Origin of the sequence: Arthrobacter sp. CAU 1506 (assembly GCF_005047635.1) — a bacterium.
GTDB lineage: Bacteria > Actinomycetota > Actinomycetes > Actinomycetales > Micrococcaceae > Crystallibacter.
In genome coordinates this window covers 1-51,681 of record NZ_SUKC01000023.1, presented here as the reverse complement: position 1 = coordinate 51,681, position 51,681 = coordinate 1, and the positions used below count along the sequence as shown (strand labels likewise).

Genomic DNA, 51,681 nt, shown 5'->3' with positions numbered 1-51,681 from the left:
TAGCGTTGGACACGTCGAGGTCTTTCGGATGGGCAGTGTGAGAACTTCCATCATCGGAAGACCTCGACCTCTATCCGGGAACCGACGCGCCAACGCTATCTACACTCTCGATTCCGATGAGCCCCTTGACCGCCGACCAGCAGTTCCGGCTGCTGGACCGCCCCAGCTCGGCCACCGTGACGGTCAACGGCGGCCCGGCGCCGTTCGACTGCAAGGCAGTGACCGTCGGCGAGGCGCCAGACGACGGCGGCCCGGACCAGGCGCAGGTGGCGCCTGCGGCTATCGGTCCGTTCGGTCCGGAAGCCCCGGCGGCTGCGGCAACCGGCACGGTCAAGTGTGCGGTGCCGGCAGACGTCAAGGTGTTCGCCGGCCTGGGCGCTACCATCGACATCACCGCAGGAACCGCGGAAAACGTCGTGGTCATCCCCACCACGGCGGTCCAAGGATCCGTGGACACCGGGCTGGTCTGGCTGGTGGAGGACGACGGCGGTGCACCAGTGGAGCGCTCCGTCACGCTGGGCCTCAACGACGGCATGCAAGTAGAGATCCTCGAGGGGCTCGCCGAGGGCGACATGGTCCTGCAGTTCATCCCGGGAGCTCCCGGGGAGCAGATGATGCCCGGGATGGAAGCCGGCTTCGGGATGATCGGCGGATGAGTGCCGCGGCGACGGGCACACCGCTGCTGGAGTTGCACGATGTAACCCGGAGCGTTCACATTCCGGACCGCGACCCGTTGCACATCCTGCAGGGTATCGACCTGAGCATCAGGGCCGGGGACCATGTCTCGATCCAAGGGCGTTCCGGATCTGGTAAATCGACGCTGCTGAATATCCTCGGCCTGCTCGACGTGCCCACCACTGGCGAGCTGTACTTCGACGGGCGGCCGGTTTCTTCCATGGGGGAGAAGCAGCGCGCCATCGCCCGCGGCGCCCGGGTGGGGTTCATCTTCCAACAGTTCAACCTGTTGCCCGGCCGCACTGCGTTGGAGAACGTCATGACACCCCTGCTGTATGCGCGCGGCAGCCAGTTCTGGCAGCGTGAACGGCTGGCTGCGCGGATGCTGGAGCGCGTCGGCTTGGGCGACCGGCTGCGCGAGAAGCCACACAAACTCTCCGGCGGCGAGCAGCAGCGGATCGCGATTGCCCGGGCGTTGGTGCGGTCGCCCCGGCTGATCCTGGCCGATGAACCCACCGGCGCGCTGGACATCGACACGGGACAGAAAGTGATGGCGCTGTTGGACGAAGTCGCGCTGGAATCGGGCGCGGCGCTGGTGACCATCACCCACGACGCGAATGTTGCGGCCCTGGCCCAGCGGCACTACCGGCTGGGCGATGGCATCCTTAACGCCCCGGAGCTGGCGGCATGACCGGGATCGTTGCCCTGCTGGTGGAGGCATGGGCCGAGCTGCGCATCCACAAAACCAGGATCCTCTTGGCACTGATCGGGGTGGCGCTGTCGGTCGCGGCGCTGACCACCGTCGTCGGGCTCGGCAACATGGCCCGGGAAGGCATGGTGCAGGCGCAGGAACAATCCGGCGGCCGGGCGGCCACGGTGTCGGTGGAAGTTTTCTCTGCGACGGGACAAGATGATCCGGCCGTGCTCCAAGCTGCCTTTGACGCGCTGGTGGAGCGTTATGCGGTGGAGTACGCGAGCCGGCGGATGTTCGCTCAGGTCCCGTTCCAGTTCCCGCACGGCGTGGTGGCGACCGAGACCACGGTGGTGGACAGGAGCTACGGCGAGATGCGGCGGGTGAACCTGGCCGGCGGCCGCTGGTTCACCGAGGCCGACGCCGCCGCCCTGGCACCGGCGGTCATTATCAACGAAGCGTTCCACCGCCAGCTGGGCGGACCGGACCTCACCGCGAATCCTGTGGTGCAGATCTTCCAGCAGCGGCCGATCGCGGCCAGAGTCGTGGGTATCACGCCGGATGGCTACGAGGGCGCCATGCCTGCGGCCATGATGCTCACTTCCCAGTACGAGCGCTGGGGTTTGGGCGGCGAAGGAGGGGCACCGCCTGCCTTGGAGATGTGGGTGCCGGCTGACGTTGAGCCGGCCCTTTCGGCTGCGATGACCGGCGATCTCCAGGCCCAGTTCCCCGACGCGCATGTGAACGTCTACCGCAGCGACTACGCCGCCTGGGGCGACCCGTTCGAAGGCATCCAGTGGGCAGTGGGCGGCATTGCCGGCCTGGTCCTGCTGCTCGGGGCCGTGGGGCTGCTGAACATCTCCATGGTCACGGTCAAATACCGGGTGCGGGAAATAGGCATCCGGCGCAGCTTTGGGGCGACGTCGGGGCGCATCTTTTTCGGCGTGATGCTCGAGTCAGTGGTTGCCACCTTCGTGGCCGGCGTGGTCGGGGTGATGCTCGCCGTCGCAGTGGTGAAGAGCCCATGGGTTCAGGAGTTGATTGCCCAAGGCATCAGCGAACTGCCGCCGTTCCCGGTGGAAGCCGCGCTGATCGGCATTGGCGCCGCCACCGCGGTCGGAGCGCTGGCCGGCCTGATCCCCGCCCTGGTGGCCGTCCGCGTGAAGGTGATCGACGCTATCAGGTACTAGCGGGCTTCACACAGATGCGCCCGGGGTGGCTGGTTCAGGGATCTGGCGCCCGGGGGTGGGGCTTGCAAGTTCCTTCCGGCGCTGCTGCCGGGTGGCGAGCAGGATGACGATAAAGGCAATGGCAGCGCCGATGGTGGTTTCCACCGCTCGGTCGGTGACCAGCACGTGGGCAGGCTTGGTGGCGATGAATTCGGTCATCATCAGAGCCACCGGGGTCATGAAAACCAAGGCGATGCTGTAGTGCCGGATCACGAAGACCTCGCCCACGAACTGCAGGGCAGCCAACAGTACGGCCAGTTGGAGCGGGGACCAGCTGATGGTTAGCAGACAGGCTGTCAGGAGCACGCCTCCGTAGGTGCCCACGGTGCGGTGAACCGCCCGGACCAGGCCGCCGGAGGCGTCGGCCGCGGCGATTGGTGCCGCCGCGGCAACCATCGCCCAGTAGCCATGGCCCAGGCCAGACAGTGTCGCCACCGATCCGGACAGGCCGATGGCCGCGACATAGCGACCGGCGTGCAAGAGCATCCCCGGCCAGGGCGGATGCGGGGCCTCGCCCAGCCCGCGCTGGGGCTGGCTGCGGCGGACGCGCAGGCGCCCGGCGAAGCCCAGCAGCAGGACGACGGCGACGCTGCCAACCGCCGTGGCTGCCGCTTCCCAGAGCTGCCCGTGGAACGGAACGGAGGCGCTGCCGGTAAAGGCGAACAGGTAGAAGAAAGGGCCCGCCGGGCGCAGCCGCAAACAGTCGGCGATCAGGGACAGCAAGCCTGCGAGGAGAGTGCTCAGCGCGACGAGCCCCCATGTTTTCACGCCGGCCGTGGCGAACGCGACGCCGCCGATGACGCTGCAACACATGATGATGCCGGCAAAGGTCTGGTGCTTGAGCCGCAGCCAGTGCGGTTCGACCCGCCCGTAGACACCCGTCAGTGCGCCGAATACCGCGTAGATGGTGAGGTCCGTCCGGCCCATCAGCACCAGCGCCACCAGCGGAATGACGATGCCGGCGGCAACACGGAGCGCCGGGATCCGGTGGCCCTTGGCGGGCGGAACATGGAAGAACTGGCGGGCGTGCTGCTTCACGGTTGGTGGGCGCCTCCTCGGCGTTGGACGGATGGGCGGTGGGGTCGTTCCGGCGGTGTCGGGCGCGGGGCTGGTCAGCCGCTGCTGGAAGGCAGTTCGAGGCTGGTCAGCAAGGTTCGAAGGTTCCGGGCGAGGTCCGTGGCGGTGGTCCGATCGAGCCCGGACAACAGCCCCGCCTCGAAGTCGAGAACGGATTCCAGAATGGGCCGGAGCAGGCCGCGGGCCCTCGGGGTGGTGTTGATGAGTGCGCCGCGGCCGTCCTTGGGGTTGGTTTCCCGCACGATCAGCCCGGCGTTCTGGAGCGTCTTGATCCGCTTGGTGGCGCCGGCCCCGGAGATGAGCAATTCGGCAGCCAGTTCGGTGGGCGACATCGGCCTGCCTGAGCGGGCCAGCAACGAGAGCATGTCGAACTCGGCGCGCGTGATGCCGTTAGCGGTAAGAATGCTGTCGCTGCGCTGTTGCACGATCTGGGCGATGCGGTTGATCCGCGTGACGATCTCCATGGCGTCCGTTTCCAAGCCAGGGAAGATCTGCTGCCACTGCTGCCGGACTCCGTCTACATGGTCTCTCGGCTCGGCCGGGATGGCTGCTGGCCTCGCTGGCATGAGAAACCCTTCGCTCGCCGTCAAAGTACTTTACTGGAAAAGTATATACCTTATTGCGCGGGCGTCGGAGTTCGCGGGAGTCGTCGGCGGTGAGTGGCGCAGTGAAGCAGCGGGCAACGGCGGGCGTGCGTCAGTCCGCCGCGCGCAGGTGGCAGTTTCTGGGCTGAAACCTGCCGCCGGCGGCTCACGCCCAGGGTGGAGCCGCTCCGGCCCCGCCGTCGCTTGGCCCGGTGCTCGCTTGGCCCGGTGCTCGCTTGGCCTGGCCCTCGCTTGACCCGGCCGTCGTTTGGCCTGGCCGTCGCCTGGTCTGGCCCTCGCGCAGCCAGGCTGTACGTTATACGCCACATTGCGGACATGGAACCTCCGCACGATCCGCAGAAGCAGGAGTATCGGCTTCTTGCTTCCGCAATTGCGCCATTTGCCGGAGAGGCCTGTGAACAATGTGGCGTATCCGGTACGTAGCCACCCACCGTGTCTGGCTGGCTCGAGCAGGAGCGCAGCCTACACCGAGCCAACCGATTCGCGGGATCCAGCGGGCTTCGCGGCTGGCATCACGACCGGCTGCCCGCCTAGAGTGCGGCAGCCTTCGGAGATCTAGTGCGACGCCACGCCGGCGGGCGCGGCGGCCCGGGGTGCCCTCTTGAGCGCCACGACCATGTCCGCTGTCAGGATGGCCAAGGAGAGCCAGACCAGGCCGAAACCGATCCAGCGCTCCAGCGGCATGGGCTCGTGCAGGAAGACGAGGGCGGTGATGAACTGCAGGATGGGTGCCAGATATTGCAGCATGCCGACTGTGCTCAGCGGCAGCCGGCGCGCGGCGGCGCCGAAGAACAGCAGCGGCAAGGCCGTGATCAGGCCGCTGGAAGCCATCAGCCAGAAGTGTCCGGGGCCTTCGGAGAGCAGGGTTGCCTGGCTGCCGGCCATCAGGACGAGCATGATGACCACGGACACGGGGGCCAGCACCAGGGTTTCCACGCTGAGGCTGGTGACGGCGTCCACGCGGCCGCCGACGCGATTCTTGACCAGACCGTAGAAGCCGAAGCTGAGCGCCAGAATCAGTGCGATCCACGGGACGTTGCCGTACCCGAAGGCCAGTACCAGCACGGCAGTGAACGCCACGCCCATCGCGACCCACTGTGCCGGGCGCAGCCGTTCCTTCAGCAGGATGACTCCGAGCAGAACGGACACCAGCGGGTTGATGAAGTACCCCAGGGAGGCTTCGATGGCGTGGCCATTGAGGACGGCGAAGGTGTAGGTGAACCAGTTGACGGCGATGAGGCCGGCGGCCAACGCCAGCGTTCCGAAAGTGCGCCAGTCGCCCAGCGCGGCGCGGAAGGTGCGCCAGCCGCGCAGCGCCGTGATCAGCAGGAAGCAGAACAGCAGCGACCAGACAATGCGGTTTGCCACGATCTCCAGCGGACCGGCCGGTATCAGTGCGGTGAAGTAGAGCGGGAGGAGGCCCCAAAGCCCGTAGGCGGCGAGCCCGTAGGCCATGCCGGCGCCGGTCTCGCTGGGGCTGCGGCCCTGCTTGCGGAACCGGCCAAGTCCGCGGCGGGCACCTGCCTCCGCAACCGCAGCAGCAGGGGCAGAAGACTGGGAGGAGGCACCGCCGTCGTTCATGGACACGCTGGGACAACCTCCGGTCACGTGGTTCTATTCCGCTTGGATGGATGTTCCCAACGCTATCCCGGGGCCCGTGCTGTGGTCAGAACGTGCTCAGAACTTTCCGCCGGCCAGTTTGCCAACCAGCTCGGTGAACTCATCCAGCGGATGCCGGCGGACGCCGGCGGGGTCCCGGTGGTAGGTGACGGCGAGCGACTGAAGCGGCGGAACGCCCACCAGCCGGGCGCGCTCGCCGGCCGCGGCCAACGCCTGCTGCGGGCCGAACTGCTTCAGCGCCTCCGGCCCGAAGAACGCGCAGGCCGGGACACTGACGCCGGTAAAGCGGGCCGGGGACGCGAGCTGCTCCAGCAGCATGGTGTGGCCGGCCAGCGCGGTGCGGGCGTGCGCCCGGTGCATGGCTGACCCGAAGGAGGCCAGTTCGTCCTCGGAGAGCGGATCCACCGCTTCGCAGAACAGCTCCACGGACTCGTGCACCCCGGTGGCGGAGCGGGTCACCGTCAGCACGCCGATGGACGGTACCTCGGTGCCCGGGCGGGGCCGGCCGACCACGATGATGTTGCTGGTCATCGGCGCGGTTTCATAGCAGTAGCGGGTCAGCGCGGCGATATCCCACGGTTCGCTGACCGGCTCGTGGATGCCCCAGCCTGACGGTTCGGCGCCGGTGAGCTCGCGGAACAGCGCCGCGGTGAACTCGCCGATCCGGGTCGCTTCGCTGGCCGGATGCAGGATCTCGCCGCGGGCCTGGACCACGCCGTCGGACCCGCCCGAAGCCTGCAGGTAATCCGGTGCGAGCTGTTCCTCGGCGGCAAAGACGTCCCCGTTCCAGCGGTACTGCTGGCCGGTGAAGCCGTTGTAGAACGTGCCGTCCGCCGCACTGGCCATCCAGATGCAGCCCTCGCGCTGCAGCAACTGGTACAGCGGCAGGGTCAGCTTGCTGGCGCTGGGCGTCATCACCACGAACTGGCGTTCCGATTCGCGCGCGGCCACGTAGGCGCGGGTGAGGGCGGGGGACAGGTAGGCCAGCGGCTTGTCCTGGAAGACGACGGCGGTGCGGTCGGTGTGGAAGTCGAACGCGGAGGCGTGCATGGTCATCCCTGTTCTCCAGTTCCTTCTCCGGATCCGGGCAGCTGGTGGCCGACGACGACGCCGCGGCAGCGCACCGCGATGTTCTGCGCCAGCCGGTAGCCCAGCGATTCGCCGTCCGGAATGCCGTTGCGGATGGTGATCTCTTGCCACCACAGGTCCTGGTGCTCCGGTGCTGCGAAGTCCGGGTCGTCGGAGAAGACGGACGGGATTGGCGCCCCCTCCACCGCGTCCACGCTGGCGCCGGCGAGCAGCCGGGACACCTCGCCGGGCACCCGGATCAGGCGGGGAAGCTCAACGGCGAACATGGTGGTGCCGTTGCCGTCCTCGACTTCCAGCAGGGTGCTGTCGGCGGCCTGCCGGACGTACTCCTGCGGGACCACGGCCAGCAGCGAGACCATGACCACGTCCTGGTCCGGTTCGTCGAGCGCCACGACGGTGAGGGTGTTAGACATCGGCGGTTTCCTCCAACGGGGTCCACAGGGTCTGCACGGTCTGCACCGGCCCGCCCGCGCGGACCAGCAGGCCGCGGCCGGGCGGCAGCCGTCGGGCGCGCACGTTGTTCAGCAGGCCGCCTTCGGAGCGGTCGCCGGAAAGGATCAGGCCGGTGCTGCCCGAGTCGCGCAGCGCGGCGAAGAACTGCTCGTACATGCCGCGGCCGGCGCCGCGCACGCGGCGGGTCAGGATCACGTTGAGCTGCAGCTCCGGGCCCATCGGCAGGTACTCGATCAGCGACCGCAGCGGCCCGGCGCCGCCGGCGGTGAGGATGTCATAGTCGTCGGCCAAAAGCACGATCCGCGGGATGCTGTCCGGCTCGCCGATGCTGTCCTGCATTGCATCGCCGCCGGCGGTCCGCTTGGACAGCTCGGAGGCGATGGCGTTGGCCAGCGGTTCGGCCTGCGCGGCGCTGGGGGCGTAGCCGCCCAGATAGGCATCCGGCACCACATCGGCCAGCGCCCGCCGCGGATCGAAGACCGCGAAGACCAGGTCCCGGGACGGATACCGTGCCACCAGCGAGGAGACCAGCGAGCGGACCAGGTTGGTTTTGCCGGACTGCTCGTCGCCCATCACGATCAGGTGGTGTTCGCCGCGGACCACATCCAGCATTTCCGGACCGAGGTCGGTCTCGCGCAGCCCCAGCGGCAGCAGGCCGGGCAGCGGCGGGACCTCGATCTCCGCGGCTTCCACCAGTTGCGGCAGGATGCGCACCTGCATGGCGCGGGCGTCGGTGGAAGCGGCGACGGCGGCCACCATGTCCCGGGTGCCCTGGGTGGCGGTATCCGCATCGGCCACGCCGTCGATGCGCGGCAGCGCGAAGTGGCCGAACAGTTTCGCCTCGGTCAGCGCGCGTCCCGGCCGGTCCGCGGGCATGGTCTCGGCGAGTTTACGGCCGTAGGAGGAGTCCGCCGGGTCGGCCAGCCGCAGCTCGATCTTGGTGCCGAAGAAGGACTGCTGGGCCAGCCGGATCTCGTTCTGCCGGTTGACGGTGGTGACCACATGGATGCCGTAGCCGCCACCTCGGGCGATCAAGGCGTGCACGGCCGGTTCGATGTCCTCGAACTCATCGGTGAGCAGGCCGTAGCCGTCCAGCACCAGCACGATGTCGGCGCTGGGCAGTTCCGGGATCCTGCCCTGGGCACAGAGTTTGCGCAGCGTGGCCAGCGAGTCCACCTGGTACTTCTCGAAGACGTTTTCGCGCACGGTCAACATGGCGAGGAGTTCTTCCACCGTGCGGCGGACCACTTCGCGGTTGGTGCGCACGGCCACGCCGCCCACATGCGGCAGGCCCTCCAGCGGAATCAGCGAATTGCCCATCAGGTCCACGCAGTAGATGCCGACCTCTTGCGGACTGTGGGTCATGGCCAGCGAGGCGACGATGGTGCGCAGCGCGGTGCTCTTGCCCGACTGCGGGCCGCCAATAATGGCCACGTTGCCGCCCGCCGACTTGAGGTCCAGCTCCCAGACGCCCTGCCACTGCTTGGCCGGGTCGTCCAGCAGGCCAACGGGGATCTTCAGCGAGCCGCCGGTGGTGAGCCGGATGCCTTGACTGGTGCTGGTCACCGAACCGGCGGCGGCGTCCAGCGCCACGGCGGCGGGCAGCGGCGGCAGCCAGATGGGATCCACCGCGCGCGGGAACCGGGCCAGGGTGTCCATCAGCGTGGACATCACGGTGGGACCGGTGGTCCGCTTGGACGCTCCGGTGCGGGCCGGCTTCGCGGCGGACTGGCCGCCGTCGTTCGCCTTGTCCAGGCTGGCCGCGTAGGTGGGCATCGGCAGCACCAGGGGGCCGTCGTCGTCGGTGGTTTCCTGCGCAACCTGGACCTGGACATCTTCCAGCGGGCCGGACACATAGCCGGCCTTGAACCGGGTGTAGACGGTGGTGTCCACCTTCAGGTAGCCGTACCCGGGCACCGGCGGCAGATGGAAGGCATCCGGGGTGTCCAGCACGGTGCGGGACTCGGATTCGGAGAGGGTGCGCAGGCCGATCCGGTAGGACAGGTAGGTTTCCAGTCCGCGCAGCTTGCCGGATTCGATCCGCTGGCTGCTCAGCAGCAGGTGCACGCCGATGGACCGGCCGATCCGGCCGATGGACAGGAAGAGGTCGATGAAATCCGGCCGGGCGGTGAGCAGTTCACCGAATTCGTCGATGATCACCACCAGGTGCGGCAGCGGCTCCATGGCCTCGCCGCGGGCCACCCGTTCCTGCCGGTGCAGCTGGTAGTCGGTGATGTTGGCGATGTTGCCGGCGGCCTTGAGTACTTCCTGACGGCGTACTACCTCGCCGTTGAGGCTGGAGTAGATGCGCTCGATCAGGCTGGCGTCGTCGGCCAGGTTGGTGATCACGCCGGAGACCTGCGGTGCCTCGGCGAACGGCGCGAAGGTGGCGCCGCCCTTGAAGTCCACCAGCACCATGGACAGCAATTCCGGCGGATGCGTGGCCAGCAGCCCGAGCACCAGCGACCGCAGCATTTCCGATTTGCCGGACCCGGTGGCGCCGACGCAGAGCCCGTGCGGGCCCATGCCGAACTGGGCGGATTCCTTCAGGTCCAGCAGGGCGGGCCGGCCGCGGTCGTCCGGGCCCAGCGGGATGCGCAGGAAATCCACCTCGCTGCGCGGTTTCCAGAGCCGCCTGATGTCCGCTTCATCGAGCGCCGGGCTGAGGCCGAGCATCTCCAGGAAGCTGTCCGAACTGGCGGCCGTGTTGTGTTCCAGGGAGTCCGCCGAGAGGCGCATCGGGGCCAGCTCCCGGGCCAGGGCCTCGGCGGTGGCGACGGCCAGGGTGTCCAGGGTGCCGCGTTCCTCGACCGGTTCCACCGGATCGTGGCGGTAATTTTGGATCAGGAATCCCGCGTCCGACGGCGGGGCGCCGGCATCCGCGGCAACGGCCCCTGCCGTGCCGCTCGCCGCCCGTGCGCCGGGCGCGGGGGTGTGGCCTGCCTTGGCCCGGGCACTGGCCTGGCTGCGGGCGGCCTGCGCCCGGTAGCTGCGGGAGCCGGCCGGACCGGTGGGGGCGGCGACGCCGTCCTGGCTAACGCGCACGCTGATTTCGCCGGGCTCCTGGCGGCGGTCGGCCACCAAATACACCACGGTGATGCCCAGCTGGGCGAGCCCGGCGTGCCGGTCCGGCAGCACCAGATCCTCCGGCAATACGCCATAGCAGTCGGCCAGCACCAGCAGCCGGGGGAGGTGCTGGCTGGCGCCCTTGAGGTTCTTGGAGGATTCGGCTGCCACCACGGCGCGGCGGTTCAGCTCGTCGGCGAGCACGGCACCGAGTTCGTCAACGGAGCGGGCCATCCGGCGCACCGGACCGGTGGCATGGGTCTGCTTCTGGTCGGCCAGATGCGGCAGCCACAGGGTCCAGTCCCAGTCGCGCAGCCGGTCCTCGCGGGCCGCGATGCCCACCTGCAGGTCTTCCGGCGAGTGGAAGGCGCAGGCCTCGATGAGCAGGTTCCGGGCGGCGTTGAGCACGAATTCGCGGGAACCGATGATGCTGACGTTGCCGGCCGAGTCCAGCGGCAGGGTCAGCGGCAGGTCCGGCGACCTCTCGTAGCGCTGCTGCAGGATCCGCACTTCGTTGTCCATGAACGTGTCCCGCTGCGCGGTCGCGGGGCCCTGCTCGTTGACGGTGATCTGCCGGCTGATCCGTTCGCCGGATCCGATCCGGACCTGCAGGAAGTCTTCGTTGCCCCGGCGCCGTTCCCACAGCCGCCCGGTATTGCGGACGATGTCGAACAGGGCGGTGGGTTCCGGGTTGCTGGTGCGGGCCGTGGTGATGGTCCGCTGCTCGTCGGTGCGCAGCGTGGCCCGGGATTCCTCCAAGTACTCCAGATAGCGGTCGCGTTCCTCCGCCCGGGTGCGGGCCGCCCGGCCGCGCTGGCCCAGCATCATGATGATGGATGCCACCACGGTCACGATCATGGCGATGGCGCCCACGGCGGCCAGGCTGTTGCCGCGGAAGAGCATCATCACGGTCATGGACAGGCCGGCGCCGAGCAGCGGGATCAGCGCCATGGCGTTCATCCGGCCGGACTTCTCGGCCATCGGCGGCGGAGCTTCGAGGCTGAACGGTGCAGCCTCGCGGGCCGGGGCGGTGGTGCGGGCCGGCCGGTGGATGATCTTCACGCTCATTGGCCGGTGTGCTCCATTGCCAGGGCCAAGGCGGTGGAGGCGAGCTCCGCCGCCTGCAACCGGACCGCACGGGACATCAGTCCGGGATTGAACTCCACGCCGCTGGACAGATGCCGGTCGTAGCCTAGCGGCAGCACGGTGAGTCCGTCCCCGGCCAGCGCCTTGGCTTCGGACATCGGGTCCAGCGGTGCCTGAGCATCGGTCTGGGTCAGCACCGCCAGCAGTCCGGTGCCGGCCAGTGCGGGCGTAGCCGCCCACGCTGCGGCCGTCCGGCGCACGTCCTGGACCCCGGCCACCGAGGCGGGGGCCACCAGCACGGCCAATTGGGCGGCACCGATGGCCCAGTTGGTGTCCGGATTCTCGCCCGGGCCGGTGGTGCAGTCGTAGACCGCCACCGGGCAGTAGCGGGAAATGCTCTGGCCGGCTGCAGAAAGCGCCGCGCTTCCGGCATGTCCGCCGAGCGTCCGCTCGCCTGCCACCCACAGATTGGCGCCCGCGGCGGCCAGCAGCCGTCGCAACTCGTCGGCGCCCGCGGCGGGCTCCTGCTGCAGCACCGCTGCGGCGGCGTCGATGGCCGGTGCGTCCGGCACGCCGAGGCGCAGCGCCAAGGTGCCGCCGGCAGGCGCCAGGTCCACGGCTGCAATGGTGTCCTGCCGGGCCGCGGCATAGAGCGAAGCCAGCAGCGCCGCCGTCGTGGTCTTGCCGGCTCCACCCCGGCTGCCGATCACGGCGATCCGGCGCCCCGTGCTGACGGCGGCCTGGGCGCCGGCGGTGGCGGCGACCAGCCGCTGCGGGTAGTCGTCGGAGGACACCAGGCCCTTCGCGGCGCGCGCGGTGCGGACCAGCCACGGCTCGCCGGGACGGCTGCGCAGCCGGCGGCGGCGTCGTTCGGCCTCGGACTCGAACGGTCCGGCTCCCTCCGGCCCGGCAGTCGGTGCCGGCGAGCTCCACGGATCAGCCGCCTGCGCCACACCCGGGAGACTGGCTCCCGGCAGGGCGCTCTGGAGGCCGGCACCCGGCAGGGCGCCCTGGAGGCCGGCACCCGACGGGGCGCCCAGCGGCGCGCTGCCCGGAAGGGGCTGGCCTGCGGTGAGCTGACCCGCGGTGAGGTGGCCTGCGGCGGCTTGCTCCCGCGCGATTGAGTCCCTGCGTGAAATCGGTTCCATAGGTCAATCCCAGCCTGAGTCAGTCGAAGGTGGTCAGCAGCGATGCGAAGATGCCGAACAGGCCGATGATCAGCGGGACCGAGGCCAGGATGGCCAGCGTCTCGAACCGGTTGGCGAGCAGGCGCAGTTTCGCCGCGGAATGGTCGGCCAGCGTCACGGTCAGTGAGATCACGACCGCGACGGCCAGCACCAGCAGGCCGGCCGCCACCAGCCAGCCCTGGGCGGGGGCGAAGGCCAGCACCGAACGGGCCAGCGCCAGCGTTCCGACGGCCGCGGCCAGATAGAGCGCGATGCGGTCCGGGGCCAGCGGGAAGGCACGCGCGCGCAGCCCGGTGGCCAAGGCCAGGCATCCGACCAGCGGCATGGTCCAGACCTGCCACTGGGTGTCCGTGCCCAGAATCCACAAGCCGGTGGCCACCGAAACCGCCACCAAGGCGGTGCCCAGGCTGAGCCCGCGGTGCGCGGAACCGATCGCCACATGCACGTCCGTGCGTCCGATCCGGCCGCCTTTGGCCCGGCGGTCGTCCAGCGTGGCCAAACCGGAGACGGACAGGGCGATCTGCGGCAGCAAACCCAGGGTGGCGCAGCTCAGCAGCGCGGCAACGCTGGCGGCCTGCACCGGAGTGCCGAAAAAGGCCAGCGACGCGGCCCAGAACAGGGTGAGCAGGGCCAGCAGGCCGGCAGCGGACAGCAAGGCACGCGGTCGTCGCGAGATCAGGCCCGCACACACCAGCGCTACCGCGCTTACCGCTGCGGCCAGCAGTACGTGCATCCCGGGGCCGGCTGGCAGCCGCAGCACGCCGCCCACAGTCAGCAGCCAGCCGGTGCCGACCAGCAGCGGGCCCAGCACCGTGGCTGTGGCCCGGCCCAGATAGATGCCGGTGCCCAGCAGCACTGCTGCGACGCCGAAAAAGACCGCGGCGGCCAAGCCGATGGACACGTCGTCGAGCAGCACGTGCACGCCCAAATACAGTCCCGCGGCGGCGAAGACGGCTCCCGTGGCCCGGCGGACCCGCTCGGTCCAGCGGCCGCCGATGTCCTCGGTCTGTTCCACCACGGCGTCGGTGATGTCGTACACCACCGGCGCGGGCGGCGCCTCGGACACGTTCACCAGCCGCAGCATGGCGCCGTCGGCGATCCCTGCGTCACTGAGCGAGGCGTCCTCACGGACCGGGTCGCCCGCAGGAGTGATCAGCGTCTTGACCGAGACGGCGGAGGTCGGCTGGTCGTCCAGCAGTTCCAGGATCTGCGGCAGCAGCAGGCCGGTAGGGGTCTGCGAGGGCAGCAGCACATCCACATGGCGCTGCGGCCCGGCCACCGTGACGCGGGTAAAGGTTTCGGCCATGGTCAGGCGGCTCCTGAATGCGGGGTGAGGTCGAGACGGAAACCGGCGCCGCCGTCGTCGTACATTGATTCGCTACCGAGCTGGAGGACGACGGCGGATGCGGCGCGCTGCTGCTGTTGCTCGCGCAGGTCTTCGAGCAGGTTGGTCACAAACGAATAGCCGACGCAGACGGCGGCGATCACCGCGGCCAGTGCCACGCTGAAGAAGAAGGTGCGCACGCTGGACTTCCACCGGCGCTGCAGCGGGTTGTTGCCGTAGAGCAGGGCAGTGGTCAGGCGGGCCCGTCGGACAGCCACGGACTCGATGAGCTGATTGTCGTAGTCGTGCGCCATCTCTCTCCTCCCACGCGGTGCGGTTTTCCGGTGTGTCGCTTCTTGAGCTTATCGTTCCAATTGATGGACAAATCCGCCCCGGACCCGCGCAGGATGGGGAGATGTACCCATTAACTGCGATTGACGCCGGTGCTCGCCAGCGCGTTCCATGGTAAAGGCGGGGAACCGTCTCAAGACAACCGGCCGGGCGGCAACCCGGCATTCGGCGGACGAGCCATGCCCGCCGGCACAGCGGCAGCGACAGCCCCGATGGGGCACGGAGGTGGAGCAATGAGCGGCAACCAGTTCATCAAGATGGAGAAGAGCGCGTTCGTCGACGCCGGCAAGGCCAGCGCGGCGGCCGACACCGAGTTGCAGGCCCTGATGAAGGAACTCGAGGCCGTCCCGGAGCCGATGCGCAGCAACACGGCCGGTGACTTCTGGGAGAAGTTCAAGGGCATCATGGGCCGGGCCAACATGGTGGCTTCCGGACTGCAGAAGTCGTTGGTGTCCATCCAGCAGGGCCAGTCCGAGGTCAACACCACCATGCAGCTGGGCGAGCAGCAGCAGGCCGACGACGCCGACGCCACCGAGGGCAAGGCCGCCTGGGACGACGCCGTCTTCCGCAACCGCGGCTAGTGCTCCCGCCGCATCGAGCGGCAACCGGCCGCCAGCAGCGGTCACCAGACGCAGGCACCGATCAGAGACTTTCCGGCCACGGCCGGGCATGAGGGAGGAAACATCATGGCAGACCAGAATTCATTCGCCTTTTCGGACGGCGGAGCATCGCAGGCCCAGGACAACCTGGACCGGGTGAAGAAGAAGCTCAACGCGCTGGTGGAGACCCGCAAGAAGGACGCCGCGGACCTGCAGGCCAAGTTCCAGGCCACCGACATCGCCGAGCAGTACGACCGGGTGGAGCAGGCCTGGGCCGACGCCGGTATTGCTTTCGCCGGCATCATGGCCGACGTGCACAAGCTGCTGGAGGACGCCAAGAGCACTGCGGGCAGCACCATCAAGACCGCCGGCGGGAAGATCGCCAACATCTAGCACCGCCGCACTGTGCAGGCACCGGGCAACACCCAGGGCATGGGCAACAACTAGTACGGAAGGCGGACAGCAGTGGCACTCGACGGCTGGGACATCGACCCCACCAAGGTCCAGGCGATCGTCAGCACCGCCAGCGGGCGGACCGAAGGCTTCGAGAAGGACTTTCCCGCACTCGGCACGGAATTGTCCGAGATGGCCGCAGCCTCCAAATCCGGTCCGGTGATGGAAGCGCTGAACGGCTGGGCTGAGAAGACCGTCCAGCCGGGCCTGGAGAGCGTCGGCGGCCGCCTGCAGACCACCTTCCAGGGGACCATGGACGCGGTCAACGCCTACGTCCTCGGAGATGCCAGGATGGCCGGCGACGCGCAGGACCTGATCGGCACGTTGCCCGAGGACGAGCAGTCCGCCCGCCCGCACAGCCCTCACGGCCCGGTTCCGCAGGCACTCTGAACCGGGGAAGGGCGGACGCCGGCGTCTCCGGCCACTGCCCGCCGGAAACCCGCACCGCCGTACGCAGCCCGTACCACCACACGTCTCTCGCACCACATCTCGCACCACCTAAGGGGAATCAATGACGGCCTGGGATCCGTATGCCGAGGCATACCCGCCGCGGCCCGACGCCGAACTGCTGCGCACGCACGCCCGGACGCTGGATGAGACGGCCGAGGGCATTGTCGACGCCGTCGAGCTGATCGAGAGCGACTGGAGCGGGCTGGAAGCGGTCTACAAGTCGCCGGAAGCACCCCAGGTCTATGTTGCGGTCAAACCGGTCAAGACCACCGCAGAGGAGATCAAGGCCGACACCGCCGCCATCAAGTCGGCCATCGAAACATTCGCCGACTGGGCCGACACCTTCAAGGCGCGCTATGACGCGCTGGTGGTCCGCTGGCATGGCGTCCGGTCGCGGATCGCCAGTGAAGGCGATGACTGGCGCAAGGAAGAGGACCTGGTCAACGACGACAACCAGCTCCTCAAGGACGCCAACGCACTGGCGGCCGAGCACATGGCGGCCGAACGCACCTGCCACAATGCCATCACCGCGCTGTACGGTGGCATCACCCTGGTGGAGACCACGCAGGACGGCCCGGGCACCGGGCAGCAGGCCTACGGTTACTCGGCCGAACAACTGGATTCCGCCACCGGGGAAGGCCATATCCCCTGGGGCAAGCCCACGGAGTGGGACAAGCCCTGGTACCGCGATGCCTGGGACGGCGTGGTGTCCTTTGGCAAAGGCGTCTGGAGCGGCATCACCGGCACGGTGACCGGCCTCTGGAACATGGTCAACTTCACCGACGGGGAAACCTTCGCGGCCACCTGGAAGGGCATCGGCCAGATCGCCCTGAACGTGGCCATTGTCTCCAGCCCGATCACCGCAGTGGTGGCCGAGAAGATCGGCGGCCCGGGAACGGTCAAGAAGGCCGGCGAGGAACTGCTCGCCGTCGGCAAGGCAGCGATCCACTGGGACGACTGGCAGCGCGATCCGGCCTACGCGGCCGGTGCCACCGCGTTCGATCTGTCCGCCATCCTGCTCACCGCCGGTGGCGGAGCTGCCGCAAAGGTCGGCGGCGTGGCCAACAAGGTCACGGCCGTCAGCCGGGCCGGCGGTGTGGCCTCCAAGGTGCTGGACTTCTCCGGCCTGACCAAGACGGCGGGCGTCACCACACGCGCCCTCGACTTTTCCAGCAACCTCAAGTTCACCGCCATCGACGTCACCACCAGCGGCTTCAAGACGGTCAGCAACACCGTCCGCCCCTACATCAGCACCGCCGGACACACCATCACCGACGGGCTGCGCCACGCCTCCACCGGCCTGCGCACCGGCATGGACAACCTCACGACGTCGGTGCGCACCAGCGCTGACAACTTCGCCAATGCGCTGGGCGGACCGCGCGTGGCCACCGCCGGGGGCGGCTTCACCACGCCGCACCGGTTCGACGTGGAGATGCCGTCCAGCCGGAACTCCAACAGCACCATGAACTTCGACGCCGACGGGCCCAAGCCGCCCTCCGGCCAGTCCGGCTACACACTCCCGGACCGCTCCGCACCGCCGCAGTACGGCCAGCGGATCGAAACCCCGGAGACCAACGCCGGACGCGGTTCCGCGCCGGAGACCGAGGCGCCGCGGAACACTCCGGAGGCCGAGTCCTCGCGGAACACTCCGGAGGCCGAGACTCCGCGCACGGCTGCGGACGTCGAGGCCCCACGCAACACACCGGAAACGGATGCTCAGCGCAACACGACGGATACCGAGGCTCCGCGCACCGCTGCGGACGCCGAAACTCCTCTGGACACCCCGGACTCCGACATTCCGCGGACTGCCCAAGACGTGGACGCCGCGCAGAACCCGCCGGATTCCGACGGCCCGGCCACGGGCCGAGAGCCCGGACCCGACGTGACAGTGCGCCGCGACGATTCCGGCCGGCCCACCGAGGTGGTCATCGACGGCGAGACCCACACAGTTTCCACCCGCTCCGACCAGATCGCCAAGCTTCCGCGTTCCAGCAACCCCGCCAACTGGGCCGATGCAGAATCTGTCCTGCAGCGGCACCTCCCGGAGAGCGACCTCGCCCGGCTCGACGATCTGCGGGGCCCGGACGGGAAGCTGCCAAACGAGGTCATCGACAACCAGCTGGCAGGACTGATCGAACGCGAATTCGGTGCCCCGGACGGTAACTGGCCGGAGCCGCCAAAGGACGCCAGCGCCGTCGAGCGGGCACTTGCCCCGTTCACCAACCGCTACTACTACGACCTGACCGACTCCCAGGCAACGCTGATCCACGACCTTCGTCATGCCATGGGAACCGGAAACCCTGACACCCTCTACCAAAAGGTCATGTCGGTAGACGATGCCGCCCAGGTCCTCGCAGGTGCCGACCGCTATCCGGGATCGGTCGGAGGCTTCGTCAGCCAGGCGGCCGATACTGCTCGGTTGGCGTCCTCCGGAGATATCGTCAACGGTCTGCGGCTCGACTACTGGCTCGACGATGCGGCCGGCCGTCGGCTCGCCTACCAGGCCGACAAGGTCGACGAGGTGGTGGCCATCCGATTCCAGGCCAAAGACGATGCGGCTTGGGAAAACATTGGGATCCCCGACTGGTCCAACCGTGAGCGGGTTGGGGAGCTCCGCTACGATAGGGCGCACGCGCATCAAACCAATGCTCCGCAGCGGCCGGAGGATGTGGAACGAGCTAAAGCCGAGGCCGCGAATGCCCGCGGGGACGAGATCAAGCCGGACGCAGCTGCCTGGCCAAACACCGGCCACGGCTTCACCAGCAGCCGGGTGGACGGCACCCCTGTCTTACCAGAACTCAAAGTCAATGGTGGAACGAATCTTCGTGACGGCGCAGAGATGTGGCGCATCAACAGCGCGGGCGAGGAAACGCTGGTGGGTGTCTACGACGCGATCAACAACCGATGGGCCAGGGTCTAACAAATGTGGATGAGTGACGGAACCAAGCTTTCAGGATCGTACGGCACTTGGCGGGGTGAAGAACTCGAACTGGACAGCACCCGGCCGATCAGGGGGAAGCTCGTCCTGATTCAGGATGGGGGCGACAGCCCGGGCCCGGAGTGGACTGAACAGCATTTTCCGAATCGTTTCGCGCGCACCCCGGTTCACTTCAGACGCATCGTGGACGCGAACGAAGTGTCGGACTTACATTCCATTCGTGCCACGGCCAAGCTGGACCGGGTGTCGGTCGAACTGCTGGCGGAGGATGACGAAGGGCGCCTCGCTGTGCAGACTTTGGGCGGGGCCGCGCCGAACTTCATGAACGGGTTCGTGGAGGAATTCGGGTTTGAGCGCTACGAGAATGCCTTTGTTTTCGGATGGGTTCCCCGGCACGCCCTCGTCGATATCACCATCGAGCGCACAGAGCGTGATGGCTGACTGTCCGACAAGCAGGTTGTCCAAGTGATTGGCGGGCCGAGAAAGGGTCAAGGCCATGTGGATGCCTGATGGTACGAAACTGACTGGCTATTAAGGTACGTGGCAGGGACAGGAATGGGAGCTGTGGAGTTCTGCCAGTGATCGCGGGAACCTGACTCTGGTTCAAGACGGTGGAGAACAGCCAGGGCAGGACTGGGAGCGGCTGAAATTTCCCAACAGGTTCGCCCGGACACCAGTCCGTTTCTACAAGGATGTCGACGCAGCCTCGGTCTCCGACGTCCATTCCATTCGGGCGACGGCGAGGTTGGATAGCGTCGCCGTGGAGCTTCTGGCGGAGGACGGCGAGGGACGACTTGCCGTTCAAGCGTTGGGTCAGGTGCCGCCGAACTTGATGGATAGGCTCGTGGAGGAATTCGAGTTTGAGCGCTACGAGAATGTCTTTGTTTTCGGCTGGGTTCCGCGGCACGCCCTCGCCGACATCGCCATCGAACGCGCCGAGACGGTGACAGGCGTGCAAGTGAGGCAAATGGAGTAGGCAGCATCACCCGGGCCATCCTGCAGAGGGGATGAGCCCGGCCTTGGGCCGTGGAGACAAGAGGCTCCGGTCGAAATATTCGACGGAGATGGTTGGAATAGGGTGTAACCATGTGGCTAAGCGATGGAACTCCGTTGGACGGAATCTACGGGGTGTGGAGCGGCCGAGTGGTGGAACTCCAGCGACGAACCCCCTACTTGGGGAAGCTGACGATCATTCAGGACGGCGGCGAGCCGCCTTCGCCGGAATGGTCCACACTGGAGTTTCCGAATCGGTTTGGCCGGACGCCTTTCCGGCACTACCTACACGTTCCCGAATCAGAGGTATCCGATCTCCATGAGATTGCCGCCACGGGATACGTTCCGCTCACCGACAGCACGGGCCACGACATCCAGGCACGCGTGAACATCATCGCCCAAGACGCAGAAGGCAGGTTGGCCGTTGAGACCATGCCGCGCGAACCCCGCCACCATTGGGATGCGCTCGTGCGCGAGTATGACTTCGAAGAATATGACCGCAGCTGGGTCTTCGGCTGGGTTCCAGCGCATGCGCTGACGGATTTTAAATCGGAACGAGTGGAGCTGGCAGCATGACCCGGACGATCCTACAGAAGGCCGTGAGCCCGGCCCTGAGCCGCAATTATCTGGCCAACTCCACGGACACTGTCGCCGGCTACGTGTTGCGGGCGGCGGACGTCGCTGAGGCACGAACCCCGCAACAGCTGTTCGACGCCCACGGACTGGGGTTTTCCGGGTCTCCGTGGCAGCGGAGTTCGGAAACCATCGACGTAATCCGGTTCCAGTCCCCGGTCGGGAACTACCTGCACGACGCGCTTTCTCCGGAGTTTGTGGACCGTGCGCCGTTCACCGGAACCGGACTCACGTCTTGGGACGGTGGGCGGGCGCCGTTGTTCTATCTCGACGAAGTGCGGCTGCCGGCCGGAGCGGAACTTTGGCGCATCGGCCGAAGCGGCTCGGAGGATCTCCTCGCGGTTTATGTCGATGTGGCCCGGGGCTGGGCTGTGGTCGCCGATGAGGCGAGGGTGGAGCCGAAGCCCGTACCGCCGTCGTCGGTGTTGGGCTGGCGCGCCACTTGGCGTGGAGCAGAATTCGTTGCCGACATGGTTGACGACGGCAATACCGTGGTGCTCTCATCGCCCGGCGAGCCCCCGGCGGAAGTGTCAGGTTTCGAGAAGACCCCGCGCGGGGTCTGGCGGGCGAAGGTTCCGCTGGCCGACGTCACCGACCTCTACGAACTGAACGTCTCCTGCACTTTCAACGGGCTTCCTTTCCGGGTCCTCGATACCGCCATGGATGGCGGCCGGCGCGTCTTCCGGCTCTCCTACACCGGTCACAACGCCGACTTCGCCGAAGGCCTGCAGCTCGATAAGGCCGATGCCGGAGTGTACCGGGCCATCGCTGCCGAGGAGGACGTGCAGGATCTGCAGTTCGTGCAGAACCGGCTGGCCGGCCTGCCGGGCTCCGGCCGCTGAGCATCCACTGTGCCAGATGAGACGCAGGGCACACTGTTAGGCGGCAAACCTGCGGACATTTAGAATAGGAAACTGTGCGCTTATTGCGCAGGAGGATTCCACAAGAAGAAGGACTGCCCGTGTCTAACTCTGCCGAGGCCATCACCCAGCGTCCCCTCAGGGTGGCTATCATCGGCGCCGGACCAGCCGGCGTCTACGCCGCTGACATCCTCACCAAAGCTGAGCGGGACTTCGAGGTCAGCATCGACCTCTTCGACCGCTATCCCGCCCCGTACGGCCTGATCCGCTACGGCGTGGCGCCGGACCACCCCCGGATCAAGGGCATCGTCAACGCGCTGCACAAGGTGCTGGACCGCGGCGACATCCGCTTCCTGGGCAACGTCGACTACGGCCAGGACCTGACCCTGAGCGACTTCCGGCACTTCTACGACGCCGTCATCTTCGCCACCGGTGCCATCAAGGACGCGGCCCTGAACATCCCGGGCGTTGAACTGGACGGGTCCTACGGCGCCGCCGAGTTCGTTTCCTGGTACGACGGCCACCCGGATGTGCCCCGCGAGTGGCCCTTGGACGCCAAGGAGATCGCGGTCATCGGCAACGGCAACGTGGCGCTGGACGTGGCCCGCATCCTGTCCAAGCACGCCGACGACCTGCTCAGCACCGAGATTCCGGACAACGTCTACCAGGGCTTGAAGGGCTCGCCGGTCACCGACGTGCATATCTTCGGCCGGCGCGGCCCTGCCCAGGTGAAGTTCACCCCGCTGGAACTGCGCGAACTCTCGCATTCCCGCGACGTGGACATTGTGCTGTACCCGGAGGATTTCGACTTCGACGAGGGATCCGACGAGGCCATCCGCACCAACAACCAGACCAAGACCATGGTCAACACGCTCACCAACTGGCTGGTGGAGGAACAGGACACCGGCGCCTCGCGCCGGCTGCACCTGCACTTCCTGCACACGCCGCTGGAGATCGTCGAGGGCACCGGGGACGGCGCCGGACACGTGGCGGCCATCAAGTTCGAGCGCAACGAACTCGACGGCACAGGCAATGTCCGCGGCACCGGCGAAATCGTCGAATACCCGGTGCAGGCGGTCTACCGCGCCATCGGCTACTTCGGCTCGGAGCTGCCCGAGGTGGGCTACGATGGCCGCCGCGGTGTGATCCCCAACGAAGGCGGGCGCGTGATCGACGAGTCCGGAAGCCCCGTCCCCGGCATCTACGCCACCGGCTGGATCAAGCGCGGACCCGTCGGACTGATCGGGCACACCAAGGGCGATGCCCTGGAAACCATCGGCTTCCTGCTGGAGGACCGGCTGGACCTGCCGGCCGCAGAGGAACCGGACGAGGACGCCATCGTCAAGCTGCTCGAAGAGCGCGGCGTTGCCTACACCACCTGGGAAGGCTGGCTGAAGCTGGACGCCCATGAGCGGGAGCTCGGCGCCTCCTTCGTGGCGGAACACAACGACGACGGTGCTCCCGCCGTCGAGCGCGAACGCGTCAAGGTGGTTCCGCGCGAAGACATGATCAAGATTTCGCAGCACTGAGACAAGCTGCCCGAGCTGGTCGGTGGTCGATGGAGGCGCGCCAGCGCCGGGTGCGGTGGTCGGTGGAGGCGCGCCAGCGCCGAGTAGAGACCCGAACGGCTCGGCCAGCGGCGGCGTGCCTAACGCTCGACGTAGAAGCGCAGCACGTCTCCGCCGGGCAGCTCCACCCGGACCTTGCCATGGCTAGGCATGCTGAGGCGTGCGCCGGGGTAAGTTGACCGCAGGCTGGTGAGCAGTGTTTGATACGGATCCAGTGTTTGAAGATCCGGGGGCGGAAGCTCCGGCCCGCGCTGAATTTCCGGTGCCGGGCGGAGGAACAGGGCCCGAAACCGCCCTCCGAACCGCTGCAGTCGAGACTGTGCTGGGACCACCATCGCCTTGTTGCCCGCTTCCTTGCTCGCTTCACTGCCGGCGGCCGGCCGGTCCGATTCCCCTGGGTCGGCCCTTCCACCAAGTATGGGAGACCCCGGCCATAATTCCGCGAGGCGTTCCGGCAAGTCGCGGAAGAGTCTGTGATCTGCGCGTCCCGGCACGCCCTCGACCCCAGCGGCTAAGCTGAGACCCGGCCGGCTACCAGCCGTCCCGGCAAGCACCACGATCACGGTCGTTCACGCAGAGGTTCCGAGCAGGAGGAGGCAGCGCACCGCATGGCCAGGCCGCAGAATCCGCAGCGCAAGCCGCAGCTGCTTGAAGACATCCTGGACTACCTGCAGGACAAGAACCTGGCGGACCTGTCCTTCCGCCCGCTGGCCGAGGCCCTGGGCATCAGCAGCTACATGCTGGTCTACCATTTTGGGCACCGCGAACAGTTGCTCGAGGAAATTGTGCACCAGGTCCAGGCGCAGCTGCCCGCGCCTTCTCAGGAGCAGCTGGCCGACTTGGATGCCCCGGCACTGCGTCAACTGCTGCTGCAGATCTGGGAGCGTTCGCAGACCCCGCAGAACCGCGTGCTGCAGCGGCTCGGATTCGAAGCGGCCATCCAGCAGGCGGCCAGCCGGCAGGCAGCCACCCAGCAGGCAGCCATCCTGCAGGCGGCCATCCGGCAGGCGGCCAGCCGGCCAACGGGCTCCTCGCAGTCCGCGCTGGCCGGAACGGCCCTCCGGCCGCCCGGTTTCTCCCTCTGGCGCGACGCCGCTGCCGGTTGGCTCCGCGCCCGCGGGGCAGGGGAGCAGCAGGCAGCAGCTGAAGGGACGCTCTTCGCGGCCGGACTGTGCGGTCTGTGGTTCGGGCAGGTAGTCGCTGCCGAACCGCCGGAGGGGTCCACCGAGGCGTTCCACCTGTTGCTGGAGCGCCTCCTGCAGGCAGCACCCTGACGCTGCCTGCCCTCGACAAGGCGCCATCGCGACCAAAGCCGGGCTCCGCCGTCGTGATTCGGCACCGGCTCGCATAGTCTGGGGGAGTGACCAATGACATGCCGCTTAATGAAGAACAGACCCAACGGATTGTCGGCATCGCCATGGATTTGGCCCGCGAGGGCAAAACCAGCGAGCTGGCTGAGTTCCTCGACCACGGACTGCCCGTGGATGCTCTTGATCCGGACCGCAACACGCTGCTGATGCTGGCTGCCTACCACGGGCAGGAAGAGACCGTGGACATGCTGCTGGGCCGCGGCGCCAATCCCGATATCCGCAACGTCCGCGACCAGTCGCCGATTGCGGGTGCCCTGTTCAAGGGCGAGGACGCGGTGGTGGCCAAGCTGCTGGCCGCCGGAGCGGATATTGACGCCGGCACGCCGTCCGCCCGCGATGCCGCCAAGATGTTCGGTCGTGAGCACCTACTGGAGCGCTAGCCGCCGGAAAATAAAAAAACTGCCCGGGACCGGCCGCAATGGCTGGTCCCGGGCAGTTTCATGCCGTGAGGCGGGGCAATTACGCCGAGTCGGTGTTCACATCCACTGCGGAGACCTTGCCGGCCTGCAGGGCCTCGATGGCCTTGCGCACACCCTCACCGTAGGCAGGATCGGCCTTGGTGCAGTTGGCGATGTGGCGTTCGATGGTGGCTTCGGAAGCCCCGTCGATGGCGCGGGCGGTGTTCTCGAACAGCACCTGGCGCTGCTCGGCGGTCATCTTCTCGCGGAAGAGGATGCCGGGCTGCTCGAAGTAGTTGTCGTCGTCCTCGCGGAAGTTGAACCGGTCGGCAACGGCGCCCACGGCCTGGGCCGGGTCGCGGTACGCCGGCTGTTCCTGCCAGCGTCCGTAGCCGTTCGGCTCGATGCCCGGGGTTGCGCCCTGGTTGCCGTCGATGCGCATGGCGCCGTCACGGTGGTAGGAGTTGACCAGGCCGGCGCCGCGCGGGTAGTTCACCGGGATCTGGTGGTGGTTCACACCCAGGCGGTAGCGCTGCGCGTCGCCGTAGGAGAACAGGCGGCCCTGCAGCATGCGGTCCGGCGAGTAGCTGATGCCGGGCACCACGTTGGCCGGGGTGAAGGCGGCCTGCTCCACGTCGGCGAAGTAGTTCTCCGGGTTGCGGTTCAGTTCCCACTCGCCGACCTCGATCAGCGGGTAGTCCTTCTTGGACCAGACCTTGGTCAGGTCGAACGGGTGGTACTTGTAGGTCTCCGCGTCAGCCTCGGGCATGATCTGGACCATGAGCTTCCACTTCGGGAAGTCGCCCTTGTCGATGGAATCGAGCAGGTCGCGCTGGTGCGATTCGCGGTCCTCGCCCACCAGTGCGGCGGCCTCGGCATCGGTCAGGTTCTTGATGCCCTGCTGCGTGCGGTGGTGGAACTTCACCCAGAAACGCTCGCCGGCGTCGTTGATGAGGCTGTAGGTGTGCGAACCGAAGCCGTGCATGTGGCGGTAGGACGCCGGGATGCCGCGGTCGGACATGACGATGGTGACCTGGTGCAGGGCCTCCGGCAAGTTGGTCCAGAAGTCCCAGTTGTTCTCGGCGCTGCGCAGGTTGGTACGCGGATCACGCTTCACTGCGTGGTTGAGGTCCGGGAACTTCAGCGGGTCGCGGAAGAAGAACACCGGGGTGTTGTTGCCCACCAGGTCCCAGTTGCCCTCTTCGGTGTAGAACTTCACCGAGAAGCCGCGGATGTCGCGCTCGGCGTCGGCCGCGCCGCGCTCGCCGGCCACGGTGGAGAAGCGGGCGAACAGTTCGGTCTTCTTGCCGACCTCGGAGAAGATCTTCGCCTTGGTGTACTTGGTGATGTCGTTGGTCACCGTGAAGGTACCGAACGCACCGGAGCCCTTGGCATGCATGCGGCGCTCAGGGATGACCTCGCGGTCGAAGTGCGCCATTTTCTCCAGGAACCAGACGTCCTGCAGCAGCATCGGGCCGCGAGGACCAGCGGTCAGGCTGTCCTGGTTGTCCGCTACGGGCGCGCCCGCAACGGTTGTCAACGGCTTGGTGTTATCAGCCATTTAGTTATCGCTCCTTGTCGGATCTTCCATCTTGTTGGTCTTTCGTGGCAGTGCAGGCGGGACAGATGCCCCAGAACGTGACCTCGGCTTCGTCAATTGCGAACCCATGGTCATCGCCCACGGTTAGGCACGGTGCCTCGCCCACAGTGCAGTCGATGTCGGCAATGTCGCCGCACCGCCGGCACACCACGTGGTGGTGGTTATCGCCAACCCGGGCCTCGTAGCGCGCCGGGGAGCCCGAGGGCTCGATCCGGCGCAGCAGCCGGGCGTCGGTCAACGCGGCAAGCACGTCGTACACGGCCTGTTTCGAAACCCCGCCCAGTTCGTCCCGCACCATGCCGGTGATGGCATCGGCGTCGGCATGCGGGTGCGTGCGGACTGCTTCCAGTACCGCGGTCCGCGGACGGGTGACGCGCAGCGAAGCCTCGCGCAACATGTCCTCGGGTTCCCTCATATCGACCATGACAGCCATTCTGTCAGCTTTTCTGGACTCAGTCCAGAATATGTTTTGGAACGAGTCCAGAACAGTTGGTGAACCGCGGGTGTCGAAGAAGCACGACGGTGGTGCCCGCCGCCGCGTTTTTTGGCGCTCGCCTGTGCGCTGCCGACAGGGATTTGCGACGGCGGTGCTCGCCGCTGTGTGGTCGGCATGGCCTGGTCATCCGCGACCGGTGCATCGACTCGCCGTCGCGTTTAAGACGCCACGCTCCGCGGTGCGCGCCGCCAGCCGAAGAAAGGTGCCGCGGGCAACTAGAATTTCCGCCATGCCCAAACTGTTCGCCGACACGGCGCCGCTGACTGAGAGCCCGGAATTCCGCAGGCTGTGGATCGGCACGTCGCTCTCTGCGATCGGCGCTCAGTTGACCGCGGTGGCGGTGAGCCTGGAGGTCTACCAGCTCACCGGATCGACGTGGGCGGTGGGCGCGGTCGGCGTCGTCGGCTTGATTCCGCTGGTCCTGGCAGGGCTATACGGCGGCTCGGTGGTGGACGCCCACGACCGCCGAAAAGTAGCGCTCTATTCCGGTCTGGTGCTGTGGGCCTGTACCGCAGTTTTTGCCCTGCAGGCGTGGTTCCAGCTGGAACAGGTGTGGTTGTTGTATCTGGTGATTGCGGTGCACTCGGCAGCGGCCGGGATCAACCAGCCGGCGCGCAGTGCAATTGTGCCGCGGCTGGTGCGGCGCGAGATGCTGCCGGCCGCCAATGCGCTGACCATGATGACGTTCGGTCTGGGCATGACCATCGGGCCGTTGGCCGCAGGCGTGCTGGTGGCAAATGTGGGCTTCGGCTGGACCTATACCTTGGACGTCCTGACGTTTACGGCGGCCATTTGGGCGGTGCTCAAGCTGCCGCCGATCCCGCCGGAGGGGGACGTGCGCAAGGCCGGCCTGAAATCGGTGGTGGAAGGGCTGCAGTTCCTGCGCACCCGTCCCAACATCCGGATGACGTTCCTGGTGGACATGGCCGCGATGGTGCTGGCCCAGCCGCGTGCGCTGATGCCGGCCATCGGGGCGGTGATCATCGGCGGCGGCGAGGCGACCGCAGGCATCCTGCTGGCCGCGGTGGCCGCGGGTTCCTTTATCGCGGCGGTGTTCTCCGGGCCGTTGGGAGGCGTCCGGCGGCAAGGGCTGGCGGTGCTGTGGTGCGTGGTGGTCTGGGGGAGCGCCGTTGCCGGGTTCGGCGCCGTCGTCGTGATGGCAAGCCGTGCCGACGCCGCAGCTGCCGGAGACGTCAGCGAGTGGCTGCTGCCGGCGGCCCTCTGCCTGGCCGTTGCCGGTGGCGCGGACACGGTCAGCGGTGTCTTCCGCAACACCATCCTGCAATCGGCCACGCCCGACGCCATGCGCGGGCGGCTGCAGGGAATCTTCATTGTGGTGGTGGCAGGCGGCCCCAGGCTGGGCGATGCCGTTGCGGGCGGAGGGGGCGAATGGCTAGGCGAGGGATTCGCAGCCGTCGCCGGCGGTATCGCCTGTGTCTGCATGGTAGGGCTGCTGCACCGGTTGCAGCCGAGATTCGCCCGCTACGACGACAGGCACCCCGAGCCATAGCTGTCGCTGCCGCCCTGGGAACCCGGCGCCGGATTCCGGCGTTGGAATAAGTGTGCGGTAGATACACTGAAACCGGACATGCTGCGCCCGCAGCGGCAGAGGGCCGCATCGGCGCGGGAGAGGACTAACACGCTGTGCACAACCACTTCAACGGACTGAAAACGGCAGGATTGCTGGGCGGACTCTTCGCCCTGCTGCTGGCGATCGGCGCGCTGTTGGCCAGCGGGACCGGCAGTGCCAACTGGATCTGGATCATGGCCCTGATCGGCGTGGCCACCACGGCCTACAGCTACTGGAACAGCGACAAGCTGGCCATCCGCAGCATGCAGGCCTACCCGGTCACCGAAGCGGACCAGCCCGCCATGTACCGAATCGTCCGCGAACTATCCACGCGGGCCAACCAGCCGATGCCCCGGCTCTACGTTTCCCCGACCATGGCGCCGAATGCCTTCGCCACCGGACGCAACCCGAAGAACTCGGCGGTCTGCTGCACCGAGGGCATCTTGCGCTTGCTGGACGAGCGCGAACTGCGCGGCGTGCTGGGCCATGAGTTGATGCACGTCTACAACCGGGACATCCTGACCTCCTCCGTTGCCGCCGCCGTGGCTGGTGTGATCACCTCGGTGGCACAGTTCCTGCTGTTTTTCGGCGGCCGCGACCGCAACGCCAACCCGCTCGCGCTGATCGCCATGTCCTTGCTGGCACCGATCGCGGCCATGCTGATCCAGATGGCGGTCAGCCGCACCCGTGAGTACGACGCGGACGAGGACGGCGCCACCCTGACCGACGACCCGCTGGCGCTGGCCTCCGCGCTGCGCAAGCTGCAGTACGGCACGCAGCAGGCGCCATTGCCGCAGGACCAGAAGCTGGTCAACACCAGCCACCTGATGATTGCCAACCCGTTCAAGGGTGGCGGCGTCAAGAAGATGTTCAGCACCCACCCGCCGATGGACGACCGCGTGGCGCGGCTGGAACGGATGGCCGGACGGCCACTGGGCTACTGAGGCCGTCATGCGACTGCTGCTGATCCGGCACGGCCAGACACCTTCCAACGTCCGCGGGCTGCTCGACACTGGGGCGCCAGGGGCGGAACTGACCCAGTTGGGCGAGGACCAGGCCCGTGCCCTGCCGACGGCGCTCGACGGCGAACCGATCGACGCGCTGCTAGTCTCCACTCTCGTGCGCACGCAGCTCACCGCCTCCCCGCTGGCTGCCGCACGAAAGCTCGATACCGACGTTCACGACGGGCTGCGGGAAATCTCGGCCGGTGAGCTGGAAATGCGAGGCGACCGAGACGCCATCATTGCCTACATGACCACGGTCTTTGCGTGGGCATCGGGCGACCTGGACCGGCGGATGCCCGGCGGTCCAGACGGGCACGAAACGTTCGGCCGCTTCGATGCCGTCATCGACGAGGCCCGGGCCGCCGGCGTCGGCACCTTGGCGGTGGTTAGCCACGGGGCCATGATCCGCAGCTGGGCCGGCGCGCGGGCATCGAATCTGAGCGTCCCGTTCGTTGCCCAGAACCAGTTGAGCAACACCGGAGTGGTGGTTCTCGACGGCGGCCCGGGCGGCTGGGAGGCGCTGACCTGGATGGGTCAAGCCATCGGTGGCCCGGAAGTGGCCGCCCCGCTGGCCGACGGTCCCACCGCCGATGCGATCAACCCGGACCGCATCCCCACCGATTCCCGGGACTGACGTCAGGATCTCGGGCTAGACGTCAGGTTCCAGGGCCGACGTCTAGCCGAGCTGCCCGGCTATCAACGGCCGAGAATCCACGCCTGTTCGCGTCCATGTCACAGTTTCAGCCCTCCGCGGTGTCCTATGTTTATAACCACAACCAGAGGGAGCTCACGGTGACTGCACATCAACGGATCGTCGTCATTGGGGCTGGCTACGCCGGAGTCATGGCGGCGAACCGGCTCGCCGGCAACAAGGACTTAGCAAGCCAGATCGACGTAACCGTCATCAACCCCTTCCCGGACTTCGTCGAACGGATCCGGTTGCACCAGGTGGCGGCGGGCAGCCGGGCCGCAGCCTCGGTTCCCATGGAAACGGTGCTGCACCCACTGGCCACGCTGGTGGTCGGCCAAGCCACACGGATCGACCCGCACGCCCACACCGTCCACTTCGACGACGGCCGAGATCCGCTGAAGTATGACTTCCTGGTCTACGCTCCCGGCAGCACCAGTCAGCCGGCCCCTTCAGGATCCGGGAGCTATGCGCTGCGGGACGCCGAGTCGGCCTTGCGCCTGCGGCCGGCACTGGAGCAGTTGGCGCCGGGCGGCGTCGTCAGCGTGATCGGCGGTGGGCTGACAGGAATCGAAGCAGCTGCTGAAATCGCCGAAACCCATCCGCGCTTGACGGTGCGGCTCGTCTCCCGCTGTCGGCTCGGGGCCGACCTGTCGGACGGCGGACGACGCGCGTTGCTGAAACGACTTCGGGAGGTTGGAGTCCAGCTGGTGGAAGGACAACGGGTGGAGCGGTCGGAGGGGCAGCAGATCACGCTCTCCGACGGCACGTCGATGGCCTCCGACTGCACCGTTTGGACAGCGGGCTTCGCCGCCCCGGATCTCGCCCGGGTGAGCGGCCTGGCCACCGATGCTGACGGCAGGCTGCTCGTCGATTCAGCGCTGGCCTGCCCCGAGTTCCCGGAGATCTTCGGCGCCGGGGACGCTGTCCGCGCGCCGGACGCGGTTGCCGCGCACCTGCGGATGAGCTGCGCGATGGCCATGCCGATGGGCGCACACGCCGCGGACAATATCAGCGCCCGGATCCGGCAGCGCAGCCCACAGGAGCTATCCGCTGGCTTCCTGCTGCGCTGCATCAGCCTGGGCCGGAAGTCAGGACTCGTCCAACCGGTGCGAGCCGACGACACCCCGCGCCGGCTAGCCCTGAGCCATCGGACAGGCGCCATGGTCAAGGAACAGGTGTGCCGCATGACGCTGTCCTGGATCAGGGGAGAACGGCGGCGCAGCGGGTCGTACAGCTGGCCGCGCGGTCCCCGCGCTGTCAGGGCGCAATAACTGCGGCAGATGGGGCTACACGGGGCCGGCGGCTGCGCCAGCGGCACATGAGGCTGTGTGAGCCCGGCGGCAGCGGCAACGGGCGACGAGGTGGCGCGGGGGCGGCAGCAGTGGCAACGCAGGCCACACCGATGCGCACCGAGCACAGCCCAAAGTACGACGACGGCCACGCACCTGGGGTGCGCAGCCGTCGTCGTACTGAAGTCAGTTGGCTTTGAATCAGCGGTAGTTGATGAACTGAAGGTCGACGTCCAGATCAGAACCCTTGAGCAGGGAAATGACTTCCTGCAGGTCGTCGCGGGACTTGGAGGTGACGCGGAGTTCGTCACCTTGGATCTGCGCCTTCACGGCCTTGGGGCCTTCGTCGCGGATGATCTTCGAGATCTTCTTGGCCTGGTCCTGGGCGATGCCTTCCTTGATGCCGGCTTCGATCCGGTACTCCTTGCCTGACGCGAACGGCTCGCCGGCATCCAGCGACTTCAAGGAGATGCCGCGCTTGACCAGCTTGGACTGCAGTACGTCCAGGACAGCTTTCACGCGCTCCTCGGAGTTTGCCTTCATCAGGATCTTCTCGCCGCTGAAATCGACTTCGGCGCCGACTCCCTTGAAGTCATAGCGCTGCGCAATTTCCTTCTGCGCCTGGTTCAAAGCATTGGCAACTTCCTGCTTGTCCACTTTGCTGACGATGTCGAACGAAGAATCGCTGGCCATGGTTCCTCCTGGGTCGGGGCGTGTGTGCTTGGCACCAGCCTACTGAATCGGGCAGCGCCGGGTCAGATTTCCCAGCTTCCACGCAGCTTCCGTTCATTGTTCCTTCATCCGGATCCGCCAGAATCACTGTGTTGTATCAATCACCGATCTTCAGGAGAAGCGCACATGGGAGCCCGCCCGCGGTACATAGTCACGTCGATAAGGGTTGCCGCGGGTTCGTTCGTGACCGCCACGGCCGTCGCCACGGTGGTTGTGATGGGTTCCGCTCCGGCTTCGGCGGCCACTGTGTCCCTGCCATCGGCGCAGACCCCTGCCAGGGCTATCGGCGCCGTCGGTGCTGCCCCTCTGCTTTCCCGGGAGACGGCGAACGGCCTGGGCCGCGACGGCAGCAACTCGGACGGTGTGTCCGGCGCAGGCGATGTGTCCGCTGAAGCCGACTTGCTTGTCGGGGCTGGTCCGGTGTCCCGCTTGGATGGGATCCGCCGGGAAATGGATCAGGCGGTGCAGATGCGTATGGTCACCGCGGACCAAGCCGACCGCTTTGTGAACCAGATCCAGGAGCGGATTCTCCGGGGTTTATAGCTGCGAAGCACCCCGATTCGATTCTTGGGCCGATCTTTGTGTAAAGTTGTCTTGCTTCCTCACGGGGAAGCGGTCTTCTGATGAAGAAGGCGTTCGGCAGATTACCCGAGCGGCCAAAGGGGGCTGACTGTAAATCAGCTGGCATTGCCTACGGGGGTTCGAATCCCTCATCTGCCACCGAACGGGAAACCCCGTCTGACCAAGACTTACTGGTCGGACGGGGTTTTCCGTACTAGCCGGTTTTACCGGCGGCCGCTGGTCCACCTGCGACAGCGGGCCGGGACCGGCGCCGATAGACTTGACCGCGGATGTGACCGGCGGCGACTGGCCGCCATGACGAGGAGTTCTCTTGCGACAATTCACCGCCCGCTTTGCGACGCCAGAGGAAATCGAGGCCTGGGACAGCCATGTCACGGCGAATCCCAATGGCGGCAACATGCTGCAGGCCAAGGCCTACGCATCGGTGAAAGCGGAGCACGGGTGGAAGCCGCTCTACCTCGCGTATGAAACCGAGGGCTACACCAGCTACAACCTGGTGCTGGAAAAGCAGGTTCCGCTGCTGGGCCAGTACTGGTACATGATCAAGGGCCCGGATGTCGCGTCCCCCGATGACCTGCCGGGCATTTTCGAGGCCAACCGCCGCTTCTGCCAGGAGCAGGCCCGCGGTGTCTTCGCGATCCGGATTGAGCCGGATGTCGAGGCCACTGATGAAGCGCGCGCCCTGCTGGCACGCGAAGGGCTGGTCAAGATGCCGGACCTGCAGCCGAACGATCACACCGCGATTGTGGATATTGCCCCGGAACCGGATGTGGTCCTCAAGAGCTTCTCCTCCCGCGGCCGCAATGCCGTGCGCCGGGCGATCCGAGAAGGCGCCGAAGTCGTCACGGCTGAGCCGACGGAGGAAAACTTCCGAGCCATGTTCAACCTGATGGGGCAGGTGCAGCAGGGCCAGAAAAACGTGCAGGTTCGCTCTTTCGAATACTTCAAGGCGTTCTGGGGCAACTTCATTGCCGCCGGACAAGGCCGGCTGCTGTTCACCTATGAGGACGGCAAGCCGTCGGTGGGTGCGTTCGTGGTCAATTACGGGCGCAAGGGCACCTACAAGGACGGCGGGTCGCTGCCGAGACGCAAGCAGTACGGCGATTCACATCTCATCCAGTGGACGGCGATGAACCAGCTCAAGGAGCTGGGCACCACCAGTTACGACCTGTGCGGAACTCCGCCGGCGTCCGAACTCAAGAACCCCGAGCATGAGTACTACGGACTGGGCCTGTTCAAGACCAGCTTCACCAAGACCATCACCGACTTCGTTGGCTGCTATGACCAAGTGATCTCGCCGCTCAAGTACAAACTGTGGTCTGCATCGGGAGAGAAGATCGCCCGCGGTCTCTACGTCCGCCGCCGCCACCAGCCGTTCTACTGAGCAGCCTGGCGTCACGCCACCCCTCAGACGGCTGGGACGCCACTCAGCAGCCGGTCGGACACCACTCCTCAGCCGTCCTCACGCTGCTTCGCTCAGCGGCAGCGGGTGGATGTCCCAGAGGAAGCAATACGTGGTCGGCCCCGAGTTGTGCATGACGTTGTAGTACAACCACTGCCAGGCAGAGGCGTCGTTATGGTCGGCCGGAGCAGGTGGGCAGTCCGCCGGCGTGTACCACTTCCCATCGCTCCAGATGTAGTACAGGTCGCCCACGTACGTGGCTGCCGGCCCGGCGCCGGGTTTGCCGTGCGGCAGGCCGACCCGCTCCTTCAGCGAGGCGCCGTCGCCCACCGCATACAGCTCGGTCTTCGACGGATCATGGGCGAACGGGAGCCTGTCATTCAGGTCGTCCATCAATCCCATGCTCCGGGTGATGGCGGCGTCGAGCTCCAGCCCGTCGGTGACAATCAGGACGGTGCAGCGGTTCATGTCGTTCCCCTCCGGTGAGTGTCTGGTGGAATCGACCTTAGATAGGCGGGCACCGCTGCCGGAAGGCGTCGCTCCAGGCTGTGGATAACAGCCGCCGCCCGCCTTGCGACACCCCGCAAGCTCATGCGCTGAGCGAACACGGGGCGACAGGCCTCAGTCCGGCGCGTAGCGTGGGGGTATGGCAACCATCGATATTACCGAGGCCCAGTTCCCGCAGACCATTGAAGAGAACGACATTGTGTTCGTTGACTTCTGGGCCGACTGGTGCGGCCCCTGCAAGCAGTTTGCCCCCGTCTACGACGCCGCTTCCGAGCAACACAACGACATTGTCTTCGCCAAGGTGGACACCGAGGCTGAGCAGAATCTTGCCGCCGCCGCCGGAATCACTTCGATCCCCACCCTGATGGCTTTCCGCGAAAAGGTGCTGGTCTTTTCCCAGCCCGGCGCATTGAACTCCAGCCAGTTCACCCAGCTGGTGGACGCGGTCAAGGGCCTGGACATGCAGGAAGTCCATGCCCAGGTCGCTGCCCAGCAGCAGGCGCAGGACGGCCAGACAGCCGAGTAGCCACGACGGTCACGAACCTCCCGAGGGAGCAGGGCAACTGTCCTGCTCCCTCGGTGCTTAACCGGGGCTCAGTGCCGGCGGTGGTCCTGCGGCGACAGCCGCGGCCCGAACGTGGGCTTACGGAAACCACTGAGCACCAGCATCCGCACCACGCGCTGCCGGTGGCCCCGCCAGGGTTCCAGGAGCTCCAGCATGCCGGCGTCGTCCGTCTTGCGTCCGGTGAGGGCGTAGCCCACAAAGGCCGCCAGATGGAAGTCGCCCACCGACACTGAGTCGGGGTCCCCGTGCGTGCGCTGCGCGGTTTCGGCCGCAGTCCACGGTCCGATCCCGGGGATGGTGCACAGCTTGCTGGCCAGCTCGGCCCCGGCGGGCAGCGCAGCCAAGCGCTCCAGTGCGGCGGCGGATGAGCAGGCACGCAGGATGGTGGCGGAGCGTTTCGAGTCCACACCGGCGCGGTGCCAGTCCCACGATGGAATGCGCCGCCATCCGTGGGCCGTTGGCGGGACCATGAGCCCGTCCGGAGCCGGTCCCGGTGCCGGGGTGCCGTGCCGCCGGACCAGATATTTGTAGGAGTATCGCGCCTCGATCGTGGTGATTTTCTGTTCCAGGATCACCGGCACCAGTTCATCGATCATCCGCCCGGTGGCCGGCAGCCGCAGCCCCGGGTTCCGCCGCCGCGGCACGCTCACCAGCCGGGGCAGTCCCGCGTGGAATTCCGGTGCGTCAAATCCGGACCAGTCGTCGTTGACCCCCAGCAGGGCCGGCAGGCCGGCCAGTGCTTCCTCCGCGCCCGGCCCCCAGGCCTGTCCCATGACGACGGCGGTGCCCCGGCTGCCTGCCGCGGCCGCACCGCGGGCGTCGTCTTCCTGGGGTGTGGCTTCCCGAGGGCTTTGATTGTCCCGGTTTGGTAGGCGGGTGATGCGCAAGGTGGCCGCGCCGGAGGAGGTATTCAGCGTCAGCCAGGCACCGGCGTCGTCCATCCGGGCGGTGGGATCCTGCTTGCCCCGGGACAGGATGGACAAGGTCCCGGGCAGGTCGTAAGGCTCCGGGAATTCCACCTCGCTGGTGAGCCCGGTGGTGCCGGACGCGGAGGCAGTGAACAGCATGGATTAATCGTCGCACGCGCGGCCGACAGTTCCCGCCCGGCCGGCTCGCGGACCGCATTGACCGGCACGGGCGTGAACCCGTCTTACGCCGGATGTGCCCCGGTCTGGGCGGGCGGGTAGATTTGGGCCCATGAAATATGCCAATTCTGTTCTGGACCTGATCGGCAACACTCCGTTGGTCAAACTGAACAAAGTGACCGAAGGTATTGCTGCCACCGTCCTGGCGAAGGTGGAGTATTTCAACCCGGGCGGATCGATCAAGGACCGCATCGCGGTGAAGATGATCGAGGAAGCAGAAAAGGACGGGCGGCTGAAGCCCGGCGGGACGGTGATCGAACCCACCAGCGGCAACACCGGTGTGGGGCTGGCCCTGGTGGCCCAGCAGAAGGGCTACAAGTCCATCTTCGTGACCCCGGACAAGGTGGGCCTGGAAAAGCGTGATGTGCTCAAGGCCTACGGCGCCGACGTCGTGGTCACGCCCACGTCCGTGGCTCCGGACAGCCCGGAGTCCTACTACGGCGTCTCCGACCGGCTGGTGACGGAGGTGGACGGCGGCTACAAGCCGGACCAGTTCAACAACCCGGCAGCTCCGGCCAGCCACTATGAGACCACCGGCCCGGAGATCTGGCGCGACACGGACGGCCAGGTCACCCATGTGGTGATCGGCGCCGGCACCGGCGGAACCATCACGGGAACCGGTCGCTACCTCAAGGAAGTCTCCGCCGACCGCCCCGCCGGCCCGGTGAAGATCATCGGCGCCGACCCGCAAGGTTCGGTCTACTCCGGCGGCACCGGACGGCCCTACTTCGTTGAAGGCGTGGGCGAGGACATGTGGCCGGACAACTACGACAAGTCCGTGCCGGACGAGGTCCTGGCCGTCAATGACGCGGAAGCGTTCGCGATGACCCGCCGGCTGGCGCAAGAAGAGGGACTGCTGGTAGGCGGCTCCTCCGGCATGGCGGTGGTGGCGGCGTTGAACGTGGCCAAGACCCTGGGCCCGGAGGACATCGTGGTGGTGATCCTGCCGGATTCCGGACGTGGTTATCTGGGCAAGATCTTCAACGACGAATGGATGAAGTCCTACGGCTTCATTGCCGGCGGCGAAGATGCCACCGTGGGCGAGGTGTTGCAGCGCAAGAGCGGCCGGCTGCCGGACCTTGTGCACACGCATCCCTACGAAACCGTGCGCGACGTCATCGAGATCATGAACGAATACGGCGTCTCCGTGCTGCCGGTGCTGTCGCAGGAACCGCCGGTGGTCATGGGCGAAGTGGTCGGAGCCGTGAACGAACGGGACCTGACCGCCAAGCTGTTCAAAAACGAAGCACAACTGACCGATAAGGTCGGCGATCATCTGGGAACGGCGATGCCGCTGGTCGGATCGATGGAGCCGGTGTCCGCCGCGCGGGAGAAGCTGCAGGCCGCCGACAGTGTGCTGGTCACGCTTGCCGGGGCTCCGGTGGGCGTGCTGACCCGGCACGACCTGCTGACCTACCTCACGAGCTGAAGGAGAGAAGAATGAGTGCAGAGAACAACCAGGGCTTCAACACCCGGGCCGTGCACGCCGGACAGGTGCCGGACGACGCTACCGGCGCGGTGGTGCCGGCGATCTACCAGTCTTCGACCTACGCCCAGGACGGCATCGGCGGGCTGCGCAATGGCTACGAATACGGCCGCGGCACCAACCCCACCCGCGACTCGCTGCAGGTTCAGTTGGCGGCGGTGGAGGGCGGCAAGCATGCGTTCTCCTTCGCGTCCGGCCTGGCAGCCGAAGACGCGCTGATCCGCGCCTTGCTCGCCCCGGGCGACCACATTGTGCTGGGCAACGACGCCTACGGCGGAACCTACCGGCTGATCAACCGGGTGCTGGGCGCCTGGGGCATCGGCCATACCGTGGTGGACATGTCCGACGCCTCGAGGGTCGCCGCCGCGGTCAATGAGCACAAGGCCCGGTTCCTCTGGGTGGAGACTCCCTCCAACCCGATGATGAAGGTCACCGATATCGCCGCGCTGGCCGAACTGGCCCATGCCGCCGGTGCGCTGCTGGTGGTGGACAACACGTTCGCTTCGCCGTACCTGCAGAACCCGCTGGCTTTCGGCGCCGACGTCGTGGTGCACTCGACCACCAAGTACATCGGCGGCCACTCGGACGTGATCGGCGGCGCTGTGGTGCTCAACGACGACGCGCTCGCCGAGAAGATCGGCTTCGTGCAGTTCGCAGTGGGCGCGGTGTCCGCCCCCTTGGACGCCTTCCTGACCACCCGCGGCCTGAAGACCCTGGGCGTCCGGATGGACCGGCACTCCGCCAATGCCCAGGCCGTGGCCGAATGGCTGCAGGGCCGGTCCGAAGTGGAGGCCGTCTTCTACCCGGGGCTACCGGAGCACCCCGGCCACGAGCTGGCCAAGAAGCAGATGCGCGGCTTTGGCGGCATGGTCTCGGTTTCCTTCAAGGGCGGCGAGGCGGCGGCGCGCAAGGTCGCCGAGTCCACCACGGTGTTCACGTTGGCCGAATCCCTGGGCGGCATCGAGTCGCTGGTCAACTACCCCTCGGAGATGACCCACGCCTCGGTGAAGGGCACCGAACTGGCCGTGCCGGAGAACCTGATCCGACTGTCCGTGGGCATCGAGGACATCGAGGACCTGATCGCGGACCTGGAGCAGGCCTTCGCCCAGCTCTAGGCAACTCTAGGCAGCTCTCTGGACGGCTCCAAGGCAGCCCAGAGAAGCTCAGAGCGGCCCAGAACTGTTCGAGCAGCAGCACAGCAATAGCGCAGAGGCCTGCGGTACCGGCGAACCGGACCGCGGGCCTCTGGCGTGTCGCGGGCGGTCAGGGAATACTGTGCCCATGGATCCGAACAAGCAGTACCCACCGGCCAGCGTTGTCCCCGGTCTGCAGTCGCGCAAGGCGGCGCAACTGATTGAGTACCTCACCGGCACCGTGGGGTTCACCGAACACGCCCGGTTCGAGGAGCATGGCGTGGTTCTCCACGCCGAGCTGCTCTGGCCGGAAGGCGGCATGGTGATGGTCTCCAGCCACGCCGAAGGCACCCTGTGGGCCCGCGAGCCGGGCTCGGCCCAGCTGAACGTGTACACCCACGATCCGGATGCCCTCTATGCCCGGTTGAAGGCAGCCGACGCCTCCATCATCCGCGACCTGCAGGACACCGACTACGGGGACCGCGGCTTTGCCATCAACGATCCGGACGGAAACCTCTGGGCCTTTGGCATGTACCGCGGACAGCCGCTGCCGGGCGCAAACGGGACCGAAGTCCAGGACATCAACTTCGAGGGCCATGCCTGAGCAGACCTCCGCCCCATCTCGCGACGACTCACTGAATTCCGGACTTCTGCTCGCCCTCTGCCGGCTCCATGCGCTAAAGCCGGATGCCGGCACAGTGGGAATAACCGGCATCGACAAGCGTCCGGTCGCCGGCCGGATTCCCCTGCACCCGATGGGGCTGCGCGCCGATCTCCAAGCCGACCGCAAGCACCACGGCGGCGAGCTCAAAGCCCTCTACGCCTACGCCCAGGAAGATGCCGCCGCCTGGGCGGATGAACTCGGGCGGGACATTCCGCCGGGTCTGTTCGGCGAAAACCTGCGGACCACCGGCGTGCAGGTCAGCGCCGCGCTGGTGGGGGAGCGGTGGCAGGTAGGCCCGGAGGTCGTCGTCGAAGTCACCATGCCGCGGATTCCGTGCGCCACTTTTGCCCGGCACATGGGCGAACCCCGCTGGGTCAAACGCTTTCTGCAGAAAGGGCTGTCCGGCGCCTACCTCAAAGTCGTCACTGCCGGGTCGCTTGCCGCCGGCGACGGGATCCACGTGCTGTTCCGGCCGGGGCACGGTGTCAGCGTGGCGGAGTCGTCGCTGGGGCTCACCCCGGAGCAAGCTCAGGCGCTCCTGGCGTCCGAGGCCGACGGCGAGATCACGCTGCACGGCAACGTCCGCAAGGCAGTCCACAGGGCGTTGAACCGAGAACTCGACCGAGGGCAGGACTCAGGCCAAGGCACCGACCGAGATCCCAACCGGGGCCGCGTCCACGCCTAACGGCGCCGGCCAGGCCCCGGACCGAGGCTAGAGCCGCCGTCCGAGATCCCGGCCCGAGGCCGCGTCCACGCCTAACGGCGCCCAGCGACACCGGACCGCTGGATCTGTCCGGTGAATCCGCTACTTGTCCTTGTCCGTTGCACCCTCTCGCCGTAGGCTTTATGCAACTTGTTGTGCAAAGGAGTGCATAGTGGTGGCCTATCCGAAGCTGTTCGAACCGCTGGACCTGGGCTTTACTACCTTGCCCAACCGCGTGTTGATGGGCTCCATGCACGTGGGGCTGGAGGAGCTGCCCGGCGGTTTCGAGCGGATGGCGGCGTTCTATGCTGAACGGGCCCGCGGCGGCGTCGGGCTGATCGTTACCGGCGGCATCGCCCCGAACGCCGACGGCCGGCTGCAGCCCGGCGGCGCGATGATGACGACGACGGCGGAGGCCGCCCGCCACCGCACCATCACGGATGCCGTCCACGCAGAAGGCGGGCGCATCGCGCTGCAGTTGTTGCATGCGGGCCGCTATGCCGCCCACCCGGAACCGGTGGCGCCCAGCCCGGTGCAGGCTCCGATCAGCCCGTTCAGCCCCCGCGAACTGAGCGAGGAGGACATCGAGCAGACCATCGAGGACTTCGCCGCCGCTGCCGCGCTGGCCCGGGACGCCGGGTACGACGGCGTGGAGATCATGGGCTCGGAGGGATACCTGATCAACGAGTTCGTCGTGGCCCGGACCAACCAGCGCACCGACGGCTGGGGCGGCAGCTACGAGAACCGGATCCGCTTCCCGCTCGAGATAGTCCGCCGCACCCGCCAGCGCGTGGGGAAGGACTTCATCATCATCTACCGGTTGTCCATGCTGGACCTGGTGGAAGGCGGCTCCAGCTTCGAGGAGGTTGCCCAACTGGCCCGCGGCGTCGAAGCGGCGGGGGCCACCATCGTCAACACGGGCATCGGCTGGCACGAGTCCCGGGTGCCGACGATCGCCACCTCGGTACCCCGGGCGGGGTTCGCCTGGGTCACCCGCCGGCTGATGGGCGCCGTCGGAATTCCCTTGGTGACCACCAACCGGATCAACAACCCGGACACCGCCGAGCAGCTATTGGCCGACGGGTGCGCGGACATGGTCTCGATGGCGCGGCCGCTGCTCGCCGACCCGGCGTTCGTGCTGAAGGCATCCCGCGGCCAGGCCGACCACATCAATACCTGCATCGCCTGCAACCAGGCCTGCCTGGACCACACGTTCGCGGGCAAGATCACCTCCTGCCTGGTCAACCCGCGCGCCTGCCACGAAACCGAATTGGTGATCGAGCCCGCGGCTAAGCCGAAGTCGCTGGCCGTCGTCGGCGCCGGACCGGCCGGCCTGGCCTGCGCCGTGACCGCTGCCGCGCGCGGCCACCAGGTCACGCTGTACGAAGCCGCGGAAGAGATCGGCGGCCAGTTCAACCTGGCCAAGCAGATCCCCGGCAAGGAGGAGTTCCACGAGACCATCCGCTACTTCGACCGCCAGCTGGAGCTGCTCGGCGTCGACGTGCGGCTGAAGACCCGGGTGGCGGCAGCCGAACTGGCCGAGGGCGGATTCGACGAGATCATCTTGGCCACCGGCGTGGTGCCGCGCATCCCGGAGCTGGACGGTGTGGACCACCCGAGCGTGCTCGGCTACCTGGACGTGCTGCGCGACCACCGCGAGCTGGGGGCAACGGTGGCCGTACTCGGCGCAGGCGGCATCGGTTTCGACGTCAGCGAGTACATCACCCAGGCCGGGCCCAGCGCCTCGCTGGAGCCGAAGCTGTTCCGTGAGCACTGGGGGATCGACGACGACCCGGCTGTCCGCGGCGGCCTCGCCGCGCCCCGGCCCGCACGCCCGGCACGCACGGTGCACTTGCTGCAGCGCAAGGACACCAAGCCCGGTGCCGGGCTGGGCAAGACCACCGGCTGGATCCACCGGGCAGAACTGAAGAGCCGCGGCGTGCAGATGATCCCTGCCGCCACCTACCGCAAAATTGACGACGACGGCCTGCACCTGACCATCGACGGCACCGAGTCGGTGCTCGCCGTCGACAACGTGGTGCTCTGCACCGGGCAGGAACCGCAACGCGAGCTGCTGGAAGGGCTCAAGAGTGTCGGCCTGCCGGTCCATCTTGTGGGCGGCGCGGACGTGGCCGCCGAGTTGGACGCCAAGCGCGCCATCAACCAAGCGACCCGGCTCGCCGCCGCGTTGTAGCAAAAGGATCCAGACGGTGTCCCTGCCGCACGCCATCCTCACCGCCCTGCTGGAAAAGCCCGGATCCGGGGCAGAACTGGCCCGCCGCTTCGATAAGTCGTTCGGTTTCTTCTGGCCGGCCACGCACCAGCAGATCTACCGCGAACTGGGCAAGCTGGAAAAGGACGGTTTGGTCCGGTCCGGCGGCCGCGATTCCAGCCGGGGCCGGGCCAAGGACTACACGGTGCTGGCCGCCGGCCGCAAGGAACTGAGCCGTTGGACGCTGGAACAGCAGGAGCCCCGGCCCGTCCGCGAGGAACTAATGATCCGGCTGCGCGCGTCCTCGGTGCTCGGCGACGTCCCGATCGAGGAAGAACTCCAGCGGCATCTCGCCCTGCACCGCACCCAACTGGCCACCTATCTCCAGTTGGACGAACGAGGCCCTTGGGGCGAGGCCAACCGGCTGCAACGTGCCGTGCTGCAGGCCGGAATCATGTTCGAGCAGGCCTGGATCGAATGGGCGGAACACACGCTGGCGCTGCAGGCCGGGGCAGCCACCGAGCGGGAGTCAAGCGCCTCTTAGGCGACCTGCTGTGCCCAAGCTCACCGGCCGCCGTCGTGCTTTGGGCCTGTGGGGGAGCGCCGCGTGCCGTACACTGGATGCATCCCCCACTGTCGGTATTCCCTTAGTTCTGCGCGATAATGCCACTTGCGGTCTTGTCGAAGCGTCTGATTGGTGTGTGGGTCCGCCTCTAAATGGCGGGCAGTTTCATGTTTGGGAGCGCCGGCTAAAGAAAACGCCGCTAGGTTTCCCCGCAGAATGCGGGCAGCCAGCGAAGCGGCGGAAAGCCCTGCCACGGGATTGTAATAGCGCCGGGCTTTGAGTCAGAGGACCGCGGACATCGATGTGCCGCGGCCACCGGTCCCCAGCTGAATACGAGGAACTGCCCCGTGTCCGAAAACACTGTTAACACCCTGCCCGAAAACACCGACGCCGCTCCGGCCGTCGAAGACGAGAACACCGTACTTTTCACCGACTTCGGCCTCGACGGCCGCGTCCTGGCCGCCCTGACCGACGTTGGCTACGAAAAGCCCTCGCCGATCCAGGCCGCCACCATCCCCGTGCTGCTCGAAGGCCGGGACGTCGTGGGCCTGGCCCAGACCGGCACCGGCAAGACCGCGGCCTTCGCCATTCCGGCGTTGTCCCGGATGGCTGAACTGCCGGCGACCAAGAAGACCCAGATCCTGGTCCTGGCACCCACCCGCGAGCTGGCCCTGCAGGTGGCGGAGGCGTTCTCCTCCTACGCCGCGCACATGGACGATTTCACCGTGCTTCCGGTCTACGGCGGCTCCGCCTACGGCCCGCAGCTCGCCGGACTGCGCCGCGGCGCTCAGGTTGTGGTCGGTACTCCCGGCCGCGTGATCGACCACATCGAAAAGGGTTCGCTGGACCTGTCCGAACTCCAGTACATGGTGCTGGACGAGGCCGATGAAATGCTGCGCATGGGCTTTGCCGAAGAGGTGGACCAGATCCTCTCGAAGACCCCGGAAGAGAAGCAGGTTGCCCTGTTCTCGGCGACCATGCCGACCGCCATCCGCCGGATCGCCAAGAAGTACCTGAAGGACCCGGCCGAAATCACGGTCAAGGCCAAGACCACCACCGGCAGCAACACCCGCCAGCGCTACCTGCAGGTCATGGGCCCGCACAAGCTCGACGCGATGACCCGGATCCTGGAAGCCGAAGACTTCGACGGCGTGATCGCCTTCGTGCGCACCAAGATGGCCACCGAGGACCTGTCCGACAAGCTCAAGGCCCGCGGCTACCGGTCCGCCGCCATCAACGGCGACATCCCGCAGCAGCAGCGTGAGCGCACCGTCGAGGCGCTTCGCGACGGCAAGATCGACATCCTGGTCGCCACCGACGTTGCCGCCCGTGGGCTGGACGTCGAGCGCATCACCCTGGTGGTCAACTACGACATCCCGCACGACACCGAGTCCTACGTGCACCGCATCGGCCGCACCGGCCGCGCCGGACGCTCGGGCGACGCCATCCTGTTCATGACTCCGCGCGAGAAGTACCTGCTGCGTGCCATTGAAAAGGCCACCCGCCAGCCGGTCGAGCAGATGCACCTGCCCTCCGCCGAGACCATCAACAACCTCCGGATGCGTAAGTTCGCGGAAAAGATCACCGAGACCTTGGCCTCCGAAGACGTCACGGTCTTCCGCGATCTGATCGCGAACTACGAGACCGAGCACGACGTTCCGGCTGCCGAGATTGCTGCAGCGCTGGCCGTCATGGCACAGGGCGGACGTCCGCTGCTGGTGCAGGACCTGCCGGAAGCACCGAAGGGCCAGCGCGAGCGCGCCGGCGGCGGACGTGACGGCATGAATTCCCGCGGCCCGTCCCGCGCACTGACTGAAGGCAACGCCACCTACCGGATCGCCGTCGGGCGCCGCAACCGCGTGATGCCCGGCTCCATCGTCGGCGCCATCGCCAACGAGGGCGGCCTGTCCGCCGCGCAGATCGGCGGCATCGACATCCGCTCGGACCACTCGCTGGTGGAGCTGCCCGCGGACCTGAGCAAGGACCAACTGCGTGCCCTCTCCAAGACCCGCATCGGCGGCGAGCTGATTCACTTGGAGCTCGACACCGGCCGCAAGCCGCGCCGGGACCGCGACGACTTCGGTGGCGGCCACCGCGGCGGGTTCCGCAGCGACCGGGGCGACCGCCCGTTCACCAAGAAGTTCGACGGCGACCGCCCGTTCAAGAAGAAGTTTGACGGCGATCGTCCCTACAAGAAGAACGACGGCGAACGCAGCTTCAGCGGCGACCGCTCCGATCGTGGCTTCGGCGGCGACCGCGACCGCAGCTTCGGCGGCGACCGTTCCGATCGTGGCTTCGGCGGCGACCGCGACCGCAGCTTCGGCGGCCCGCGCAAGCCCCGCCACACCCGCGGCTGATCCCCACCGGATCCTCTAGCCACACCCTCCGGGGCATCTGTCATGGACAGGTGCCCCGGAGGCGTTTAAGGGCCTTCCTGCGAGCCGGAGTGGTGTGGCTTCTGGCTATCCTTGCTATCGCGTGCCGGAGACCACCGCGGAGCCGTGCTCCGGGGAGTAGGCCACCTCAGTTGTAAGCCCGCAGCTTTCAAAGGCACCGGCAGCCCTCTCAGCCTGGCGCTCGCTCGTTTCGACCAGAACTGAACCACCCGGTGTCAACCACCCAGGTGCGCCCGCAGCAACGCGACGCATGACCGCCAAACCGTCAGCGCCGCCGTCGAGCGCCCACGCCGCCTCATGCAGACGGGCTTCAGGCGGCATCAAGTGCAGCGCCTCCGTGGGGACATAGGGGACGTTGGCGGCCAGGATATCGACCTTGCCCCGCAGGCTCACCGGCAAGGCATCGAACAGGTCGCCCACGTGGACGTTGCCGCCCGGCAGGTTTTTGCGCGCACAGGCAACCGCCGCCGGGTCCACATCGGCGGCGTGCAGTTCGGCTGGTGCCAGCAGCTTCCCCAGCGCCGCAGCCACCGCACCGGAGCCGCAGCACAGGTCGACGACAACATCGGTGTCCGCGGGGGCCAAGGCCACGGCCCGCTGGACCAGGAACTCGGTCCGGCGGCGAGGCACAAAGACTCCGGGAGCGACGGCGATGCGCAAGCCACAGAACCCGGCCCATCCCAGGACCTGCTCCAGCGGCATACCGGCAACGCGCTGTTCCACTTTTGCCACCAGGACTTCCGATGGCCCGCACTCGGCCAGCAGCAGGTCCGCTTCTTCCTCAGCAAATACGCAGCCCGCCGTGCGCAATCGGGTGACAATCGCGTCCCGGGAGGTGGATGACTGGGAAACCGGCATGGATTCCTTTCGCATGGTGCCCCCAGACTACCCAGTGACGGCAGTGCGGGGTCCGCCTCCATGTGATCTTCCCTGCATTTTGAGGTGACTCCGCGCATCGAAGATTTGGGTCCGTGGCAGGGCAGCAGGTCAGTTCCGAAGGCTAAAGAGTTTCATTTTTGGTGTCAGATCCTTGGAGTTTGGACAGGATCACCGTGGAGTCGGGGCATTATCTCTTTCTGACGAGAAGCCGTCAGTGTGTCGTTCACCACGAGCCCCCAATCCGATTTCTTCCCGGGGCAAATTGCTGGTAATGTATTTCTCCGTTGCCCCCCTAGCTCAGTGGTAGAGCGCGTTCTTGGTAAGAACGAGGTCACCGGATCGATTCCGGTGGGGGGCTCTGAATGGCAAAGCCCGCGTCTGCGTCGCGAGACGCAGCGCGGGCACTGCCATTCGTGGCGGTGTAGCTCAGCTGGTTAGAGCGCACGACTCATAATCGTGAGGTCCCCGGATCGAGTCCGGGCACCGCTACCAAACCTCGAGGGGTCCTTCCGGAACAGCAGTTCCGGAAGGACCCCTCGACTCGTTTCGGGCACTTCTCCCGACTTGTTTCGGGTCAACTGCCAACGTGAACCGCTTATCAAAGTGGCCGGCATCCGGGCTTACTAAAGTGGACAGCATGCCCGCCCTCTACCTTGTCCATGGCATCGCCTGGACGTCAGCCGGGCCCCGGTTGCGCTTGGCCTCTCCCGATGGCATGCCGGAGGAGGTGCCGATATCGGCCGGGACGCGCCTCGGTTTCCGGGTGCTGGATCCGCAGGTCTTCTGCCTGGGCAGCCACCGGGTCCACTCGGCTGATGACAGGACACATGTGCGATGCCGGTTGCAGGCGCCGGCCGAGCGAGGCTACCAATGTGTGAACTGCTTCCTGAACGACGACCTGCGCTTCCTCCATGACAGCCATCGGAGCGGCCGGGCACCTGAGGGCCTGCTGCTATATCTCGCGCAGCCACACTGGCTCTATGTGGCGACGTTCGCCCATGGGGCCAGCAAAGTGGGTACGGCGGCCAACATACGGAAGTCGTTGCGGTTGGCCGAGCAAGGCGCTGTGGCCGCCCGCTACGTTGCCAAAACGCGCGACGGGCGGGTTGTCCGGGTACTGGAGGACATGGTTTCGGCAGCTACCGAGCTGACCCAAGCCGTACGCAGCGCAGCCAAGTATGCGGGCCTCCTGACGCCGCTGCCCGCCGACGAGTTGGGCTGGATCAATGCCGGGCACGCCGCTGCCGTGCGCAAGCTACTGCCTTCCGCTCAACTGGAGGGCTTCGACGTCGTCGATGAACAGTGGCAGCTGCCGGAACTGGCCGCGCCGGTGCTCGCGGACGGCATCAGGAGGAGCTACCCGTCCAGCTTTGATTCGGGCGACCACGGGCTCACCGTGCAGGGCATTCTCGGCAGCGTCGCGGCGGTGCAACTGACGGAGGGCGGCCTGCTCTTCCTGGCGGACCTCGGGAGACTCAAGGGCCGCAGGATTGAGCTGGGGGACTTCGCCTCGGAGCTGCCCGCCATGCAGGAGCAACTGTTCTAACGAACCCGCGACTGAGGCACGGCTAACCGCTCAGCGGTTCGGCCGGCAGCACTCTGGCCGGTAATCTTGAAGTATGAATCCTTGGGACCTGGGCTCGCCGCTGTACCGCAAGCTGGTGATCTCCGCCATGGTGCTCATCGGCGTCGGGATCCTGCTGTCTGTCATCGGCGCCTCAGCCAGCATCCAATGGCTGATCTGGGCAGCGATTGCGGTCATTGCCACCGGCCTGTTGACCCATCTGGCGGGGCTGCTGGTTCGGGTCCGCGATGCCCGTGCCCGGCAAGCCTCCGCCCATCCGCGCAGCACGCCCCCAGCCAAGCGACGTTAGTTCTTCCAGCCCCTCCACCCGAAGGAGATCCATGTCCGAGCAAGCCGGGGTCAACCCCGACCTCGCCGGCCGCGTGTACCCGGCCGGCGCCGCCTACACGGTAGGCCGCGAGAAAATCAGGGAGTTCGCCTCGGCGGTGAAAGCCACGCACCCCGCGCACTTCGACGTGGAGGCCGCGCGCGCACTCGGCTACACCGATCTGGTGGCACCGCCTACCTTCGCCATCATCGTCGCCCAGCGCGCCGATGCCCAGTTGATCGAGGATTCGGACTCCGGCATCGACTTCTCCCGCGTCGTTCACGCCGATCAGCGGTTCGTGCACCACCGGCCCATCGTCGCCGGCGACGAACTCGTGGCTGAACTCCACGTTGATCAAGTGCGTGCGATGGGCGGCGGGGCCATGATCACCACCCGCGCCGAGATCAGCACCGTGGCTGGCGAGAAAACGGCCACCACCACGTCGTCGATCCTGGTGAGAGGGGAAGGCCAGTGAGCGTCGAACTGAACGAACTGACCGTAGGACAGGACATCGGCTCACGAGCCATTGACGTCTCCCGCGCGGACCTGGTCCGGTACGCCGGAGCCTCGGGCGATTTCAACCCAATCCACTGGAACGGACGCTTCGCCGAGCAGGTCGGGCTCCCCGGTGTGATCGCCCACGGCATGTTCACGATGGGCGCTGCCGTGCAGCTGGTGACGGACTGGATCGGCAACCCTGCCGCCGTCGTCGACTACCAGACGCGGTTTACCAAACCAGTCCTTGTGGAGGATGTTGACGGTCCCGGCGCGAGCATCGAAGTCAGCGGTGCGATCGGCGCCATCGACGCAGACAATGGGACGGCCCGGGTCGACCTGACGGTGACTGCGGCGGGGGTCAAGGTTCTGGTCAAAGCCCAGGCGGTCGTCAAGGTTTGGTGACTCGCCCTGTACCCGGCAGCGGAGAGGCTGGCACCGTGACAGAAACGATTCTCGCTCCGCTGACAACTGCTGGCGTGGGCGGCGTGGCCGCGCGTTACGTTGAGGCCCGCTCAGAGTCCGAGATCATCGATGCTGTCAGGGCTGCCGACGGCGCCGGCGACGACCTTCTGATCGTCGGTGGCGGGTCCAACCTTGTGATTTCCGACGACGGCTTTCCCGGCACTGTCATTCATGTCGCCAACACCGGCTACGCCGTCGATGAACAGGGCGGGGCCGTGGCGCTGACGGTTCAAGCGGGCGAGCCGTGGGACGATCTCGTTGCCCTGACCGTCACCAACGGCTGGGCCGGGCAGGAAGCGCTATCCGGTATCCCGGGACTCACAGGTGCCACCCCGGTACAGAACGTCGGCGCCTACGGATCCGACGTTTCGCAGACCATCACCCGGGTCCGAACCTGGGACCGGCACACCGGATCCCTTCGCGAATTCGAGAACAACGACCTCGCGTTTGGCTATCGCGATTCAATCTTGAAGCGGAGCACCGTCAATGGTTCGCCGCGCTTCGTGGTGCTGGAAGTCGAGTTCCGGCTAACGGCAGGGCAGCAGAGCCTTCCCATCCGTTATGCCGAATTGGCCCGTGTGCTCGGCGTCGAGATTGGCGGAACGGCCAAAGCCGCGGACGTGCGACGCGAAGTGCTCCGGCTCCGCGCGTCCAAAGGGATGGTCCATGATCCCGCCGACAGGGACACATTCAGCACAGGATCATTCTTCACGAATCCGATCGTCGATGCCGCAACCGCGGAAAAACTTCCCGCGAACGCGCCGCGTTGGCCGGCCGGCGACCAGATCAAGCTGAGCGCTGCCTGGCTCATCGACCACGCAGGTTTTGCCAAGGGCTTCGGCCTCGAGGGCACCTCAAACGGCAACCTCATCGGGCACGATCTAGCCGGCGGCCGCGCGTCGCTGTCGACCAAGCACACTCTGGCGATCACCAACCGTGGTGAAGCCAGCGCGGAAGACATTCTGGTGATCGCGCGGGCGGTACGGGATGGGGTTGAACGCACTTTTGGCATTCGGCTTCAGCCCGAGCCACTCCTGATCGGCTGCAGCCTCTAACCAGGCGGCATCAGGGCCCTCGGGACACCGCTGCCTCCTGGTAGCTGTTCCCTAGGGCAGATCTTCACGCCTAATCAGGGCATCGGCAGGTTGGTGTGGAACCTCAGGACCCTTGCCGGCCTTCGAGCGAACGGTCAATTCATCTTGTCGGATCATGAAGCGAACGATGCTTGGCCGGAGCTCGCGGAGGTTTACAAGGCCGCTGCTGCAGAGCCAGCAGACCAAGCGGTAGCTGTGATTGACCTGCACCAGCCGGTCAGTGCCATGGTCAAACAGCCATTCCGGTGACAAGAAATCGTGCATCGGCGGCAAGAGACAGTCCGCCGGCAGGAGCCGGGCGAATGAGTCCTCCGGATCGAAGCACTGTTCAACCTGCAGCACCAACCACCATTCCTCGCTGATGTAGGCAGGGCCGCACTCTTCCACGCATCTTCGTAGATGCGCCTCAAGCCGCAGCGAACGGTCTTCACGGATCGGACGGGACTGACGCTGCTGTGCGAAGAATACGCGGAGAACATCGTCGACGGTGGGCGTCGGTTGGCTGCTTCTGCTCACTGTCAGGTCCCTTTCCCGTGGTTTCGGATCAGCGATCTAGAAGGGTGGTGCTGCTTCGTCGCATTGGTCGTCGTCGTCTCCGTCATCGGAGGCACATGCTGGGCTTGTTCCGGGGGTGGTGGTGGTGTGGGGTTGGTCGTTGGCTGTGGGGTAGGTGATGGCCCAGTTTTCGTCGGGGGTGGTGGTGTGGGTGTGTCCGGAGCGGGTGGTGTAGTGCAGGGTGCCGTCGTGGTCTTGGGTGACGGTGCCGCCGCCGTGGTGTTTGGTTTTGTGGCCGGGTTTGCAGCGGGCGTTGAGGTTCTCGAGGACTGTTTTGCCGTCGTCTTCCCAGGCAATGGTGTGGTCAATTTCGCATTGGTCGGCGGGGACGGTGCAGCCGAAGTCGCGGCAGTGCCGGTCGCGGAGCCGGACGAGGCGTTTGAGCCATTCGGGCGGGGTGCGCAGGTCTTTGGCGGCGGCGATGGCTTGGCCGTAGTCGTCGGTGAGCACGGTGAGCCAGGATTTGGCCAGTGCGGTGAGGTTGCGGGTCATTTCGGGCGGGATGAGCCCGTAGCCGGTGAGTTCGCCGGGGTCTTCGGCCAGCCCGAGCAGGGTGGTCAGCGGAGCGGTGACGGCGACGGAAGCGGTGGTGTTCCCGCCGCCGCAGGTGCAGGGGCCTTGGCCGCCGGCGGAACCGCTTGAGGCACCGTTTCCGGTGGCCGCCTCTTCGGCGGCTGCGTGGCCGGTCGCCGTTTCCCCGGCGTCGGTGTTGTGGGTGTCGGTGAACCGTACTGGGTCTGGTAGAGACTCTTTCCTCACCGGAGAATGAATCATGACCAGCGGAATCAAGTACGAACAGGAATTCAAGGACCGTGCCGTGCGCCTGTATATGGAGCGGCGCGCG

At 66.9% G+C, this 51,681-nt stretch carries 50 protein-coding genes and 3 tRNA genes; 36 read left to right on the top strand and 17 right to left on the bottom strand.

Annotation, left to right across the window (positions count from 1 at the left end; translation table 11 throughout):
- The first annotated feature begins 116 nt into the window (after positions 1–116).
- Genes E4J89_RS18395 through E4J89_RS18385 form a run of 3 tightly spaced genes read left to right on the top strand, consistent with a single transcriptional unit; the run spans position 117 to position 2,556 of the window.
- Entirely contained in the window at positions 117–656 is a 540-nt protein-coding gene (locus E4J89_RS18395) for a hypothetical protein (protein WP_136787661.1), read from the top strand.
- On the top strand, positions 653–1,366 hold the full coding sequence (locus E4J89_RS18390) for an ABC transporter ATP-binding protein (RefSeq protein ID WP_136787660.1): 714 nt from the start codon (positions 653–655) through the stop codon (positions 1,364–1,366). Before E4J89_RS18395 ends, E4J89_RS18390 begins: the two co-directional genes overlap by 4 nt.
- Complete coding sequence (locus E4J89_RS18385; protein WP_136787659.1) at positions 1,363–2,556, top strand: ABC transporter permease; 1,194 nt, start codon at positions 1,363–1,365, stop codon at positions 2,554–2,556. Before E4J89_RS18390 ends, E4J89_RS18385 begins: the two co-directional genes overlap by 4 nt.
- A 6-nt stretch (positions 2,557–2,562) precedes the next feature.
- Here E4J89_RS18385 and E4J89_RS18380 read toward each other — a convergent pair whose 3' ends face one another.
- The 9 genes from E4J89_RS18380 to E4J89_RS18340 form a co-directional block, all read right to left on the bottom strand.
- A complete protein-coding gene (locus tag E4J89_RS18380; RefSeq protein WP_136787658.1) occupies positions 2,563–3,633 on the bottom strand; it encodes an FUSC family protein in 1,071 nt (356 codons plus the stop codon).
- 74 nt (positions 3,634–3,707) lie between these two features.
- The gene (locus E4J89_RS18375; RefSeq protein ID WP_136787657.1) at positions 3,708–4,238 is read right to left on the bottom strand and encodes a MarR family transcriptional regulator; all 531 of its coding nucleotides are present in this window, start codon (positions 4,236–4,238) and stop codon (positions 3,708–3,710) included.
- 594 nt (positions 4,239–4,832) lie between these two features.
- Entirely contained in the window at positions 4,833–5,732 is a 900-nt protein-coding gene (gene rarD, locus E4J89_RS18370) for an EamA family transporter RarD (RefSeq protein ID WP_240691983.1), read from the bottom strand.
- Positions 5,733–5,954: 222 nt separating this feature from the next.
- Positions 5,955–6,953, bottom strand: coding sequence for a DUF6177 family protein (locus E4J89_RS18365; protein WP_136787656.1), 999 nt, complete (start codon positions 6,951–6,953; stop codon positions 5,955–5,957).
- Entirely contained in the window at positions 6,950–7,399 is a 450-nt protein-coding gene (locus E4J89_RS18360) for a hypothetical protein (protein WP_136787655.1), read from the bottom strand. Before E4J89_RS18360 ends, E4J89_RS18365 begins: the two co-directional genes overlap by 4 nt.
- Positions 7,392–11,573 carry a type VII secretion protein EccCa gene (gene eccCa, locus E4J89_RS18355; protein ID WP_136787654.1) on the bottom strand — a complete coding sequence of 1,394 codons (4,182 nt, stop codon included), beginning with the start codon at positions 11,571–11,573 and terminating at the stop codon, positions 7,392–7,394. The genes E4J89_RS18360 and eccCa overlap by 8 nt, the downstream gene beginning before the upstream one ends.
- Entirely contained in the window at positions 11,570–12,739 is a 1,170-nt protein-coding gene (locus E4J89_RS18350; RefSeq protein ID WP_136787653.1) for a hypothetical protein, read from the bottom strand. Before E4J89_RS18350 ends, eccCa begins: the two co-directional genes overlap by 4 nt.
- Positions 12,740–12,758: 19 nt before the next feature.
- On the bottom strand, positions 12,759–14,084 hold the full coding sequence (eccD, locus tag E4J89_RS18345) for a type VII secretion integral membrane protein EccD (RefSeq protein WP_136787652.1): 1,326 nt from the start codon (positions 14,082–14,084) through the stop codon (positions 12,759–12,761).
- Between the two features lie 2 nt (positions 14,085–14,086).
- Positions 14,087–14,416 carry a hypothetical protein gene (locus E4J89_RS18340; protein WP_136787651.1) on the bottom strand — a complete coding sequence of 110 codons (330 nt, stop codon included), beginning with the start codon at positions 14,414–14,416 and terminating at the stop codon, positions 14,087–14,089.
- 270 nt (positions 14,417–14,686) lie between these two features.
- On the opposite strand from E4J89_RS18340, the gene E4J89_RS18335 reads away from it, so the two are divergent.
- The 11 genes from E4J89_RS18335 (at position 14,687) to E4J89_RS18285 (ending at position 24,697) form a co-directional block, all read left to right on the top strand.
- Entirely contained in the window at positions 14,687–15,034 is a 348-nt protein-coding gene (locus tag E4J89_RS18335) for a hypothetical protein (RefSeq protein WP_127512820.1), read from the top strand.
- 105 nt (positions 15,035–15,139) lie between these two features.
- A complete protein-coding gene (locus E4J89_RS18330; RefSeq protein WP_127512819.1) occupies positions 15,140–15,445 on the top strand; it encodes a hypothetical protein in 306 nt (101 codons plus the stop codon).
- Between the two features lie 72 nt (positions 15,446–15,517).
- A complete protein-coding gene (locus tag E4J89_RS18325) occupies positions 15,518–15,895 on the top strand; it encodes a DUF6507 family protein (RefSeq protein ID WP_136787650.1) in 378 nt (125 codons plus the stop codon).
- 121 nt (positions 15,896–16,016) lie between these two features.
- Complete coding sequence (locus E4J89_RS18320) at positions 16,017–18,875, top strand: hypothetical protein (RefSeq protein WP_136787649.1); 2,859 nt, start codon at positions 16,017–16,019, stop codon at positions 18,873–18,875.
- A 9-nt stretch (positions 18,876–18,884) separates the two neighbouring features.
- A complete protein-coding gene (locus tag E4J89_RS18315; protein WP_136787648.1) occupies positions 18,885–19,334 on the top strand; it encodes a hypothetical protein in 450 nt (149 codons plus the stop codon).
- Between the two features lie 319 nt (positions 19,335–19,653).
- Positions 19,654–19,869, top strand: coding sequence for a hypothetical protein (locus E4J89_RS18310; protein WP_136787647.1), 216 nt, complete (start codon positions 19,654–19,656; stop codon positions 19,867–19,869).
- A 134-nt stretch (positions 19,870–20,003) separates the two neighbouring features.
- Positions 20,004–20,462 carry a hypothetical protein gene (locus E4J89_RS18305; RefSeq protein ID WP_136787646.1) on the top strand — a complete coding sequence of 153 codons (459 nt, stop codon included), beginning with the start codon at positions 20,004–20,006 and terminating at the stop codon, positions 20,460–20,462.
- A complete protein-coding gene (locus E4J89_RS18300) occupies positions 20,459–21,361 on the top strand; it encodes a hypothetical protein (protein WP_136787645.1) in 903 nt (300 codons plus the stop codon). The genes E4J89_RS18305 and E4J89_RS18300 overlap by 4 nt, the downstream gene beginning before the upstream one ends.
- A gap of 119 nt (positions 21,362–21,480) precedes the next feature.
- Entirely contained in the window at positions 21,481–22,908 is a 1,428-nt protein-coding gene (locus tag E4J89_RS18295) for an FAD-dependent oxidoreductase (RefSeq protein ID WP_136787644.1), read from the top strand.
- A 647-nt stretch (positions 22,909–23,555) separates the two neighbouring features.
- Positions 23,556–24,221: a TetR/AcrR family transcriptional regulator gene (locus E4J89_RS19495; RefSeq protein ID WP_169304066.1), complete on the top strand. Its 666-nt coding sequence runs from the start codon at positions 23,556–23,558 to the stop codon at positions 24,219–24,221.
- Positions 24,222–24,307: 86 nt separating this feature from the next.
- The gene (locus tag E4J89_RS18285) at positions 24,308–24,697 is read left to right on the top strand and encodes an ankyrin repeat domain-containing protein (protein WP_346763396.1); all 390 of its coding nucleotides are present in this window, start codon (positions 24,308–24,310) and stop codon (positions 24,695–24,697) included.
- A 79-nt stretch (positions 24,698–24,776) separates the two neighbouring features.
- On the opposite strand, the gene E4J89_RS18280 is transcribed toward E4J89_RS18285, so the two are convergent.
- Together E4J89_RS18280 and E4J89_RS18275 are read right to left on the bottom strand one after the other, a co-directional pair.
- Entirely contained in the window at positions 24,777–26,276 is a 1,500-nt protein-coding gene (locus E4J89_RS18280; protein ID WP_136787643.1) for a catalase, read from the bottom strand.
- Positions 26,277–26,280: 4 nt separating this feature from the next.
- Positions 26,281–26,730 carry a Fur family transcriptional regulator gene (locus E4J89_RS18275; protein ID WP_136787662.1) on the bottom strand — a complete coding sequence of 150 codons (450 nt, stop codon included), beginning with the start codon at positions 26,728–26,730 and terminating at the stop codon, positions 26,281–26,283.
- A 310-nt stretch (positions 26,731–27,040) separates the two neighbouring features.
- Between E4J89_RS18275 and E4J89_RS18270 the strand changes: the two genes are divergently transcribed.
- The 4 genes from E4J89_RS18270 (at position 27,041) to E4J89_RS18255 (ending at position 31,347) form a co-directional block, all read left to right on the top strand.
- On the top strand, positions 27,041–28,321 hold the full coding sequence (locus E4J89_RS18270; RefSeq protein ID WP_136787642.1) for an MFS transporter: 1,281 nt from the start codon (positions 27,041–27,043) through the stop codon (positions 28,319–28,321).
- A gap of 134 nt (positions 28,322–28,455) precedes the next feature.
- Positions 28,456–29,325 carry a zinc metalloprotease HtpX gene (gene htpX, locus E4J89_RS18265; RefSeq protein ID WP_136787641.1) on the top strand — a complete coding sequence of 290 codons (870 nt, stop codon included), beginning with the start codon at positions 28,456–28,458 and terminating at the stop codon, positions 29,323–29,325.
- 7 nt (positions 29,326–29,332) lie between these two features.
- Positions 29,333–30,019: a histidine phosphatase family protein gene (locus E4J89_RS18260; protein WP_136787640.1), complete on the top strand. Its 687-nt coding sequence runs from the start codon at positions 29,333–29,335 to the stop codon at positions 30,017–30,019.
- A 158-nt stretch (positions 30,020–30,177) separates the two neighbouring features.
- Entirely contained in the window at positions 30,178–31,347 is a 1,170-nt protein-coding gene (locus E4J89_RS18255; protein ID WP_240691981.1) for an FAD-dependent oxidoreductase, read from the top strand.
- A gap of 219 nt (positions 31,348–31,566) precedes the next feature.
- Here E4J89_RS18255 and E4J89_RS18250 read toward each other — a convergent pair whose 3' ends face one another.
- Positions 31,567–32,058, bottom strand: a complete 492-nt coding sequence (locus E4J89_RS18250; protein WP_136787638.1) for a YajQ family cyclic di-GMP-binding protein — start codon at positions 32,056–32,058, stop codon at positions 31,567–31,569.
- Positions 32,059–32,223: 165 nt separating this feature from the next.
- Between E4J89_RS18250 and E4J89_RS18245 the strand changes: the two genes are divergently transcribed.
- The 3 genes from E4J89_RS18245 (at position 32,224) to E4J89_RS18235 (ending at position 34,063) form a co-directional block, all read left to right on the top strand.
- The gene (locus E4J89_RS18245) at positions 32,224–32,640 is read left to right on the top strand and encodes a hypothetical protein (protein WP_136787637.1); all 417 of its coding nucleotides are present in this window, start codon (positions 32,224–32,226) and stop codon (positions 32,638–32,640) included.
- 95 nt (positions 32,641–32,735) lie between these two features.
- Positions 32,736–32,817, top strand: a tRNA-Tyr gene (locus E4J89_RS18240).
- A gap of 172 nt (positions 32,818–32,989) precedes the next feature.
- On the top strand, positions 32,990–34,063 hold the full coding sequence (locus E4J89_RS18235; protein ID WP_136787636.1) for a peptidoglycan bridge formation glycyltransferase FemA/FemB family protein: 1,074 nt from the start codon (positions 32,990–32,992) through the stop codon (positions 34,061–34,063).
- A gap of 78 nt (positions 34,064–34,141) precedes the next feature.
- Here E4J89_RS18235 and E4J89_RS18230 read toward each other — a convergent pair whose 3' ends face one another.
- The gene (locus E4J89_RS18230) at positions 34,142–34,549 is read right to left on the bottom strand and encodes a hypothetical protein (protein ID WP_136787635.1); all 408 of its coding nucleotides are present in this window, start codon (positions 34,547–34,549) and stop codon (positions 34,142–34,144) included.
- A gap of 178 nt (positions 34,550–34,727) precedes the next feature.
- Here E4J89_RS18230 and trxA point away from each other — a divergent pair, with 178 nt between their 5' ends.
- Positions 34,728–35,114, top strand: a complete 387-nt coding sequence (gene trxA, locus E4J89_RS18225) for a thioredoxin (protein WP_136787634.1) — start codon at positions 34,728–34,730, stop codon at positions 35,112–35,114.
- Positions 35,115–35,182: 68 nt separating this feature from the next.
- Here the strand turns inward: trxA and E4J89_RS18220 are convergent, their stop codons facing one another.
- Positions 35,183–36,220, bottom strand: coding sequence for a 3-methyladenine DNA glycosylase (locus E4J89_RS18220; RefSeq protein ID WP_136787633.1), 1,038 nt, complete (start codon positions 36,218–36,220; stop codon positions 35,183–35,185).
- Positions 36,221–36,350: 130 nt separating this feature from the next.
- On the opposite strand from E4J89_RS18220, the gene E4J89_RS18215 reads away from it, so the two are divergent.
- The 7 genes from E4J89_RS18215 to E4J89_RS18185 all read left to right on the top strand — a co-directional run bounded on the left by E4J89_RS18215 (position 36,351) and on the right by E4J89_RS18185 (position 45,418).
- The gene (locus E4J89_RS18215) at positions 36,351–37,727 is read left to right on the top strand and encodes a cystathionine beta-synthase (protein WP_136787632.1); all 1,377 of its coding nucleotides are present in this window, start codon (positions 36,351–36,353) and stop codon (positions 37,725–37,727) included.
- A gap of 11 nt (positions 37,728–37,738) precedes the next feature.
- Complete coding sequence (locus E4J89_RS18210; RefSeq protein ID WP_136787631.1) at positions 37,739–38,899, top strand: cystathionine gamma-synthase; 1,161 nt, start codon at positions 37,739–37,741, stop codon at positions 38,897–38,899.
- 166 nt (positions 38,900–39,065) lie between these two features.
- Positions 39,066–39,521 carry a VOC family protein gene (locus tag E4J89_RS18205; RefSeq protein WP_136787630.1) on the top strand — a complete coding sequence of 152 codons (456 nt, stop codon included), beginning with the start codon at positions 39,066–39,068 and terminating at the stop codon, positions 39,519–39,521.
- Positions 39,514–40,266, top strand: a complete 753-nt coding sequence (locus tag E4J89_RS18200; protein ID WP_136787629.1) for an MOSC domain-containing protein — start codon at positions 39,514–39,516, stop codon at positions 40,264–40,266. Before E4J89_RS18205 ends, E4J89_RS18200 begins: the two co-directional genes overlap by 8 nt.
- Before the next feature lie 190 nt (positions 40,267–40,456).
- Positions 40,457–42,478 carry an NADPH-dependent 2,4-dienoyl-CoA reductase gene (locus E4J89_RS18195; RefSeq protein ID WP_136787628.1) on the top strand — a complete coding sequence of 674 codons (2,022 nt, stop codon included), beginning with the start codon at positions 40,457–40,459 and terminating at the stop codon, positions 42,476–42,478.
- Between the two features lie 16 nt (positions 42,479–42,494).
- Complete coding sequence (locus tag E4J89_RS18190) at positions 42,495–43,040, top strand: PadR family transcriptional regulator (RefSeq protein WP_136787627.1); 546 nt, start codon at positions 42,495–42,497, stop codon at positions 43,038–43,040.
- Between the two features lie 368 nt (positions 43,041–43,408).
- Positions 43,409–45,418 (top strand): DEAD/DEAH box helicase, encoded by a 2,010-nt coding sequence (locus E4J89_RS18185; protein WP_240691980.1) that lies wholly within the window; start codon positions 43,409–43,411, stop codon positions 45,416–45,418.
- A 114-nt stretch (positions 45,419–45,532) separates the two neighbouring features.
- Here E4J89_RS18185 and E4J89_RS18180 read toward each other — a convergent pair whose 3' ends face one another.
- Positions 45,533–46,315 (bottom strand): putative protein N(5)-glutamine methyltransferase, encoded by a 783-nt coding sequence (locus tag E4J89_RS18180; protein ID WP_136787625.1) that lies wholly within the window; start codon positions 46,313–46,315, stop codon positions 45,533–45,535.
- Positions 46,316–46,622: 307 nt separating this feature from the next.
- Between E4J89_RS18180 and E4J89_RS18175 the strand changes: the two genes are divergently transcribed.
- The 7 genes from E4J89_RS18175 to E4J89_RS18145 all read left to right on the top strand — a co-directional run bounded on the left by E4J89_RS18175 (position 46,623) and on the right by E4J89_RS18145 (position 50,243).
- A tRNA-Thr gene (locus tag E4J89_RS18175) sits at positions 46,623–46,694 on the top strand.
- 57 nt (positions 46,695–46,751) lie between these two features.
- A tRNA-Met gene (locus E4J89_RS18170) sits at positions 46,752–46,828 on the top strand.
- A 145-nt stretch (positions 46,829–46,973) separates the two neighbouring features.
- Positions 46,974–47,882: a DUF2797 domain-containing protein gene (locus tag E4J89_RS18165; protein ID WP_136787624.1), complete on the top strand. Its 909-nt coding sequence runs from the start codon at positions 46,974–46,976 to the stop codon at positions 47,880–47,882.
- Between the two features lie 73 nt (positions 47,883–47,955).
- Complete coding sequence (locus E4J89_RS18160; protein ID WP_136787623.1) at positions 47,956–48,210, top strand: hypothetical protein; 255 nt, start codon at positions 47,956–47,958, stop codon at positions 48,208–48,210.
- Between the two features lie 31 nt (positions 48,211–48,241).
- The gene (locus E4J89_RS18155) at positions 48,242–48,703 is read left to right on the top strand and encodes a MaoC family dehydratase N-terminal domain-containing protein (RefSeq protein ID WP_136787622.1); all 462 of its coding nucleotides are present in this window, start codon (positions 48,242–48,244) and stop codon (positions 48,701–48,703) included.
- Complete coding sequence (locus tag E4J89_RS18150) at positions 48,700–49,128, top strand: MaoC family dehydratase (protein WP_136787621.1); 429 nt, start codon at positions 48,700–48,702, stop codon at positions 49,126–49,128. The genes E4J89_RS18155 and E4J89_RS18150 overlap by 4 nt, the downstream gene beginning before the upstream one ends.
- 35 nt (positions 49,129–49,163) lie before the next feature.
- The gene (locus E4J89_RS18145; RefSeq protein WP_136787620.1) at positions 49,164–50,243 is read left to right on the top strand and encodes a UDP-N-acetylmuramate dehydrogenase; all 1,080 of its coding nucleotides are present in this window, start codon (positions 49,164–49,166) and stop codon (positions 50,241–50,243) included.
- Between the two features lie 51 nt (positions 50,244–50,294).
- Here E4J89_RS18145 and E4J89_RS18140 read toward each other — a convergent pair whose 3' ends face one another.
- Positions 50,295–50,798, bottom strand: a complete 504-nt coding sequence (locus tag E4J89_RS18140; RefSeq protein WP_136787619.1) for a hypothetical protein — start codon at positions 50,796–50,798, stop codon at positions 50,295–50,297.
- 36 nt (positions 50,799–50,834) lie between these two features.
- The coding region (locus E4J89_RS18135) for an HNH endonuclease signature motif containing protein (protein ID WP_205754537.1) at positions 50,835–51,681 on the bottom strand (847 nt) is incomplete at its 5' end.

Excerpts from the sequence above, each read along its gene's own strand:
- E4J89_RS18395 (WP_136787661.1), top strand. The coding sequence starts at position 117 with ATGAGCCCCTTGACCGCCGACCAGCAGTTCCGGCTGCTGGACCGCCCC.
- E4J89_RS18390 (WP_136787660.1), top strand. The coding sequence starts at position 653 with ATGAGTGCCGCGGCGACGGGCACACCGCTGCTGGAGTTGCACGATGTA.
- E4J89_RS18385 (WP_136787659.1), top strand. The coding sequence starts at position 1,363 with ATGACCGGGATCGTTGCCCTGCTGGTGGAGGCATGGGCCGAGCTGCGC.
- E4J89_RS18375 (WP_136787657.1), bottom strand. The coding sequence starts at position 4,238 with ATGCCAGCGAGGCCAGCAGCCATCCCGGCCGAGCCGAGAGACCATGTA.
- rarD (WP_240691983.1), bottom strand. The coding sequence starts at position 5,732 with ATGGCCTACGGGCTCGCCGCCTACGGGCTTTGGGGCCTCCTCCCGCTC.
- E4J89_RS18365 (WP_136787656.1), bottom strand. The coding sequence starts at position 6,953 with ATGACCATGCACGCCTCCGCGTTCGACTTCCACACCGACCGCACCGCC.
- E4J89_RS18360 (WP_136787655.1), bottom strand. The coding sequence starts at position 7,399 with ATGTCTAACACCCTCACCGTCGTGGCGCTCGACGAACCGGACCAGGAC.
- eccCa (WP_136787654.1), bottom strand. The coding sequence starts at position 11,573 with ATGAGCGTGAAGATCATCCACCGGCCGGCCCGCACCACCGCCCCGGCC.
- E4J89_RS18350 (WP_136787653.1), bottom strand. The coding sequence starts at position 12,739 with ATGGAACCGATTTCACGCAGGGACTCAATCGCGCGGGAGCAAGCCGCC.
- eccD (WP_136787652.1), bottom strand. The coding sequence starts at position 14,084 with ATGGCCGAAACCTTTACCCGCGTCACGGTGGCCGGGCCGCAGCGCCAT.
- E4J89_RS18340 (WP_136787651.1), bottom strand. The coding sequence starts at position 14,416 with ATGGCGCACGACTACGACAATCAGCTCATCGAGTCCGTGGCTGTCCGA.
- E4J89_RS18335 (WP_127512820.1), top strand. The coding sequence starts at position 14,687 with ATGAGCGGCAACCAGTTCATCAAGATGGAGAAGAGCGCGTTCGTCGAC.
- E4J89_RS18330 (WP_127512819.1), top strand. The coding sequence starts at position 15,140 with ATGGCAGACCAGAATTCATTCGCCTTTTCGGACGGCGGAGCATCGCAG.
- E4J89_RS18320 (WP_136787649.1), top strand. The coding sequence starts at position 16,017 with ATGACGGCCTGGGATCCGTATGCCGAGGCATACCCGCCGCGGCCCGAC.
- E4J89_RS18315 (WP_136787648.1), top strand. The coding sequence starts at position 18,885 with ATGAGTGACGGAACCAAGCTTTCAGGATCGTACGGCACTTGGCGGGGT.
- E4J89_RS18300 (WP_136787645.1), top strand. The coding sequence starts at position 20,459 with ATGACCCGGACGATCCTACAGAAGGCCGTGAGCCCGGCCCTGAGCCGC.
- E4J89_RS19495 (WP_169304066.1), top strand. The coding sequence starts at position 23,556 with ATGGCCAGGCCGCAGAATCCGCAGCGCAAGCCGCAGCTGCTTGAAGAC.
- E4J89_RS18280 (WP_136787643.1), bottom strand. The coding sequence starts at position 26,276 with ATGGCTGATAACACCAAGCCGTTGACAACCGTTGCGGGCGCGCCCGTA.
- E4J89_RS18275 (WP_136787662.1), bottom strand. The coding sequence starts at position 26,730 with ATGAGGGAACCCGAGGACATGTTGCGCGAGGCTTCGCTGCGCGTCACC.
- E4J89_RS18270 (WP_136787642.1), top strand. The coding sequence starts at position 27,041 with ATGCCCAAACTGTTCGCCGACACGGCGCCGCTGACTGAGAGCCCGGAA.
- E4J89_RS18260 (WP_136787640.1), top strand. The coding sequence starts at position 29,333 with ATGCGACTGCTGCTGATCCGGCACGGCCAGACACCTTCCAACGTCCGC.
- E4J89_RS18250 (WP_136787638.1), bottom strand. The coding sequence starts at position 32,058 with ATGGCCAGCGATTCTTCGTTCGACATCGTCAGCAAAGTGGACAAGCAG.
- E4J89_RS18245 (WP_136787637.1), top strand. The coding sequence starts at position 32,224 with ATGGGAGCCCGCCCGCGGTACATAGTCACGTCGATAAGGGTTGCCGCG.
- E4J89_RS18230 (WP_136787635.1), bottom strand. The coding sequence starts at position 34,549 with ATGAACCGCTGCACCGTCCTGATTGTCACCGACGGGCTGGAGCTCGAC.
- trxA (WP_136787634.1), top strand. The coding sequence starts at position 34,728 with ATGGCAACCATCGATATTACCGAGGCCCAGTTCCCGCAGACCATTGAA.
- E4J89_RS18220 (WP_136787633.1), bottom strand. The coding sequence starts at position 36,220 with ATGCTGTTCACTGCCTCCGCGTCCGGCACCACCGGGCTCACCAGCGAG.
- E4J89_RS18215 (WP_136787632.1), top strand. The coding sequence starts at position 36,351 with ATGAAATATGCCAATTCTGTTCTGGACCTGATCGGCAACACTCCGTTG.
- E4J89_RS18210 (WP_136787631.1), top strand. The coding sequence starts at position 37,739 with ATGAGTGCAGAGAACAACCAGGGCTTCAACACCCGGGCCGTGCACGCC.
- E4J89_RS18205 (WP_136787630.1), top strand. The coding sequence starts at position 39,066 with ATGGATCCGAACAAGCAGTACCCACCGGCCAGCGTTGTCCCCGGTCTG.
- E4J89_RS18200 (WP_136787629.1), top strand. The coding sequence starts at position 39,514 with ATGCCTGAGCAGACCTCCGCCCCATCTCGCGACGACTCACTGAATTCC.
- E4J89_RS18180 (WP_136787625.1), bottom strand. The coding sequence starts at position 46,315 with ATGCCGGTTTCCCAGTCATCCACCTCCCGGGACGCGATTGTCACCCGA.
- E4J89_RS18165 (WP_136787624.1), top strand. The coding sequence starts at position 46,974 with ATGCCCGCCCTCTACCTTGTCCATGGCATCGCCTGGACGTCAGCCGGG.
- E4J89_RS18160 (WP_136787623.1), top strand. The coding sequence starts at position 47,956 with ATGAATCCTTGGGACCTGGGCTCGCCGCTGTACCGCAAGCTGGTGATC.
- E4J89_RS18155 (WP_136787622.1), top strand. The coding sequence starts at position 48,242 with ATGTCCGAGCAAGCCGGGGTCAACCCCGACCTCGCCGGCCGCGTGTAC.